The following is a 56405-nucleotide window of genomic DNA, read 5'->3' on the forward strand; positions in this document are numbered from 1 at the left end:
GACGCGGCGCCAAAGGATTGTCCGGGATCACCCAGGCCGGGTCACCGCCGTAGGAGTAGCCGATCACCTGCTCCGGAGAGCCGCCCACCAGATCGATGTCGGTGACCGACATCACCAGCCACTTCGCGTACACCTCACCGGTGTAGTACCACGTCCCGTTGACGATCTCCTGGCTCGTGGTGACGAAGTAGCAGTCCAGCCCGCGGGTCTCCCACCCGTCAGTCGGCGGATACCGCCACGGATTCGGGCACGGGCGGGCCTGGCCGTACTCCACCTCACTACGCCCGCCCAGCCCATTGCCGACCGCGCCGATCCGGGGGAACCGCACCGGATCCAGGTAGATGCTGACGGCGTTGTCCAGGAACGTCGCATCGAACGTGGTCGCCGGCAACGCGATCTGCGTGCCGTTACCACCGGCCAGGCCGACCTGCCGGATCGAATCCAGCCACAAGATCGGATGCTCTTCCAGCACATCGCCGTACAACCACGCGTACGACAACTCCCACCGGGTCACGTCCTCCCACCCAGAACCGCCCCCCCGCCTTCCAGGTCTGGGTGGTGATCGAGGTCAGCTTCTTGCTGGTGGAGAAAGTCGGCGGGGCGAACAGACACGACGACCAGTCACCGTCCTTGCACCACTCCGGCTCATCGGTGATCCCACCCGAGGCCCGGGCAGCGGTCGCGAACACGATCCGCGCACTCGGCGTCGACCCGGCGACGTTGACGTTGTGCCCGTACCGCACCTCACGCACATGCGCGGCCTGGTCGTACTCCGGGGAACACTCATCCCCCCCGCCCAGCGCCGACGTACAGTAGGCGCCGTACTCCACATCGTAGGAATAATCGATCACGTTGCCGTTCGGATCGACCTCCCGGTCCAGCATCCAACGCCAGGTGTCCTCACAGACCCGATCGACCGTCGACTTACCGCTGCCGGGCTTGGGATAATACTGATAACACGGCTCGCCCTCATCGTCGCCGATGAACGACATCGACAACGCGGAGTCCTCGTTGTAGCCGAACCGGTAGACCGTGCCGTCCTGCGTGGTGATCCGCCACCACGACTGCGAGCCGATCGGCTCGATCTTCCACCCGTAATCCTCAACCGTGCGCCACTTACCGCCGGAGTCCTTCACGATGTCGGTGGAACGCCCGTCCACCGACAACGTCAGCTTCGAGGCGGCCGGGTCGGAAGAGTACGGCGAGTGCCACTCACATCACACAGATATCTTTCGTCTAGACGCGACCACGTCACGAAAGTTGCGTGAGCGCCGACACGATCTCGGGGTGCCGCGGGGTGGGTCAGGAGCCGGGGCGGGCCTCCTTGGCCTGGAGTCCTCGGTCGGTGGGCGGGTGGCTGAGGTACTCCTTGCCCGGGACGAGCCGGCCGAGCAGCTCCGAGACCGTCACATAGGTGAAGCCCTTGTGGTCGAGTGCGTCCAGCAGGTGCGGCAGCGCCTGCACCGTGGTCGGGTGGATGTCGTGCATCAGCACGATGTCACCGGGCTTGGCGTCGCCACAGCGTTTGGCCACGATCGCCGCGTTTCGGTCACGCCAGTCGAGCGTGTCGACGGCCCACAGGATCTGCGCCAGCCCCTCCTGCTTGGTCACCGCCGCCACCTCATGGTTGGTCGCACCGTACGGCGGACGCATGACGCTCATCCGCACGCCGGCGACCTGGCGGACGATGTCCTGCGTACGGCCCAGCTCGCGTTTGAGCGCCTCCGGCGAGAGCCCCGCGAGCGACGCGTGATCCCATGAGTGGTTGCCCAGTTCGTGACCCTCGGAGACCATCCGGCGGACGAATTCGCGGGTGCCATCGGTGATCATCTCGCCGAGCATGAAGAACGTGGCGCGGGCGTGATGGGCGGCCAGCGTGTCGAGGACCTTGTCGGTCTGCTCCCCCGGCCCGTCATCGAAGGTGAGGGCGACGCACTTGAGCCTCTCACAGTCGACCTGGCGGGGAGGCGGCGCGACGGGCAGACGGGGGCCGGGCCAGCGAGGCTGGATCCCGGCCAGGCGCATCCGGAGCACTCCGGTGTCGAAGTGGGCGCGGGTGCCGAAGCGGTGGGCGGCCGGGGCACGCATGGGCAGGACCCGAGGGCCGGCCTCGCCACGCTCGGCGCCCCGACCGCACCCGGCGAGTTCGACAGACCCGGCGAGCAGCAACAGCGACAGCAGAACCGGCCCGATCCGCATGTGATCCCCCTTCTCCCACTCCACGTCTCCTATTCGACGGAGAGCAGGCGGGGGTGCGGACGCGCTAGGGATACTCCTCGGCCGGATCCCCCCGCAGAACCCTGGCCAGTTCCTCCCACCAGGGCGGCACGTCCGCCTTCAGTTCGGCGTACCGACGGGCCACCCGGATGGCGCATCCACCAGGATCACTACCCAGGTGGCGGTGTTTCACGGTTCCCTCTCGCCAACGGTAAAGATCTTCGCGGAAGCTCACGACCAGGCCGATCCACACCGAGAGCGTGACGCCGTCACCGATCTCATAGGCCTCGTGGACGCCGAGCGCGGCGAGTTCCACCCGGAGTTTCTCGATCGCGGCGCCCGACTCGCTCAGCGTCACGTGTCCCCCTGCCTGAGCGACGATCTGCCCCAAAAGGTATGTACCCAGTGTTGAACCGATGCAGATGACTCCACTCAGTAATGATGCGACTTCAATCCGTAATCACGCAGGCGTACCGGCGAGTCGTCGACGGGTTCTTCCGCACACCGCCGAGGGCCGCCTCCGGTCGCGCGGAAATGATCAGCCATTACACTTCGTCGCACCATCAATGACCGTTTTGTGGGGAGTTGTTCGTGACGGTGGTGGCGCTGGCGACGGCGAGTGCAGTGATCTTCGGTACGGCCGACTTCTTCGGCGGGCTGGCCACCAGACGCTCACGGGTGTTGGCCGTCGTGGTTCTGTCACAGCTCGGAGGGCTGGCGCTGATCGGGGCGCTGATCCCGTTCCTGTCCGGCTCGCCGAGCGCGCCGGCGCTGATGTGGGGGCTGGCCGCCGGCGTGGTCGGGGGCGCCGCCATCGTGCTGTTCTACCGGGCGCTGGCAGCCGGGATGATGTCGGTGGTCGCGCCGACCACCGCTGCCGCTTCGATGGCACTGCCGGTGATCTTCGGCCTGGTCGCCGGTGATCGGCCCCCGGCCCTGGCGCTCGTCGGCATCGCTGTGGGACTGTTCGCCGTCGTGCTGGTCAGCCGGGAGCCGAACGGCCCCGCCTCGGCATTCAAGATCGGCCCGGTGCTGGCCGCGCTCGCCGCCGGCGCGGGCTTCGGCGCCTTCTTCGTCCTGATCAAACTCGCCCCGGCCGGGACGGGTGGCTGGCCCCTGCTCGCGGCGAGGGCCGCGTCGGTCACGCTGGTCGCGATGCTGGCGCTCGCCGCCCGCAGGAGTCTGCGGCCCCTGCCGGGCAGCCTGCCCGTGACGATCGCCGCCGGGGTCCTCGACATGGCGGCGAACGTGCTCTATCTGCTCGCCGTCCAGCGCGGCATGCTCAGCCTGGTCGCGGTGCTGGCCTCGCTCTACCCGGCGAGCACGCTGCTGCTCGCGCGATACGTACTCGGCGAACGGCTGAGCCCGGTGCAGATCGCCGGCGTCGGCTTCGCACTGGGCTCGATCGCGCTCATCGCCGCTGCCTGAGGCCCCCGGTTCAAGCAGCCCCGTGCTTCAGGCGGCCCCGTGCTTCAGGCAGCCCCGTGCTTCAGGCAGCCCCGTGGTTCAGGCAGCCCCGTGGTTCAGGCGGCCCCGTGGTTCAGGCGGCACAGGGCTCGGGGACGCGTACGACGCCCTCTTCCCGGGCGTAACCCTCGAGCATGCCGCGCAACTGACGCCGGCCGCGGTGCAGCCTGGACATGACCGTGCCGATGGGGGTGCCCATGCGGTCAGCGATCTCCTTGTAGGCGAAGCCCTCGACGTCCGCCAGGTAGACCGCCACCCGGAACTCCTCGGGCAGCGCGCGCAGGGCGTCCATCACGACGGTGTCGGGAAGCTGGTCGAGGGCTTCGGCCTCCGCGGACCGCAGGCCGTTCGACGTGTGGGACTCGGCAGCGGCGAGCTGCCAGTCCTCGATCTCCTCGGCGGCCGAGAGCTTCGGCGATCGCTGCTTCTTGCGATAGTCGTTGATGAAGTTGTTCGTCAGGATCCGGTGCAGCCACGCCTTGAGGTTGGTGCCCTCACGGAACTGGTGATAGGACGTGTAGGCCTTCGCCACGGTCTCCTGAACCAGGTCCTCCGCATCCGCGGGATTCCGGGTGAGGCGCATGGCTGACGCATAGAGCTGGCTGGTGACCGGCACGACCTCGCGCTCGAACCAGGCCTGTCGCTGATCGTCCGTCAAGATCATCTCATCCCCCTACAGACTTCTCCCCCGTTACCCGTCCGGCAGGAACCCATGCGAAAGATGCGCGTCCATCGTCATACCTGGGCCCTGATCGACAGCGCACCCCGCGGCATCATCCCAAGTGGGCCGTAAGCAGAGCGTTAATCGTGGTTTCTGTTGATTCGGAATGCCTACGGCATTGGCACACCGCGGTCAGGTCACGCGATAGCCGGACAAGTCTCATTATCATAACACTAATGGCTCAATCGCGAGTAAAATGTGGCAGACGTCACGCCAGTAGAGTGACCGCCATGGAATACGTGGACCGGCACGATCCGGCCACCCGGGCGTGGGTGGCCGAGGCCATCCAGGCCGTGGAGGCCGACGCCAACCGCAGTTGCGACACTCACATGCATGTCTTCCCACTCCCTACGCGCTGGGGGATCGACCTCTACCTGAAAGACGAGTCGGTACACCCGACCGGTTCACTCAAGCACCGCCTCGCCCGGTCCCTCTTCCTGTACGGCCTGGCCAACGGCTGGATCGGCCCCCAGACGACGATCATCGAAGCGTCCAGCGGCTCCACGGCGGTCAGCGAGGCGTACTTCGCCCGTCTGCTCGGCCTGCCGTTCATCGCGGTGATCCCGGCGACCACGTCCCCGGAGAAACGGGAGATCATCGAGTTCTACGGCGGCAAGTGCCACCTGGTGGCCGATCCGGGTGCGATCTACGCGGAGTCCCACCGGCTCGCCGCCGAGACCGGCGGCCACTACATGGACCAGTTCACCTACGCCGAGCGCGCGACCGACTGGCGGGGCAACAACAACATCGCCGAGAGCATCTTCCAGCAGATGACCCTGGAACGGCACCCGGAGCCGCTGTGGATCGTGGTGGGCGCGGGCACCGGCGGCACCTCGGCGACGATCGGCCGCTACATCCGCTATCGCCGGCATCAGACGCGGCTGTGCGTGGCCGACCCCGAGGGCTCGGTGTTCTATCCGTCCTGGGTCTCCGGCGGAGAGCACGCCGGAAACGGGTCACGGATCGAGGGCATCGGGCGCCCCCGGGTGGAGCCGTCGTTCCTGCCCACGGTCATCGACCGGATGACCCGGGTGCCCGACGCGCTGTCGATCGCCGCCATGCACTGGGTCAGGGAGGTCACCCGCCGCGACGTCGGCGGATCGACCGGCACGAACATCGCGGCGGCCGTGCAGGTCATCAGGGAGATGCGGGAGAAGGGCGAGCGCGGCAGCGTCGTCACGTTGATCTGCGACGGTGGCGAGCGCTACCGGGACACCTACGGGGATCCCCGGTGGCTCGCCGAGAAGGGGATCGACATCGCTCCCCATCTCACCGAACTCCGGAAATTCCTTACGGCCCATTAGGCAGCGGACTCGAGGACGGCGCGGCGCAGTGGAGATCGGGACACGGCCACCGACAGCAGCAGCCAGATGACGCCCGAGACGGCCAGGATCACGTACATGTCATGCAGTGCGTACTCCAACGCGCCGGTGACGATCGACGCGAGGGGAATGGAGGCGAAGCCGAGCATCCGCGCGCTGCCGAGGACCCGGCCGAGCAGCCGCTCGGGGATGAGCCGCTGCCTGAGGGTGAGCGCGGACACGCCGAGCACCCCCGCCGCGGCGAACTGCACCAGCCAGGCCGCCCCGATCGCCACCGGGCCGCGCGCCGGGATCAGGCACAGCACGGCCAGGCCGCCCACGGCCATCGCCCAGATCATGAGCGGGCCCGGTGGAAAGCGCCTGAGCAGACGACCGACCAGCGCCGCGCCGAGCACCGCGCCGACGCCCTGCATGCCGTACACCACGCCGATCTCGGTCGGCGTGAACCGGTGGTATTCGGTGAGGTAGAAGATGAGGTTGGCCAGGGCCAGCCAGATCGCGAAGTTGCCCGCCATGGAGAGCAGGGCGCTGGACAGGACGATCCGGTTCTCCCGGAACAGGTAGCGCAGGCCCTCCCGGATGTCCGCGAACACCGATCGCCCGACGGCGACGGCACGGCTGACGGCCGGGACCGCGCTCCTGCGGCCGATGAGCAGGATCAGGAGCGCGGACACCAGGAACGTCCCGGCGTCCAGGAAGATCGCCGTCTGGTAGCCCAGCGCCGTCACGACGGCCGCGCCGATGACCGGGCCCACCGCGCTGAGCGTCCAGTCGCCCATGTGGACCCGCGCGTTCGCCGTCGCCAGACGCTCCGGCGGCACCAGCGCGGGCAGGATGCTCTGGAAGGCCGGCTGATAGAGCGGATCGACGCACGCAAGCAGGAAGGTGAGCACGAAGATCAGCCAGATCGGCTGCGCGCCCGCCATCACGAACAGGGCCAGGGCGCAGGCGATCACCCCGGCGGCCAGGTCCCCCGCGATCAGCACCCGCCTGCGGTCGAACCGGTCGGCGATCACTCCGCCGAACATCGCGAGCAGCAGGTAGGGGAGGTACTCCAGCGCGTACAGCCCGCCGGTGGCCAGGGCGGAGTCGGTCAGGTGCAGCACCAGCAGGGGAAGGGTCAGCCGATACATCCAGTTGCCGACCGACGAGGTGAGATAGGCCGCGAGCAGCAGCCAGTACCGGTGGACGGGGTAGGTCTTTCCCTCCGGCGCCGGTTGACCGACCGGCCTCGCCGGGGTCTCCTCCCGCACCTCTCAGCTCCCCGCGTCCAATGCGCGCCGTACGTCCTCGTCGTCGGGCGCCAGCTCCAGCGCCTGGAGCAGGTCGGCCCTGGCCTGCTCCTGCCTGCCCAGCGCCCGCAACGCGACGGCCCGGTTGAACAGCGCTGTGAACAGCTGCGCGGCGTCCTCGGCGTCCTCCCCGAGCTCGACCGCCCGGGTCAGGTCGGCCACCGCCCCTTCGAGGTCGCCCGTCTCGAAGGCGAGAACGCCCCGGGCGGCCCAGGCGGACGCGAGTCCGGAGTCACGGTCGACGGCCGCGTCGAGCGCCTTGCGCGCCTCCGCGTGCCTGCTCTCGGCCGTCGCCACCTGCCCCAGCACGCACAGCAGGTGGGCGTTGCCCGGTTCCAGGGCCAGACCCCGTTCCGCGTCGTCACGAGCCCTGCCGTACTCCCCGGCGCCCGCCAGCAGACCGGCCCGGTTGACATAGGCGACCGTGAACCCGGGATCGAGCTCCAGCGCGTAGTCCAGGTCGGCCAGGGCTCCCTCGTGGTCCCCGGCGGCGAACCGGATCTCCGCCCGGTTGTAGTACGGCTCGGGGAAGGGCGGGCTCACCCGCATCGCGGTCTCGTAGTCGGCGACCGCGTCGTCGTGCCTGCCCAGACGGCACAGCAGGTTGCCGCGGTCGATGTAGTAGTCGGGGTACCGCGGGTCCGCCTCGATCGCGGCGGTCAGGTCCGGTAGCGCCTCGTCCGGCCGGCCGAGCATCGCGGTCAGCTGGGCCCGGTTGGCCCGCAGGACCAGCCGGTGGATCGGATGCTCGCCGGGGTCCAGATCGCGTTCCGCCAGCTCGATGGCCTCCTCGACGAGCCGGTACGCCTCGGTGAGCCGGCCGCGGCGGCTCACCACCAGGGCCTTGCCGTTCAGGTCGAATCCCAGGTGGAAGGCGCGCACCCGGCGGTCGGGCAGCAGCGAGGTGAGCGCCACCGCCTCGTTGATCCAGGCCAGCGCCTCGTCGGCGTCCCGCCGGGCGGGGTCGTGGTGGCGCACCAGCAGCATCGCCGTGGCGTACGCCGCGGTCGCCCGGTCCTTGGCGTCGACGATCTCCCGGCGGGCCAGGTCGAACAGCGCGCGGGCCGCGTCCTCCCGCTCGGTGGCGCCCAGCGCGGACGCCGTGCTGTGCAGAATCCGCCACCAGGCGTCGGGGTCGGCCTCCCGCTCGATGATCCGCAACGCCCGTTCGCCGAGCTCGACGACGGCATGGTGGAAGCCCTCGACCAGGCACCGCTCCACCGCGTACCCGAACGCGTCGATCGTCGCCCGCGGGTCTCCGGCCTGCTCGCGGTGGTAGGGGATGGCCCCCAGTCGCGGCGCGACGAGCCCGGTCGCGGCCAGGGCGTCGGCCCTTTCCCGGTGCCGGCGTGCCCGTTCCTCGGAGGTCATCCGTTCGTACGGCTCGCGCACCGCCGGCACGTCACAGCTGCCGTCCAGCTCGACGTAGTCCCCTACAAGCCCGGCGTCCCCGACAAGCCCGGCGTCCCCATCGGGCCCGGCATCCTCCACGAGCGCGGCGTGTCGTTCCAGGGCGGCCGCCAGATCAGGGTCGGGGTCGGCCGCGCAGATCACGAGCGTGAGCAGGGCGGGGTCCAGGCGGCGGAGCAGCACGGTGAGCAGTTCGCGGTCGGTGTGGTCGGCCTGGTCGACCTGCTCCACAACGAGTGCGCGCGGCCCATCCGATCCCGCTGATCCCGCCTGATCGCGCAGATGGTCGCGGAGGAACTCGGCGAGACCGTTGGCGATCCGCAGCGTGCGGCGCGGCCCGGGCACCAGGATGCGCTGCGACCTGGGCAGGCCGGCCGAGATCGACTGCCGCCGGGCGGGGACCCTGTCGCACAGGTCGGGCGCGGCCGTACGGATCTCGATGTCGTGTGCGGCCACCAGGTCGGGCCGGCGCTCCAGCGCGCCGGGCACCAGCGCGTGCAGCAGGACGCCCGCGGCGGTGTACGGCCCGCACCGCCGTCGATGGGCGTCGATCGGGGGCACCAGGAGCCCCTGCGACGGCGCCTCCCCCGACCATCGCGCTCCGCGGACCCACAGATGGCGCACGCGATCTCCCCTCTCCGAATCAGTCCAGAACGCGAACGAAGCCGGTGCCCCGGGTTGGGTGAACCCTGCAGGGCGCCGGCTTCGGCGTTGATCAGACCAGGTGCCGAGGGCTGGCCGCGGCGGAGAGCTTGACCGTTCCAGGCTTGTGAACAACGATCTTCTTCATGTCGATCCCTCCCGATCATGTGTCAAACGAGGGAAATATCAACATAAACCAGATCGCTTAACAAGGCTTCACTGGAGATTGTCCGGAATCGGACGGATTCCGGCGCGATCAATCCCCCACAATGGCATCGACGAAAACCTCCGGATCGAAGGGCGCCAGATCATCGGGGCCCTCGCCCAGGCCGACCAGCTTGACCGGAACCCCGAGCTCGCGCTGCACCGAGATCACGATCCCGCCCTTGGCGGTGCCGTCCAGCTTGGTCAGCGCGATGCCGGTGACGTTGACCACCTCGGCGAACACCTGGGCCTGGCGCATGCCGTTCTGCCCGGTCGTCGCGTCGAGGACCAGCAGCACCTCGTCCACCGTGGCCTTCTTCTCGATGACCCGCTTGACCTTGCCCAGCTCGTCCATCAGCCCGGTCTTCGTGTGCAGACGGCCGGCCGTGTCGACGATCACGGTGTCCGCCTTGTCCTCGATGCCCCTGGCCACCGCGTCGAACGCCACCGACGCCGGGTCGCCGCCCTCGGGGCCGCGTACGGTCGCGGCGCCCACCCGGTCGCCCCAGGTCTGCAGCTGATCGGTCGCCGCCGCCCGGAACGTGTCGGCCGCGCCGAGCACGACCTTCTTGCCGTCGCCGACCAGCACCCGGGCCAGCTTGCCCGACGTGGTGGTCTTGCCGGTGCCGTTGACGCCCACGACCAGGACGACGGCCGGCCGCTCGCCGTGCGGCTCCGTGCCCAGGGTCCGGTCGAGCTCCGGGGAGACCTGCGTGAGCAGCTCCTCCCGAAGCAGCTTGCGCACCTCGGCCGGGGTGCGCGTGCCGAGCACCTTCACCTTCGTCCGCAGGTCCTCCACCATCGCGCGGGTGGTGGACACGCCGATGTCGGCGGTGATCAGGGTCTCCTCGATCTCGTCCCACGCGTCGTCGTCGAGGCGGTCCCGGGACAGCAGGTCGAGCAGGCCCCGGCCGAGCATGTTCTGCGATCGGGCCAACCGGCTGCGCAGCCGTACCATCCGGCCGGCCGACGGCAGCGGGATCTCGATCTCCGGAGCCTTGAGCAGCTCCTCGACGGGAGCGACCGGCGGAGGAGGCAGCGTCGTCGTCGCGCCGCCCTCTTCTTCGCTCGGGCCCGCCTTCGCCGGTTCCTCAAGCGTGGGCGCGGGCGGCTCCGGCGGCGCCTCCACGGGCGGGAGGCCCCTGCCTTTCGGCCGGAGCAGCAGGAACAGGCTCCCCACCGCCAGGACGGCGATGGAGATCACCATCACGATTATGCCTACGTATGCGTCCACACCATGCAGTTTCCCAGATCAACCGCGATGCTCCCGTCACCGCACCCGTGACGCGCCCGGGGGTGCCCGGGACAGTCAGTCCCGCAGCCGCTGGCTGACCACCTGGGTGACGCCGTCACCCCGCATCGACACGCCGTACAACGCGTCGGCGATCTCCATCGTGCGCTTCTGGTGGGTGATCACGATGAGTTGGGAGCTCTGCCGCAGCTCCTCGAAAAGGGTCAGCAGGCGCTGGGTGTTGGTGTCGTCCAGGGCCGCCTCGACCTCGTCCATCACATAGAACGGCGACGGGCGTGCCTTGAAGATGGAGATGAGGAAGGCCACCGCCGTCAGCGACCGCTCCCCGCCCGACAGCAGGGACAGCCGCTTGACCTTCTTGCCGGGCGGCCGGGCCTCCACCTCCACCCCCGTGGTGAGCATGTCGCTCGGGTCGGTCAGCATGAGCCGCCCCTCACCGCCGGGGAACACCCGCTGGAAGATCTGCGCGAACTCCCGCGCCACGTCCTCGTAGGCCGCGGCGAACACCTGCTCGACCCGCTCGTCGACCTCCTTCACGACGAGCAGGAGGTCCTTGCGTGTCTTCTTGAGGTCTTCCAGCTGGGAGGTGAGGAACGCGTGCCGCTCCTCCAACGCGGCGAACTCCTCGAGAGCGAGCGGGTTGACCTTGCCGAGCTGGGCCATCTGCCGCTCGGCCACCCTGGCCCGCTTCTCCTGCTCCTCCCGGACGTACGGAACCGGCGGCTCGCCCGGCACCGGGGCCTCCGGGCCGTACTCCGCGATCAGCGGCTCGAGTTCGAGGCCGAACTCCTCCATCGCCCGCTGCTCCATCTGCTCGAGCCGCAGCCGCCGCTCGGTCCTGGCCATCTCGCTGCCGTGCACCCGGTTGACCAGGGCGTCCAGCTCGGCGCCGAGCTCGCGCACGCGCAGCCGTACCGCCTTGAGCTCGGCGTCGATCTCCCCACGCGCCCGCTCCGCCTCGTCGCGCTCCTGCTCAGCGGCGGCCAGAGAGCCCTCGATGGCGCGCAGCGCGGCCCGGGCCCCCTCGACCACGGTGGCGGCGGTCTGCGCCTGCGCCCGGCGGCGTGCCCGCTCGGCCGCCGCCTTCGCGCGGTCCTCACGTTCCCGCCTGGCGGCGCGCAGCAGCCCGTCCACGCGCCCGGCGATGCCCCTGACCCGCTCCTCGGCGGTGCGGACGGCGAGCCTGACCTCCATCTCGGCCTGCCGGGTGACCCCGCAGGCCGCTGCCAGCTCGTCCCGGGCATCGGTGGTCGGCTCGGCCTCCAACTCGGCCGCGTACTCCGCCTCCGCGAGCCGTTCCTCCAGCTCCACGACACCCGCCTGGGCGGTCTCCCCGGCCTCCTCGGCGTCCTGTACGGCTCTGGCCAGCCGGGCGGCCTCGTCCTGGGCGGCCTTGACGGCGGCCTCCAGACGGGCGAGGTGCTTGGCCGCCTCGGCCGCCCTCCTGTCGGCGTCCCGCTGTCTGCCGCGCAGCCCGTCGAGCACGGCCTGGGCGGCGTTCAATCCGTTCTGGGCGCTGTTGACGGCGTTCTGGGCGGCGCTCACGCCGCTGCTCGCCTCGGTGACCCGGGCCTGGGCCGCCTCGACGGCGAGCCGGCACTCCTCCTCCGCGGCCGTCGCCTCGGCCAGCGCCTCGGCGTGCCGCTCGGCGGCCGCTCGCGCGGTGGCCGACTCGGCGGCGGCCTCGTCCAGCGCCCGGCGCATCTGCAGTGCGGAGCTCTCCCCCGCCGCGCCGCCGCGCGCCGCGTGGACGCCGAGCACGTCGCCCGCCCGGGTGACCGCCCGCAGATCCGGCCGCAGATCAACGACCTTGCCCGCCGTGAGCAGGTCGGGGACGACGACCACGTCCGCCAGGAGCGCCTCGACCGACGGACGGAGTTCCTCGGACACCTTCACCAGGTCGGCCGCCCATGCGGCGTCCGCCACCGGTGGTTCGGCGGCCTGCCGCACGCCCCCCTCCGTCTGCTCGACCGACTCGGGGCCGGCCGCGATGAGGAGAGCGCAGCGGCCACCGCCGCAGTCACGCAACTGCTCCACCGCTGCCACGGCGGCCGTCAGCGAGGCCACGGCCACGCCGTCGACCGCGAGCACCGCGGCGACGGCCGCCTCCGCTCCGGGCTCCACGTTCAGCAGGGCGGCGATCGGGCCGAGAACTCCGGGCAGCCCCGCGCCGAGCAGCGCGGCCGCCCCGTCGGCGCCTCCGGCGAGGCTCATCTCCAGCGCCTCGCACCGCGCCTGCAGCGCGGCCATCGTACGCTGCGACTCCTGGTCGGCGGCGCGAGCCGTGGTGACAGCCGATCCGGCGGCGGCCAGCGCCTCACGCGGCGCCGTCAGGGCGGCGCGCGCCTCATCCACCACGGCCTCCGCCTGCACGCCCACGGCCCGGGCCTCCTCCACGGCGGCACGGGCGAGGTCGACGCCCTCCTGGGCGGCCGCCAGCTCGGCGACCAGCTCGGGGTCGGCGACCGGTTCGCTCAGCTCCTGCGCGTCGTGCTCGACCCGCGCACGCTCGGCCCGCTGCCGAGCCTCGTCGAGAGCCTTGGTGAGCCGCCCGACCTCCTCACCGGCGGCACGGGCACGGCTGCGTGCCGACTCGACCTGGCCGCGTAGCCGGGCGAGGGCCTCGCGCCGGTCGGCGGCGGCCCGCGCGGCGGCGGCCAGGCGCCGCTCCTCCGCGGCCAGCGCCTCCTCGGCCTCGGCCCGGACCTCCACGGCCGCTGCCAGGCGCTCGCGCGCCTCTTCCAGCTCCTCTGACAGCGTCCGCTCCTGCTCGCGGACCTCGGCCGCCTCCCGCTCCAGGTCCTCCGGGTCGCGCCCCCGGCGCTCGATCGAGGCGGCGTCCGCGGCGTGCCGCTGCCGTTCCGCGGCGAGGCCTTCGACGCCGCGCAGCCGCTCCCGCAGGGCCGACAGGCGGTAGAAGGTCTCCTGCGCCGCCTTCAGGCGCGGCTGGGCCTCGTTCTCCGCGGCCTCCAGCTCGGCCTCCCGCCGCTGCCCTTCCGTGAGATCGTTCTCGACCCGGGATCGCCGCGCCTGTACGGCCGCCTCGTCGGCCTCCTCCCGCCGCAGCGTGTCGCGGAGAGTCACCACGTCGTCGGCGAGCAGGCGCAGCCGTGCGTCCCTCAGGTCGGCCTGGATCACCGCGGCCTTCCTGGCGATCTCAGCCTGACGGCCCAGCGGCTTGAGCTGGCGGCGCAACTCGGTGACGAGGTCCTGGACGCGGGTCAGGTTCGCCTGCATCGCGTCGAGCTTGCGGAGCGCCTTCTCCTTGCGCTTGCGGTGCTTCAGGACGCCCGCCGCCTCCTCGATGAACGCGCGGCGCTCATCGGGGCCGGCGTGCAGCACCTGGTCGAGCTGGCCCTGCCCGACGATCACGTGCATCTCGCGGCCGATGCCGGAGTCCGACAGCAGTTCCTGGATGTCGAGGAGGCGGCAGGTGTCGCCGTTGATGGCGTACTCACTCTGGCCGGACCGGAACATCAGCCGGCTGATCGTCACCTCGGTGTAGTCGATGGGGAGCGCGCCGTCGGTGTTGTCGATGGTCAACGTGACCTCGGCCCGGCCGAGCGGCGGCCGGCTCGAGGTGCCGGCGAAGATGACGTCCTCCATCTTGCCGCCGCGCAGCGACTTGGCGCTGTGCTCGCCCATCACCCAGGCGAGGGCGTCGACGACGTTGGACTTGCCTGATCCGTTGGGGCCGACGACGCAGGTGATGCCGGGCTCGAACCTCAGGGTGGTCGCGGAGGCGAAGGACTTGAAGCCGCGCAGGGTCAGGGTCTTCAGGTACACCTGTCGCCCCCTCCCCGCGCCCACGCGTTCTGGGGAAGACTATCGCTCTGGCGACTTCGAAACGTCGCATACGCTCAGCGAACGGTGTCTCCGAGTCGTGTCTCGCCCGGACGTTCTGAGCGCGAAATCGGTGACGATCCGTACGAACTCCGAAGGAAGTACGGGCGGAGCGGTGCGGAAAGTATGGCGAAAGCGAGAGGAAGCGAGTCCGGAAATGGCAAGGGACGCCTTTGCGGGGCGTCCCTACAATCCGTTTTCCAATCCCCTGCCGGTCCTCAGGTGAGAACCGGCTCGCGATCCTGCAGCCGGGCCAGGGCTTCGTCGCGAGCTTGCGCCGCGAGCGCGTCGTTCTGCGCCTGGAGCCGGGTGAGTTCTGCCTCCAGATCACGGACGCGCTGCTGGAGACGGCGCATTTCCGAGATCATCCGAGGGTCAGGACCGCCGACGTGGCCGAGTAGAGCCTTCGCCATAGTAAAGGGTCCTCCACGCTGAGTGACCAGACTGGTTCGCGCACTTCTATACCGCGGGAGGGGTGCGCGTGGTTCCTCTCAAGAGTCGCACCGGCAATGGAGGCGGTCAAGTTGAACGCTCCACACAGACGGCCGGTAGGCACTCTCGACAGGTAAATATACCCGATTTGGTGGGTTTGGGGGAAGGCCTACCTCTCTACAAACCCGGCCATACTTCCCTTAGCGTCGCTCCATCGCTCAACTACCCCCTCCACCTGGCCGGGCGTGTCGCCGCCGCGTAACGCCTCGAGAAGCTTGACGCACGATTCCCGGGGGCCTTCGGCCACGACCTCGACTCTCCCGTCGGCGAGGTTCGCGGCCCACCCGGACAGGCCGAGTTCGAGCGCCCGGGACCGGGTCCACCAACGGAACCCGACACCCTGCACCCGTCCCCGGACCCATGCGGTCAGCCGAATCACGCTTACCAGTATCCAAAACCGCCCCGTGCGCCGCACGCCGGGGTCCGTCTGACCATAAAAGAGCAGGTGGAGCACCCGGCTGTTGCTACGGATGAGCATTCCTGGGACGTGGCTGACATTTCGGACAGCTATAGGAGGACCTGTTCATGAACGGCTCCCGCCTGATCGGCGTCCCGCAGCGGGGACAGGGGCGGTCCCGCCTGCCGTACACGGCGAGCGACCGGTCGAAGTAGCCGCTCTCCCCGTTGACGTTGACGTACAGGCTGTCGAACGACGTGCCGCCCTGCTCCAGCGCCTCGGCCATCACCTCGCGGACCGCCGCCAGCAGTTCGGCGATCTTCGTTGTGGTCAGCGTCTCGGTCGGCCTCGCCCAGTGCAGCCGCGCCCGCCACAGCGCCTCGTCCGCGTAGATGTTGCCCACCCCGCTGATCAGCGACTGGTCCAGCAGCGCCCGCTTGATCTCAGTGCGGCGCGGCATGCCGGTACGGCGCAACCGCAGCCTGGTGGCGAACTCCTCGTCGTCGAACACGTCCTCCAACGGGTCCGCCGCGATGTGCGCGATCGGCTCGGGTACCGGGCGCGGCAGCCGTACGGCCAAGGGCGCGACCAGCAGATGGCCGAACGTGCGCTGGTCGACGAAGCGCAGTTCCGGGCCGCCGTCCGTGAAGGTCAGCCGCACCCTCAGGTGCTTCTCCGTGGGCGTGAGGGGATCCACGACGAGGAGCTGGCCGCTCATGCCCAGGTGGGCGATGAGCGCCTCACCCGCAGCGACCTCACCCGCACCGACCTCGCGGCCCAGTCCGTCCAGGCCGTCCAGGCCGGCGGTGATGTCCTCACTGTCGAGCAGAGGCAGCCACAGGTACTTGCCGCGGCGCTCGACGGAGGCGGCGGTCCGGCCCTTGAGCCGGTCGGGCAGGCTGCCGGCGTTCCTGCGGACGGCTCGCGGGTGCAGGACCTCCGCCGACGCGATCGTCCGGCCGACGACCCAGCGTTCCAGCCCACGCCGGACGACCTCGACCTCGGGCAGTTCAGGCATCCGTCAGCTCAGCTCAGTCCAGCTCAGCTCTGCCCGAGCTCCGCGGCTTCGCGGGCGTCGCGCAGCGCGCGGATCGCGGTCCAGGCCGCCTCGGCGGCCTGCTGCTCGGCCTCCTTCTTGCTGCGCCCGGCACCCGCGCCGTACTCCTGACCGCCGACGCGGACCGTCGCCACGAACGACTTGGCGTGATCGGGGCCGCTCTCGTCGACGTGGTACTCGGGCACCCCGAGCGCCTCAGCCGCGGTCAGCTCCTGCAGGGACGTCTTCCAGTCGAGCCCGGCGCCGAGCGAGGCCGACCGCTTGATCAGCGCGTCGAAGAGCAGGTGGACGACGCGGAACGCCTCGTCCAAGCCCTTGTCGACGTAGACCGTGCCGATCAGCGCCTCCAGCGTGTCGGCCAGGATCGACGACTTGTCGCGCCCGCCCGTGCCCTCCTCGCCACGGCCGAGCCGCAGATACTTGCCCAGGTCGAGGGTCCTCGCGACGTCCGCCAGCGCCCGCATGTTGACGACCGCCGCACGCAACTTGGCGAGCTGCCCCTCGGGCAGATCGGGATGGTTGCGAAACAGCGTGTCCGTTACGACCAGGCCCAGGACCGAGTCACCCAGGAACTCCAGGCGCTCGTTCGTGGGCAGGCCGCCGTTCTCGTACGCGTAGGAGCGGTGCGTCAGCGCCCGCTCCAGAATGTCCGTGCTGAGCCGGACGCCGAGCACCTGCTCCAGATCGTCTCTGGCGATCTCCACCGCCACCGGCTTACTACTCGATGCCGCACCCATCGGTTTCCTCCCAACTCGTCCCATGGCAGGGCCCGGTCGAGCACGGGAGGCAGATGGATCGTCGGGAAAGCCCGAAGGCGTGGTGGACGCCGGGCCACCGGTTCACCGGGGCCCCGGCGTCCACCACGACCGCGGGCACGTGCCGAGAATCTCCTGCGTCCGGCCGCCAACCGCGTGCGCGTATCGAAGCCCTCATCAGGGCTACCGGCCCTGATGGCAAGGTAACGCCGACCGGGTCGTTTGACGATCCGGTCGGCGCCCCCTGTACGCCTGTATGTGTATAAGCCGACGGTCGATCAGGCCGACGGCTCGATCACCTGGCGGCGGTTGTAGGTGCCGCAGGTCTCGCACGCCGTGTGCGGGCGCCTGGGCGAGCGGCACTGGGGGCAGCTCACGAGCGCGACAGCGACGGCCTTCCACTGAGACCTGCGGTGGCGGGTGTTGCTCCGCGACATCTTCCGCTTGGGGACGGCCACGTCAACCCTCCTGATCGTCTTCGTTGTCCATTTCCAAACCCTGCAGCGCCGCCCAGCGTGAGTCGATCTTCTCGTGTCGGTGGTCCGGGCCGGCCTCGGCCAGCCTGATCCCGCACTCCGCACAGAGCCCGAGGCAGGCATCCCCGCACACCGGGCTCAGCGGCAGCGCGAGCACCACCGCGTCACGGAATACCGGCTCGAGATCGAGCAACTCGCCGTCGAGGAACAGATCGTCCTCGCCACCCGCGTCTCCACCGGGAAACGCGGGATCCGCCGAGTAGAAGTAGAGCTCCTGGAAGTCGACCTCGATTTCCGAGGCCAACGGCTCCAGGCAACGCGAGCATTCTCCGCTGAGCTGAGCCCGCGCCGTGCCCGTGACGAGCACGCCCTCCATCACCGCCTCGAGCCGGAGGTCCAGCTCGACGTCGGCGTCCTTGGGAACGCCGATCATTCCGACCGCGAGATCCGCCGGTGCCGGGAGCGTCAGGTTCAACCTGCGCATGGACCCCGGTCGGCGTCCCAGGTCGTGAGTTGAGATCACCCAAGGGGCCCGGGGATCGAGGTTGTGCGCGGACATCCTGCTCTCGTTAGGCATGGCGAATCACCGCCGTCGTGCAAGGCTGAGAAGCAAGAATACCAGCCCCAGTCCTCGATCCGGCACCGCTCAGCTTCTCAGCCGTTCCATGAGCTGCTCACGCACGAGTTCCGGGACCAGGCCGGACACGTCCCCGCCATAGCGCGCGATCTCCTTCAGCCGGCTTGAGGACAGGAAGGAGTACTCGGGGTTGGTGGACATGAACAGCGTCTCGACGCCGGACATCCGGTAGTTGAGCTGAGCCATCTGCAACTCGTAGTCGAAGTCGCTGACCGCGCGCAGGCCCTTCACAATGGTCGGGATCTCCTGTCGGCGGCAGAAGTCGACCAGCAGACCGTGGAACTTCTCCACCCGGACGTTCCCGTACTCCTTGGTCACCGCCTCGATCATCCTGATGCGTTCCTCGACGTCGAACAGCCCCCGCTTCTCGACGTTGACCCCGACAGCCACGACAACCTCGTCGTACAGCCGCGACGTGCGGCCGATGATGTCCAGATGTCCGTTCGTTACGGGGTCGAACGACCCCGGGCAGACGACGCGACGCAAGGCGCACCCCCAGATTTACGGGTTCCCGGCTGCGCGACCGTACCAAACGGCCGCTTCGCCGTATCGACGGACCCTGTCTTCCTCGAACCCCTGCGGCCACACCAGGCCCCTACCCCTGGACTCCCGTTCCACCGCGACCAGTGCGCCATCCGCCAGCCAGCCGTTGTCCCGCAGCGCCTCGAGCACCCTGACGACGGCGTCGTCGGCGACCGAGTAGGGCGGATCGGCGAAGACGAAGTCGTACGGCTCCTCACACGGCCGGCTCACCACCCGCTCGGCCTTCTCCTGCCGGAGCACGGCGCCCGGCAGCCCCAGCGACGCGATGTTCTCCTTGATCGTCCGTACGGCCCTCGCCTCCGGCTCCACGAGCAGCGCGTGCGCCGCGCCCCTGCTGAGGCTCTCCAGGCCCACCGCCCCCGATCCGGCGTACAGGTCGAGAACCCTGGCCCCCTCGAGCGAGCCGAGCACCGAGCCCACCGTGGCGAACAACGCCTCCCTCGTCCGGTCGCTCGTCGGCCGCGTCCCCCGTCCCGGGGGCACGGCGAGTCGGCGGCCTCCTGCGATCCCTGCGATCACCCGCGTCACCCGTTCATTGTCCCGCCATCCGGCACCGGACGCGCGGTGAGTCAAGAGTGGGCAAGCGGCGGCGAGGAATGGGTAAGAGCGGTATCGCGCCGCCTCCCTCGTCCGCATGATGAGTTCTGCGGCCTTCAACGTGACCCAGGGGAAGGCCGGCCGACGTGATCGTGAGCCCTTCCGCACGTCGGCGCCCTCGGCACCTGACCCGGGGGTGGGCCCAGCCGGGGACGGCATTCGGGGGGAGGCCGTCCCAAGGCTGGGCCCTGGGTCATTTTTGAGGTATGTCACGTTTTTTCGAGGAACTCCGCCTGCTCGCCGGCGACCAGCGCGTCGAGTTCGGCCCGCAGGACGGAAGATGCGGCCAGCTCGGGATCGGCGCCCAGCACCGCGACGGCCTCGGCCCGCGCCGTCTCGATCACGTCCTCGTCCTCCAGGAGCCGCAGCATCTTCAACGAGGACTTGCGACCGGACTGCGCCACCCCGAGAACGTCGCCCTCCCGCCGCTGCTCCAGGTCCACCCGGGACAGCTCGAAGCCGTCCAGCGTCGCCGCCACCGCGTCGAGCCGCCTGCGCGCCTGGGTGGCCTCCGGCGCCTCGGTGACCAGCAGGCACAGGCCGGGCAGCCCGCCCCGGCCCACCCGTCCCCGGAGCTGATGGAGCTGGCTGACGCCGAACCGGTCGGCATCCATGATCACCATGGCCGACGAGTTGGGCACGTCGACGCCGACCTCGATGACCGTGGTCGCGACCAGCACATCCACCTCCCCCCGCGCGAAGGCTCCCATCACCGCGTCCTTGTCCTCCGGGGTGAGCTTGCCGTGCAGCGCCTCGACCCGCAGCCCCTGAAGCGGGCCCTGCGAGAGCAGCTCCGCCACGTCGAGCACGGCGAGCGGCGGCCGGCGCTCCCCCTCGCCCCCCTCGTCGTCCTTGGCGAGGTCGCCCTCGTCGCCCTCCTGGTCGCCGATCCTGGGGCACACCACGTACGCCTGCCGGCCCAGGCCGACCTCCTCCCGCACCCGTTCCCAGGCCCGGTCGAGGAAGTGCGGCTTCTCGGCCGCCGGGACGACGTGCGTCGTGATCGGGGCGCGGCCCGCCGGGAGCTGCGCCAGCGTGGACACCTCCAGGTCACCGAACACGGTCATGGCCACCGTGCGCGGGATCGGCGTGGCGGTCATGACGAGGACGTGGGGCCGCCCGCCCCCGCCCTTCTCGCGCAGCGCGTCACGCTGCTCGACCCCGAACCTGTGCTGCTCGTCGACCACCACCAGGCCGAGGTCGGCGAACTGCACGTGCTCCTGCAGCAGGGCATGGGTGCCGATGACGATCCCGGCCGCCCCGGAGGCCGCCTCGAGCAACGCGCTCCTGCGCGCGGCGGCGCCCATCGAACCGGTGAGCAGGGCCACCCCCGTCCCGCCGAACATGCCGCCGGTGCCGAGGTCGCCGAGCATCTTCCTGATCGACCGGTGATGCTGCTGGGCCAGCACCTCGGTCGGGGCGAGCAGCACGGCCTGGCCGCCGGAGTCGGCCACCTGGAGCATGGCGCGCAGCGCCACCACGGTCTTGCCCGCGCCGACCTCGCCCTGCAGCAGCCGGTGCATGGGATGGTCCTCGGCCAGGTCGGCGGCGATCTCCGCACCGACCTGCCGCTGCCCCTCGGTGAGCTGGAACGGCAGCCTCCGGTCGAACTCGCTCAGCAGCCCGTCGTCCCGTCCGGGACGGGGCCGGGCCGGGGAGGCCGAGGCGGCCATCCTCCGCCGCACCAGTGCGGCCTGGAGCAGGAACGCCTCGTCGAACTTGAGCCGCCGTCTCGCCTGGGCGATCTCCTCCGGATCCCTCGGCCGGTGGATCTGGCGCAGCGCCGCCTCCAGGGTGGACAGCCCGTGCCGCCGCCGCATCTCTTCCGGGATCGGGTCGTCGAGGCTGAGCACGTCGAGCACGGTGCGCACGGCTCGGGCGATCTTCCAGCTGGCCAGGCCGTGCGCTGAGGGATAGATCGGCACCGGTACGTTCGCGAACTCCTCGGCGGTCGCGTCCGTCTCGTCGAACGACTCGTACTCGGGATGGGTGAGCGACACCCGCCTGGTCCGCGAGGTGCGGAAGACGTTGACCTTGCCGGAGAACATCGCCTCGGTGCCCGGCCTCAGCCGCTGCTCCGCCGCGTGCGCCCCCTTGCCGAAGAAGGCGAGGTGCAGCTTGTCCCTGCCGTCGGTCACCTCGACGTCCAGCCAGGTGCCCTGCCGGTTCTTCATGGGACGGCGCATCGCCGCCGACACCCGCGCGACGACGGTCGCGTGGTCGTCGTGCTCAAGCGAGGAGATCGGCGTCAGCTCGCCGCGCCGCGCGTAGCGCCTCGGATAGTGCCGCAGCAACTCGCCCACCGTGGAGATGCCCAGCGCGGCCTCCAGCGGGGACGCCGTACGGCCCAGCGCCCGCTTGAGCGGCTCATCGAAGCTCGTCACGCCACCAATTTCTACCCCGGCTCCCCGACATTCCGGCGCACCGCGTCCGCTTCCCGGTGCTCGTGCACGCCGTCGTCTCCGATGCGCTAGCGTGGGCAGGTACGAGATTTCGGGTTCGCCGGGCCACTCTGTTTGGCGTGTACCTCCGGGCATCGGATATTCTTGTGCGGCCAGCCGGTTGTTCCCGGCATTGCTCGGACGAGCCGTTGCAGCGGCGCCGGGCCGATCGACTGAATCAAAGGAGCGATTACCGTGGCCTCCGTCTGCGACGTCTGCGCGAAGAAGCCGATTTTCGGCAACAACATCTCGCACTCGCACCGCCGTACCCGCCGCCGCTGGAACCCCAACATCCAGACCGTGCGTGCGGTGATCAACGGCACGCCGAAGCGCATGAACGTGTGCACCTCCTGCATCAAGGCAGGCAAGGTCTCCCGCTAGACCACACCTCCGCCGAGCCCGTCACCTCTCCATGAGAGTGACGGGCTTTCGCGTCTCCGAGCTCCCCAGCTCATCCGCAGTGGAAGAAAACCACTCCCACCAGCGATTCCGGCGGGCGATCGCGAATCTCAACACGGAACGTGTCCACCTATCATCACTCCGTGTCTATCACTCTTTCCCCGCCCGCGAGTGCGGCCGACGTCCACCGGGACCGCGAGATGCCAGGCCTCGGCATGGTCCTCTCAGTCAGGCCTGCCGAGGTTTACGGCGATCCGCCTGGTTATACTGACGGTATGACCAAGAAGATCGGCATCAGCCTGCCCGATGACCTGTACGACTGGATGCAGTCCCAGGTCGCTGCCGGCGAGGCCGACTCCATCTCCGGTCTGATCACCAGGATCGTCGCAACCCATCGCCAGCGAATGGAGTTGGCCGCTCTCGTCGCCGATCTCGAGGCGGAGTTCGGCGAGGCCACACCCGAGGAAATGGCCTGGGTCGACCGGGCGATGGCCCTGGCAACGGCCGTCGCCAACGGTGAGCCGCTGCCGAACGACGAGGCGGCGTGACATGATCCGTTCACCACGTTACGTCTTCGACACGGGCGCTCTCATCCAGCTCGAGCGCGGCGACCGCCGGCTGCGGGAGATTTTGAAGCGGGTAACGAAGGCAGAAGCCGAAGCCATCATCCCCCAGACCGTCATCGCGGAGGTCTGGCGGGGAGGCCCGCGCCAGGCTCGGGTGGCGGCGCTGTTGAAGCTGGCCGACGATGCCAGTGCGGAAGCGGTCTCCATCGACGAACTGACGCCCGAACGATCCCGTCAGATCGGCAAGAAGATCGGTGAGTCCGGCCACGACGACATCGTCGACGTGAACGTCGCCCTCTCGGCACGGGACGTCAGAAGCGGGCAGCTCCGGGCGACCGTTCTCACCGCTGATCGAAACGATCTCCTCAAGGTGGACGGCGCACTGGCCATCATCGACGTCTGATCCCGCAGATGGCTGAGGAGCCCGTCACCGGCTTCCGGTGGCGGGCTCTCTCTTGCTGCGGTTATCGCCAGCGCCAGGCGTGGTCGACGGGGCCGATGCCGTCCCCGAGGGGGAAACCCCTGGCGATGGCGCCGGTGACGTAGTCCTTGGCCTGCCGTACCGCACCGGGCACGTCCTCCCCGAGGGCGAGGTAGGAGGCGATGGCAGAAGCAAGAGTGCAGCCCGTCCCGTGGGTGTGCCGGTTGTCGAGCCGCTCGGCGGCGAACCGGTGGGTGGTGGTGCCGTCGGTGAGCAGGTCGACCGGCTCACCGGGGAGGTGGCCACCCTTGACGAGCGCCCACTTGGGGCCCAGGGCCAGTATGGCCTCCGCCGCCCGGGGCAGGTCGTCCTCGTCCTCGACCTTCACGCCGGTGAGCTGCTCGACCTCCCACAGGTTGGGGGTGACGACGGTGGCGGTCGGCAGCAGACGGGCCTTGACGGTCTCGACCGCCTCCGCGGCGAGCAGGCTGTCGCCGTGCTTGGAGACGCCGACCGGGTCGACCACCACCGGCGCCGCCACACCCGCGAGGACCTCGGCGACGGTCTCCACCAGCGGGATGGAAGCCAGCATGCCCGTCTTGATCGCCTGTGCTCCGATATCGCCGAGCACCGAGTCAAGCTGGGCCCGTACGGCCTCCGGCGGCAGCTCCCAGTAGCCCTGCACACCCAGCGAGTTCTGCGCGGTCACCGCGGAGATCACGCTCATGCCGTGCACACCGAGGGCCAGCATCGTCTTGAGGTCCGCCTGGATCCCGGCGCCCCCACCGGAGTCCGAACCCGCGACCGTCAACACGAGCGGAGGTGTCGTCGTCATGCCCCCATCCTTCCAAAACCTGACCAAGCACGATAGCTACCCCAGGACGCCGACACTCTCGGCGGGGGGCGAGAACATAGCGCTGGAAAAGACCAGCAAACGCTCTGATCAGCCCGCACGCCTCATCGAGGGACAATGCACCATGAGACGGCGCGAAGCCATCACCGAACTCGAAACCGCCTATCCGGTGAGGATCACAAGCTCGCAACGGAGTCCTTCAGTCTGGGGAGCACGTCAAACGCTTGCCCTTCTTGGTCGTCCGGTGCGGGCTGCTGAGCAGCTCCTACATCCCGACCGAGCAGACCGGGAGGTGTGGTACGGCTGTCACACACGCGGCAGGCAGTCGGTCTGTCCGGTGGCGGAGACGTTCTGGCCGACCATGTCCAGACGGGCGCTCGCTCGCACACATCCCATACCGGTGAGGAGCAGGTTTCCGTAGGTGGAGTCGATGTGACCCATTTTCCAAATGCTCTTCGTGTTGTCGGCTGGGCGGACGCCTTCAACGGTGAGCTGGCCGACCGTGGTGTCGTCGGGATCGGGGTTGAGCCCGGGCGTGGGATAGAACCAGGGCCAGGCCCCGGCACAACGTGCTGAGTACAGCAGGCTGATCGTGCCCACTGTGATGCCTGCGGGAAGGCGCCGCCCGCGAAGTTGTGCAGTGCGCTGGAGCAGGACCGGAGCGGAGGTGAGGACGACCTTGTCCGTGTGGCATCCGGCGATCGTCGGGTCCGTACCATCCAGGACGCGTGGCATTGACGCTGCGGCTGAGGGTGAGACCTGCGCCGTGACCGCGTGAGGGGACGACGAGGAGATCATCAGTGCGGCCGAGATCGCGACTCCGGTCGCCGCCGCGCTGGCGATCGCCCATGGCCAGGCGCGCCGCCTACGGCCGCCTGCGCTCTCGTCATGGACCAGCGCGAAACCGGCGGCGATCCGGTTTTCGCCGACTGGTTCATCCATGGCGAGTTGGCCATGCTTCACCGGCACAGGCAGCAGGATCGTGATGGGCACCAGGGCGCCACCTTGCCGGTCCGCATCGCCGGAGTCGCTAACGGCGGCGACCGCCTGCATCCATCGCTCCCGCCAGCGGGGCCAGTCGCCCTCGCAGACGAGCACAAAATTCCGCACCACTTTCTCCGAAGGCAACTGATACCCCGCCACCGCTGCGGCGAGCGCGCTCTTGGACACGTCGCACCGGCGAGCCATCTTCCAAAAAGGGGGCTCACCTGCGGCGGCGCGCAGCGCCCGTAGCTCACAGGCGAATCGTTCGACCGGTCCCTCATTCGGATCCAGAGCCCGCATGCGCCGTCCGATGGCTCACCCCTCCTTGACAAGGTGGACAACTATGTTTCGCGTATTTGGACAATGCTCTGCAGTGAATTGTCCAGATCACTTCAGTTTGGACAATTCGCCACATAGAAGGATCTCGTAATGTCCTCGAACAGGGAAGGCCCAGGATGAAGAAACTCGCCCTAGCTCTCGGACTGGCTGGCAGCATGGCAATGACGCTGTGCGTGACGTCGTCGCCGACCTCCGCTACCGCAACCGTCCAGCCGGGCTGGTGTGGCTGGACGCCCGCCAATAACAGCAACATCCTCGCCCGTGTCTACGTCGGACCCGTGAACATCCGAACCGGACAGGGAACCGACTGCAACGTCATCAGTCAGGCGCAGGAGGGCGACTGGGTGTGGCTGCACTGCCAGGTCATCAACGGTGGCGGGGAGCGCTGGTTCTACCTCTGGGACTCGGCCAACGGCAAGACCGGCTGGGTCAAGGCGGGGGCCGTCGAACGTCCGTTTGATCCTCGCACCTGCTGACCCGTTCACTCCCGCACCCCCTTCTCGGCCCGCCGGCCGCACGCGCTCATGCCGATGTCTCCTGACGGCGGGGCTCACTGCCATCCTGACGTCGGCGTCCCGGCGCGCGCGGCCGGCGGGTGCGTCAACAAGTCGCAGAACGGCTGGAAGATCAGCCTATGCGCCGGTAAGGGGCTCTTCGCGGCTGAACAGATGCCGTGATCAGGAGACTACTCGTTGTTTCCCAGTTGGCAATGGCAGCGCGCGTGGATGAACGCCTTCCACGCCGTCCACGGTCCACAGAAAACGAAGTTCACAGGTGAAGCGTTCGACGGGACCTGTGCTGGGATCGAGCGGTCTCATACGTCGCCCCACGGATTCCCCCCGAACGGAAAGGATCGACAGGTGAAGAGAACTATCACCGTCCTCGCACTGGCTGGTGCGGTCGTGACGCTCGCCGCCACCGCGGTACCGGCCTCCGCCACACCATCCACCCAGGCGCCGAACAGCGCCCTCGCCGGCTGCTACAACACGGGCTGCAACGGCAGGGATCCCATTGATCAGGGGTGCACCGACGCCATCACCACCTACTCGCTGTCCACCTCGCTCGGGCGACTGGAGCACCGCTACAGCAGCACCTGCAACGCCTCCTGGGCGCGCATTACCGGCGCGAGTGCGGGTACCTGGTTCTATGTCCAAACGTGCTATGGCCCGTACGTCCAGACCTACAACGTGCCGTCTAGCTACGCCAGCGCCTACACCGACATGGTGCCCGGGCGTGACAACATTCGGGTGGGTAACGCAGTCAACCACGGGCCCTGCTGAACCCAACCCGAGTCTCCGAGCGGGCCGACCGGCGGCAGCTACCGGCCAACCTGGACGACGGGACCGCGTTCGCCATCGACTGCCGCCGGTAGCTTGGCGACCCACGCCTGACCTGATCGGGCCTCAAGCAGCGCTCGCGGTTCGGGAGAAGAAATCGTGGGTTCGAATCCCGCCACGCTAACCATGTAAGGCCAGTGGAAAGGCCGGCTCTCCGGAACCGGCCTTTCCATATTCCCAGACAACCAATCGACCGAACGCCGGTGACGACTCGTACCGATTCCGTGGCGAACGCCGCAAGGCTGGTGCACCGACCGCCCGTTTGCTTTGCCGGTGGCATGATTCTTCAGCGTCGACACCGACCCTCCCGACGAGATCTGGCGGCGCTGAGCGTGGTGAAACCGCTGATAAACACCGCGCTCAGCGCGAGTGTGTTGTGGGGGCTCCGAGCTGCGCACATGGAACTTGTCGACACCCTGCGCTGAGCACCTTGGCACATCATCCGCGGAAGTGGTCCCAGCCCCCACTCATCGTGGGGTGGCCGGTTATCTGGACGCCTTCGCCGGCGGTGACCTCGCCGATGGGTGTCCACTCGGGCGGGAGCCGTACGTCCGGGGGGAACGCCGCGGCGAGGGCGTGGTCGTCGCCGCCGGTCAGCACCCAGTCGAGCGGATCGACCTCGTCACCGAGCACACCGGCGGCCTCCGCGAAAATCTCGGGGATCGGCAGCGCGGCGGGATCCAGCCGGATGCCCACCCCGCTGGCCGCCGCGACGTGACCGAGATCCTGCAGCAGGCCGTCGCTGACGTCGAGCATGGCGGTCGCGCCGAGCCCGGCCGCCTCGGGCCCCTGGGCGTACGGCGGCCGCGGACGCCGATGTGCGTCGACCAGCGCGACCAGACCCGGCGGCAGCCCTCCGGAGCCCCCCGCGCCTTCGCCCGGTGCGTCTCCAGTCCCCGGTACGCCTTCGGATGCCGGGACGGCACCGGAGGCGAGTCCGGCGCGCAGCAGAGCCAGGCCGGCCGCCGCGTAGCCGAGACGGCCGGCGACGGCGACGATGTGGCCGGGACGGGCGCCGGACCGGGTCACCGGCGGCCTGCCGCCGAGGTCGCCGAGCGCGGTCACGCCGATCATGACGATCTCCGACCGCGCGATGTCGCCGCCGGCCACGCCGGTTCCGGCGAGCGCGCACTCGTCGCGGAAGCCGTCCGTCAGCGCGTCCAGCCACTCGATCGCGGTGTCGGCGGGTAGTCCCAGGCCGACGACGAGCGATGTGGGCTCGGCTCCCATGGCGGCGATGTCCGCGAGGTTCTGAGCTGCCGACTTGCGGCCGATGTCGTACCCGCTGGACCAGTCGCGGCGGAAATGTCTCCCCTCGATCAGGACGTCGGTGGTGACCACGACCCGGCCGTCGGGCGCGGTCAGGACCGCGGCGTCATCGCCCGGTCCGAGCAGCACGGCAGGGCTTTGCGAAAGACGACCCGTTATTCGGCTAATTACTCCGAATTCACCGAGTTCTCCAACTGTGATGACACACCCCCTGTGTATTCGAGGTACGGTTACGCTCCGGCACTGATCTCTATCCGGGAGGACGGCATGGTCCACGCCTACATCCTTATCCAGACCGAGGTCGGCAAGGCGGCCAGCGTGGCCGGGGAGATCTCCTCGATCACCGGCGTGACCAAGGCCGAGGACGTCACCGGCCCGTACGACGTGATCGTCCGCGCTGAGGCCAACAACGTGGACGAACTGGGCAAGCTCGTCGTGGCCCAGATCCAGAGCGTGGAGGGGATCACCCGTACACTAACCTGTCCGATCGTTCATATCTGACGAGAGAGCCGGGCAGACGATCCGGCCCGATCTGGCTGGATGGCTATGCGAAGACTGTCCTTTGTTTCCGGGGTGGTAGCCGTCCTGGCCACCATGTCGGCTGCCCTGACCGGGTGCTCCACCACCGTCCATGTCGACCCGCCGTCGCCGACCGGTGCCGCCGCGGAGGCGTGCCGCAGACTCGGCGTCGTACTCCCCCACGCGCTGGACGGCGCCAACCGCACGATGTTCGAGCCCGCATCGTCGTACGTCTCCGTCTGGGGAGACGGAGAGATCATGCTGCGCTGCGGCGTGCCCCGGCCCACGGAGATGGCGCCGACCGACGAGGTCTCCGACATCAACGGGGTCGGGTGGTTCTCCGATCCCCGGCGGCCGCTGCTGTTCACCGCCGTCAACCGGGTGGCGTACGTCGAGGTGACCATCTCGAAGAAGCACATCCCCGGCGAGGTCCTGGTCGACCTCGCCGACCCGATCAAGAAGACCATCCCGGAATAGCCCGCCCCTTCCCCGACGGTCTAGCGCAGGCCGGCCGGGCGGTTCAGCGCGAGCCGGATCATGCGGTCCACCAGTTCCGGGTACGGCAGGCCGCTGGCGGCCCACAGCTTCGGGGCGACCGACTGCGCCGTGAACCCGGGCATGGTGTTGATCTCGTTGACGATCACCTCGCCGGAGGGCGTGTAGAAGAAGTCGACCCTGGCCAGCCCCTCACAGCTCAGCGCTTCGAAGGCGCGCACGGCCATGGCCCGCATCGTCTCGGCCACCTCGCGCGAGATGTCGGCGGGCGCTTCCAGGCGCATCCCGTCGGGGAAGTACTTCGCCTCGAAGTCGTAGAACTCGTGATCCTCGCGGACCCGGACCTCACCGGGCATACTCGCTTCGGGCGCGGCGTCCCCCAGCGACTCCAGCACCGCGCATTCGATCTCCCGGCCGGCGATCGCGGCCTCGACGAGCACCTTCGGATCGTGCTCGCGGGCGAACTCGACAGCGGCCTCCAGCGATGCGGGATCATGCGCTTTGGAGATGCCCTGCGACGACCCGGCCCGAGCGGGCTTCACGAAGACCGGCCAGCCGAGTTCCTCGACCTCCTTGAGCATTCGCGCCCGGTCGGTGCGCCAGTCGCGGTCGCCGATCACCACGAACGGCCCGACCGGCAGCCCGGCGGCCCGCAGAACGAGCTTCATGTATGCCTTGTCCATGCCGATCGCGCTGGCCAGCACACCCGAGCCGACATATCGCACCCCCGCCATCTCCAACAGGCCCTGAATCGTGCCGTCCTCGCCGAACGGGCCATGCAGGACCGGGAACACCACGTCCACCTCGCCGAGCGAGCGCGGGATCTCTCCGGGCTCCAGGGCGACGAGTGAGGCGGACTCCGACGGCAGCGCCAGAGCCGTACCGGTCTCGTCCACGCGGGGCAGGCGGTCGCCCTCGATCGCGTAGGTCTGGTCACCGGGGGCCAGCACCCAGCGTCCGTCCTGGGCGATGCCGATGGGGACGACGTCGTACTTCGACCGGTCGATCACCTCCAGCACGCTGCCCGCCCCCATGAGAGAGACGGCGTGCTCGGAGTTGCGGCCTCCGAAGACGACTGCCACGCGCACGCGTGACCCGGGTCGGGAATCCGTGGTGTCCGAGTTCATGGTGTCCGAATCTACCGCCTCTTGCCGGGCAAAACGGCTCGTCAGCCGCGCGCCCGGCCAATCTATGACCAGGCGTACGGCCAACCTATGATCAGGGCATACGACCCGAGGTCAGACGCCGTAACGCTCGGGTTTGGGGGCCCGGGACATCAGCAGCGCGGCCGCCTCACGGGGCGTCATGCCGTCGTGTACGACGCCCACGACCACCTCGGTGATCGGCATCTCCACGTTGTACTTGCGCGCCAGGCCGAGCACGGACTCGCAGGACTTGACGCCTTCCGCGGTCTGCCTGGTCGCCGCCACGACCTCGTCCAGAGTCATCCCACGCCCCAGGTTCTCGCCGAAGGTGCGGTTGCGGGACAGCGGGGACGTGCAGGTCGCGACGAGGTCGCCCATCCCGGCGAGCCCGGCGAACGTGTGCTGGTCGGCCCCGAGCGCGGCGCCCAGGCGGGCGATCTCGGCGAGCCCGCGGGTCATCAGCACGGCCTGGGCGTTGTCCCCCAGGCCCATGCCCGCCGCGACGCCGACGGCCAGCGCGATGACGTTCTTGACCGCGCCGCCGAGTTCGACCCCGATGACGTCCGGATTGGTGTAGGTGCGAAACCACGGCAGGTGGCAGGCCTCCTGGAGCCGGTCGGCCACCTCGCTGTCGGAGCAGGCGACGACGGTGGCGGCGGGCTGGCGCCCGGCCAGCTCACCGACCAGGTTCGGCCCCGACACGACCGCCACCCGCTGCTCCGGCACCTCGGCCACCTCGCGGATGACCTCGCTCATCCGCTTGCAGGTGCCGAGTTCCACGCCCTTCATGAGGCTGACGAGCACCGCGCCGTCGGGGATGAAGGGCTTCCACTCCACGAGGTTGCGCCGGAGCGTCTGCGCCGGGACCGCGAGCACCACGTAGTCGGCGCCGTCCATCGCTTCGGCGGGGTCGGTGGTGGCGCGCAGCGTCTCGGGAAGCCGCAGGCCCGGCAGATAGTCCGGGTTCTCGTGCCGCTCGTTGATCGCGTCGACGACCGCCGCCCGCCGACCCCACAGGGTCGTACGGGTGCCCGCCTCCGCGAGGATCACCGCGAACATGGTGCCCCACGAGCCGGTTCCGAACACGACCGCCTTGCTCACTTGCCGCCCCCGCCACTCCTGCTCCCACCGGGCTCGCTCCCGTCCCGGTCGTCCCTCACCGTACGCCCTGTCAGGCGCTCTCACCGTTCTTGGGGTCGTACGGAACGTCCGGCGCCTTCTCGTCGCGGATCTCCGCGAGCAGGCCGGTGATGTCCGCCATGATGTCGGCGGTCGCCTCGCGCAGGACCGACGCCCGCAGCGGCTGCCCGGCGTACTTGGTCAGGTCGACGGGCGGCCCGGCGAGCACCTGGAACTTCTTGCGCGGAAACAGCCGCGGCTTCTTCGCGCCGTACGGCAGGAGATCCTGGGCCCCCCAGTGAGCGATCGGGATCACCGGCACGCCGGTCTTGAGTGCCAGGCGGGCGACTCCCGTCTTGCCCTCCATCGGCCAGAGATCGGGATCGCGGGTGATCGTGCCCTCCACGTAGAACAGGATGCACGCCCCCGCCCGCAGCCGCTCCTCGGCGATCTTCAGCGACTGGGTGGCCTCGGTGCTGCCGCGGTGGACGGGGATCGCCTGGAGCTGGGTGACCGCGTGACCAAGGAAGCGCACCTTGAAGAGCCCGGCCTTGGCCAGGATCGTCGGCCAGCGCCCGGTGTTGTAGATGTAGTGCGAGAGCAACACCGGGTCCGACCAGGACAGGTGGTTGGCGGCGAGGATCAGGCCCCCCTCGCGCGGCACGTGCTCTCCACCGCGCCAGTTCCGTTTCACGAACAGCCGTGACAGCGGTTTGACGACGACGACCGCGAGGGCCTCCCAGAAGCGGGGCGGACGTCCGGCTCGGCGGCGGCGGGGCTTAGTCACTGGGGTTTCTCTCCAAGATCTTCCGAGATCACGGGATGACCGCGGGATGCGGCACAAGTCTCCCGGTTGGCCATCGGAAATGTCGAGGCGGGATGCTTGACGACATGCAGTGCACGCGATGGTCCATTGTGGTCCCCGTCAAGACCCTGATCCGGGCGAAGACACGCCTGGCCGCGGCGGCCGGGCCGTACCGTGCCGATCTCGCGGTGGCGGTCGCGTGCGACACGGTGTCGGCGGCGCTGCGCTGCCCGCTGGTGGCACGCGTGGTGGTGGTGACGGCGGACCCGGTGCCGGCGCGGCGCCTCGCGGAGGTGGGCGCCCACGTGGTGGCCGACCCGGACCGAGGCCTCAACACCGCCCTGCGCTTCGGCGCCGTCGAGGCCGTACGGCTCGCGCCCGCCGACGCGATCGGGGCGCTGCAGGCCGACCTGCCGGCGCTGCGGCCCGCCGAACTGGAGCACGTGCTGGCCGCGGCCGCGGAGTTCGAGCAGTCGTTCGTCCCCGACGCCGCCGACGTGGGCACCACCTTCTACGGCGTACGGCCCGGCGTGCCGTTCCTGCCCGGTTTCGGCGGCGAGTCCCGGGCGCGGCACCTGTCCGGCGGAGCCAAGGAGCTGACCCTGGACGGCGTCTCCTCGGTCCGGCGGGACGTCGACACGGTGGAGGACCTGCGCGAGGCCCTCGCCCTGGGCGTCGGCCCCGCCACCGCGGCGGTCGCCGCGCTCCTGAACTCGGTCTAGTGGGACGCCTCGGCGTCCTCACGTGCCCGTCTGGGCAGGAGGAAGGCCGTCGCGAACACCGCGAGGAGCATGCCCGCAACCACCCAGAGCGTGACCTTCATGGCGTGGTCGAAGCTCGCCGGCGTGGGGACGCTCCCGAGCCGGTCGAAGAAGACCGTGCCCAGCAGCGCCACGCCGAACGCGTTGCCGAGTTGCTGGACCGCCGTCAGCGTGCCGGACGCGGAACCCGTCTCATGCTGCTCCACCCCGGCCAGCACGATGTCGAAGAACGGCGCCATCAGCAGGCTCATGCCGATGCCGGCGACGACGAGAGCGGGCGTGAGCTGCCAGGGCGTGACCTGCGTCCCGGCGATGTTCAGCGTGAGCAGGACCCCGAGCACACCCAGGGTCATGATCAGGACTCCGCCCTGCAGCACCTTGCGGCCGAACCTCTGCAGCGGCTGGACGATTCCGAAACCCACGACCATGCCGGCCGACCACGGCACCATCGCCAGGCCCGCCTTGAGCGTCGAGTAGCCGAGCCCGATCTGCGTGAAGAGGTTGAACACCAGCATGAACCCGGCCATGCCGGCGAAGAACACCAGGCCGGTGGCCATGCCGCCGGTGAACGCCCGCTTGCTGAACAGGCTGGGCACGACCAGCGGATCCCCACCCTGACGGCTCTTACGTGACTGGAGCCGGGCGAAGACCGCGAACACCGCGACCGAGGCGCCCAGCATGATGAACGTCCAGGCCGGCCAGCCGTTCTCGCGCCCCTGGACCAGCGGATAGATCACCAGGAAACCGCCCAGGGTCGCCAGGACGACTCCGGGGAGGTCGAGCCGCAGCGGGTGCGGCGACCTCGACTCGGGCAGGAAGCGCAGCCCGGCGAGCAGCGCGGCGAGGCCGAGCGGCAGGTTGACAAAGAAGATCATTCGCCAGCCCGAGCCGAAGTAGTCGGCCTGCACCAGCCAGCCCGCCAGGATCGGCCCGCCGACGGCGGACAGTCCCATGACCGGGCCGAAGAACGAGAAGGCCGCCGCCATCTCCTTCGGCGGGAACATCTCCTTGATCATGCCGAGTCCCTGTGGCAGCATGACGGCGCCGAACAGGCCCTGGGCGACGCGTGCCGCGATCAGCATGCCGGGTGACTGTGCGGCCCCGCACAGTAGCGAAGCCAGCGTGAAGCCGACCGCACCGATCAGGAACATGCGCTTGCGCCCCACGATGTCACCGAGCCGGCCTCCGGTGATGAGACCGACCGCCATGGAGAGCATGTATGCGGCGCCGAGCCACTGGATGGTCGCGCCGGTGCCGCCGAGATCGGCCCGCATGCTCGGGGCGGCGATGTTGGTCACCATCGCGTCGAGGAGGTCCATCACCTCCGCCGCCAGAATCACGAAAAGGGCGGCCCAGCGCCACCGGTACGGCACCGCCTCGTCATCCGGTGGCGCCGAGACCGGCGCCGTGAGATCCGCAGGGTTGGCCATCGCTCCTCCTTGAGTTGTGTGGCTTTCTGCGATATGAACACTGTTCTCTGAGAGAACAGTGTTCAGCGCAAATCCGTACACACGATATATCTCATTCGTGGGGATGACAAGATATATCGTGAAGGTGCGAGCAGTGTTCACCTCGTGGTAGCACCGTTCACTACGATGTCCCGGGGAGAGCGGGAGGCTCGGAAGATGAGCGAGAAGGACATGCCCACGCCGCCGTGGGAGCGTCCGCGCAGGCGCCCGGCCCCGGCCCGGATCCCCCTGACCCGCGACCGGATCGTCGAGGCCGCTTTCGTCGTCCTCGACCGGGAGGGCTACGACCGGCTGAGCATGCGCCAGGTGGCGGCCGAGCTGGGCGTGGCCGTCTCAGCCCTGTACGCCCATATCAGCGGCAAGGACGACCTGCTGGAGCTGATGTACCACCGCCTGTTCGACGGTGCCGAGGTGCCCGATCCCGATCCCGCCCGCTGGCAGCAGCAGATCAGGGAGTACGCCTCGCAGAGCCGGGACCGGCTGAAGCGCCACCGTGACGCGGCGCGGATCTCCATGGGCAATGTCCCCTTCTCACCTGAGTTGCTCCCCCACATGGAACGGCTCCTCGCCCTCTTGAGCGCGGCCGGCCTGCCCGACCGGGTGACGGCGATCGCCGGCGACCTGCTGTCGACGTACGTGAACGGGTTCGTCCTGGAGGAAGGCATGTGGGCCGAGCGCTACCGGGACACGGACGTCAGGTCGTGGGAGGCGATGCGCGACGAGATCCGCGGCTACTTCGCCTCCCTTCCTCCGGACCGGTTCCCGAACATGGTGAGACTGGCCGAGCTGATGGTGGACGAGTCCAACGACTACCGGTACGACCTCGGTCTCGAGATCATCCTCCGCGGCCTCGCCTCGTACATCGGCGATCAGAGCATGCCACGCGAGCACGGGTAGGCTGATCGCGTGCAGGCCACGGTCAAGGTGTTCGAACCCGAGACGCGTTCGGGCTCGGTGTTCCTCGATGACGGTACGGAGATGCCGTTCGACGCGGAGGCGTTCGACGCGGGACCGCTGCGGCACCTGCGCTCCGGGCAGCGGGTCAACATCGTCCTCGCGGCCGGGCGCGTCACCTACGTCACGCTCTCGACGTTCCCCACACCCTGATGACCGGCGTTCCCCACACCCTGACCGGCGTTCCCCACACCCTGAGCCAGCCGCGATACGACGAACGGCGCCCGGAAAGATCATCCGGGCGCCGTTCGAGGTCGTTCTTGTTCCGGCCGATGGCTAACTCTTCTTTGCCGACGCCTTACCGCCGGCGTTGACCTGCTCCTTGAACTCGGCGCCAGGGCGGAACCTGGGCGCCCAACTCTCCTCGACCTTGATGGGGTCGCCGGTCGAAGGGTTACGAGCCGTACGAGCGGGCTTGTGCACCATCTCAAAGGCGCCGAAGCCGGTGATCGAGACCTTGTCACCGCTGGCGACGGCGTTCTGGATCGCGTCGAGAACGGCGTTGACCGCCTCGGTCGCCGTCTTCTTGTCACCGACGCGATCAGTGATCGCCTCGACGAGTTCCTTCTTGTTCATTTGGTTCCCTCCCCCTTACGCGCTTGAAATTAGGGGACGAGGTCTCGGGACTCAATCACCGGGCGGCAAGTTTCGCCTGCTCGGCGTGTCGGATCTGCCGTCCAGATAGGCGATGAAGACGTCCAGCCGATCGGCCGCGTGGGCTATGTCCCGTTTTGCCACGTCACAGATCGAGAGCAGCCGTCGCGTGAGGCGGGCTTTCTCCTCCTGTGGCAAGGCTAACGCCCTGACACGGCGATGCGCATCACGCAGTCGCCGCGCCAGTCGGTCCTCCGGGGTCTGGGCCTCGCTCAGACGGTCGTCGGCAGCCATGGCTGCCGTCCATTCTCGTACACCTCGATGTCGTCCGCGTGACGCAGGGTCAGGCCGATGTCGTCCAGGCCCTCCATGAGCCGCCAGCGCGTGTAGTCGTCGATCTCGAAGGATGCGGCGACGTCACCGAAGCGCACCTGCCGCTCGGCCAGGTCCACGGTGACCTCGGTGGCCGGGTCGGCCTCGACCGCCGCCTGCAGGCGCCCGACGACGTCCTCCGGCAGCACGACCGGCAGGAGACCCATCTTCGTGGAGTTGTTCCGGAAGATGTCACCGAACCGCGAGGAGATCACGACGCGGAAGCCGTACTGCTGGAGGGCCCAGACGGCGTGCTCGCGGGACGATCCGGTGCCGAAGTCCGGACCGGAGACGAGGATCGTGGCCCCTGCGTAGGCGGGGTCGTTCAGGACGAAGGACGGGTCCTCCCGCCAGGCGGAGAACAGGCCCTTCTCGAAGCCGGTGCGGCTGACCTGCTTGAGCCACACGGCCGGGATGATCTGGTCGGTGTCGACGTTGCTGCGCCGCAGCGGTACGGCCCGGCCGGTGTGCGTGGTGAAGGCGTCCATGATGGTCTCTCCTGGGTCCGAAGGAGGCGGGTCAGAGGTCGGCGGGGGCGGTCAGGCGGCCGGTGACCGCGGTCGCGGCGGCGACGGCCGGCGACACGAGGTGCGTGCGGCCGCCCTTGCCCTGGCGGCCCTCGAAGTTGCGGTTGGAGGTCGAGGCGCTGCGCTCACCCGGCTTGAGCGTGTCGGGGTTCATGCCCAGGCACATCGAGCAGCCCGCCTCACGCCACTCGGCGCCGGAGGCCTTGAACACCTCGTGCAGGCCCTCCTCCTCCGCGGCCTTCTTGACCTGCATCGAGCCGGGCACGATCAGCGTGCGGGTGACGACCTCGCGACCGCGCAGGATCTCGGCGGCGGCCCGCAGGTCCTCCAGCCGTCCGTTGGTGCAGGAGCCGACGAAGACCGTGTCGACCTCGACGTCGCGCAGCGGGGTGCCCGCGGCGAGGCCCATGTACTCCAGCGCTCGCTCGGCCGCCGCCCGCTCGACGGGGTCGGCGAAGTCCTCGGGAGAGGGTACGGCCGAGCCGAGCGGTACACCCTGCCCCGGGTTGGTGCCCCACGTGACGAACGGCGTCAGCGTCGCGGCGTCGATCTCGACGACCTTGTCGAACACGGCGGCGTCGTCGGTGCGCAGGGTCTTCCAGTACTCGACGGCCTGGTCCCAGGCGGCTCCCGTGGGCGCGTGCGGACGGCCGCGCAGGTATTCGAAGGTGGTCTCGTCCGGAGCGATCATGCCCGCCCGGGCGCCGGCCTCGATCGACATGTTGCAGATCGTCATGCGGCCCTCCATGGAGAGCTTGCGGATGGCCTCACCGCGGTACTCCACGATGTGGCCCTGGCCGCCGCCGGTGCCGATCTTGGCGATGATGGCGAGGATGAGGTCCTTGGCGGTGACGCCGACCGGCAGGTCGCCCTTGACCTCGATGGCCATCGTCCTGGGCCGGTAGGCGGGCAGCGTCTGCGTGGCCAGCACGTGCTCGACCTCGGAGGTGCCGATGCCGAACGCGATGCCCCCGAACGCGCCATGCGTCGAGGTGTGGGAGTCGCCGCAGACGATCGTCATGCCGGGCTGGGTGAGGCCGAACTGCGGGCCGATGATGTGCACCACGCCCTGGCCCGCGTCACCCATCGGGTGCAGTCGGACACCGAACTCGGCGGCGTTCTTGCGCAGGGTCTCGACCTGGGTGCGCGACACCGGGTCGGAGATGGGCCCCAGCACGGTCGGGACGTTGTGGTCCTCGGTGGCGATCGTCAGATCGGGGCGGCGCACCTTCCTGCCGGCGAGCCTCAGGCCGTCGAACGCCTGCGGGCTGGTCACCTCGTGGACGAGGTGGAGGTCGATGTAGAGCAGGTCGGGCTCGCCCTCGGCGCGCCGTACGACGTGCTGCTCCCAGACTTTCTCGGCCAGTGTTCGACCCGTCGGTGTGCGATCCGTCGGTGTGCGACCCATGGTGAAACGCCTCCTTGCGCTCGGCCCCCGGGCTGTGTCTCGAAAGACGAGACGGAAATATCGGGATATGGACACTTTATATACTGATTTCCCGTATTGCGTTTGCATCTCGGATACCGAGACGGCAGTATCGGGGTATGGACAACTCTAGCGGGGTCGGAGTACTCGACAAGGCGGTTCTCGTACTCAACGCACTGGAGGCGGGCCCCGCTTCCCTGGCACAGCTCGTCCAGGCGACCGGCCTGGCCCGGCCGACCGCCCACCGGCTGGCGGTCGCACTCGAGTACCACCGCATCGTCTCCCGTGACACGCAGGGGCGTTTCGTCCTCGGGCCTCGGCTGTCCGAACTGTCCACGGCCGCCGGCGAGGACCGGCTGCTCGCCGTGGCGGGTCCGGTGCTCACCCAGCTCCGCGACCTCACCGGCGAAAGCGCCCAGCTCTACCGCCGGCAGGGGGACGAGCGGGTCTGCGTGGCCGCGGCGGAGCGCACCAGCGGGCTGCGCGACACCGTGCCCGTCGGCTCGGCACTGCCCATGGGCGCGGGATCGGCGGCGCAGATCCTGCTCGCCTGGGAGGACCCGGACCGGCTACACCGCGGCCTGCGCGGCGCCAAGTTCACCGCCACGACGCTGTCGAGCGTACGCAGGAGGGGCTGGGCGCACAGCATCGGCGAGCGCGAGCAGGGCGTCGCCAGCGTCTCGGCTCCGATCCGCGGCTCGGGCGGCAAGGTCATCGCGGCCGTCTCCGTGTCCGGGCCGATCGAGCGTCTCACGCGCACGCCCGGGCGGATGCACGCCGGACCGGTGGTGGCCGCCGCCGAACGGATCACGGAAGCGATGCGGCGGGCAAACTGATTAGAGCCGGAGCACCAATGGGCCTAGGCTGGCGGGGTGACCGATCGCATCGAGGCAGCCGCCGCTGAACTGCGTCCCCTGCTCCAAGAATTCATTCTCTGGGTGCCGGACAACGCACCGGGCAGCGATCCCGAGCTCGTGGGACCCGTCGCGCTGTGGCACCGCCTGGCCGTCCGCGACGATGCCGGCCTGTGGAAGCGCGGCGACCTGCGCACCGTGCTGCTCGAGCACGTTCCCAAAGCGGTGGAAGACCCCGAAGCGGCCGCCGAGGGGCTGGTGTCGGCGATCCGGTCCTACCTGACGTTCCTGTCGTCGACCGAACGGCTGGCGCCCGGCTCCGCGTCCCTCGACGCCCTGCTCGCCGAACTCGATGACATCGAGGACGACTTCGTCGACGCGATGGAGGACATCCTGGACGGGAACCCCTGGGACGACGACGAGGACGACGAGGACGACGAGGAGGTCGACGAGGAGGTCGGTGAGAGTCTGGGCGACTTCGAGCCGTTCGCCGACGAGATCGCGGCGCTGCCCACGGTCCGGCTGCGTTCCGACGCCGAACTGGCCGAGGCCGCCCGCGGGGTCGCGCTCATCGCCCAGGCTCGCGATCTGGCGTTGTGGGTCGGCACCGGCCGCAAGGTGGGTGCGGAGGCTCTCCTGTCCGACGACGAGGTGAGTGAGGCCGTACGAGCACTCGGCCTGCCGGACGCGCAGTATCTGTGGAACATCTGGAACCTCGCCATCGACCTGGAGTTCCTCGCCCCGGACGGGGACGACACGGTCAGCGTTGACCCCGACACATCCGCCTGGCCCTTCGAGGACGACGAGGACGCCCTCGACGTATGGACGACCGGCCTGCACTCGATCGACTACGGCGACCCGGAGCTCGACGACGATGATCTGACTCTGGCGCTGTCCGGGCTGACCCGCGCGCTGCTGATCCAACTGCTACTCCACAGCGGCTCTCGGACGCTGGCCGATCTTCGCGTAGAGCTGACCCAGGCCGTGTCGGAGTATGACGATCTCGGCTTGGACGCCTGGGCCGCCGCCGGCGATCCGCTCGCTTCCGTTGTGGCCTGGCTGAGCGGGTACGGCATGGTCGGTGTCGACGACGGCGTGATCTCACTCACGCCGCTCGGCACCGACGGCGTGGTGCATCTGCTCGACGACGAGGACATCGAGGTGGACGCCCGGCCCGCGATCGACGCGATGACCGCGCTCGATCTGCTGTCGCTCAGCTCCGACATGACGGATGAGGAGGCGGACGCCGAGTTCGCGGCGTGGCTCGCCCTGCGCACCCCCACCCAGGCCGCCTCCGAGCTGCTCGCGGCCGCCGCTGAGGACGAGACCGACGCGCTGGTCCGTGTCCAGGCCGCCAGCCTGGTGGGCTCTCTCGGCGATGCGGCGGTGCCGGCCTGGCACGAGGCGGCCAAGGAGCCGTCGCTGCGGCCGTACGCCGCGACCCACCTGACCCAGATGGGGGTCGAGGGCGCGCCCGAGCCGACGCCCACCGACGTGCACTGGCTGATCCTCGACATGTGGACGATCGCCAACGAGCTCGGGCGGGCCGAGTTCGTGGCCAGCCTGCACGAGGTCGAGACGCAGAAGCTCATCGGAATACTCGACGGGATCTGGAAGACCCGGCACCCGCATCTGGAGGAGCTGCTGGAGGCCATCGCCGAGGCGCACCCCGACAAGCAGGTGAGCAAGGCCGCCAAGCGCGCCCTGTTCAAGGCCCGATCGGGGAGCTGACGGCTCGGGGAAAGGCCGGCACGATCGGCAGGCGTCCCGCTCAGGAGCATCGAGCGGGACGCGGTCGGCGTGACCGTGCCGCCTCCCCCCCTGGAACGCGAAAACCCCCGGACCGTGAGGTGCCGGGGGTTCCGCTCATGTAGCCCCGACCGGATTCGAACCGGCGCTACCGCCTTGAGAGGGCGGCGTCCTAGGCCACTAGACGACGGAGCCTTCATGCTGCATCTACAGCGTGTGCGGCCTCACAGTGGTAGTCCCGAGCGGATTCGAACCGCCGTTACCGCCTTGAGAGGGCGGCGTCCTAGGCCACTAGACGACGGGACCATGCACTGTGTGTCGCATCGCTGCGATTTTCCAACCGAATCCCTTGGGGGGATCCAGCTGGGGTACCAGGACTCGAACCTAGACTAACGGAGCCAGAATCCGTCGGGCTGCCAATTACCCCATACCCCAATCCGCTTGCCGGACTCAGCGCCCCGCTTGCGACTCCGAAAGGATAGCCCAGCTTGGCACCCACTACCAAAACGATTGCCGCGCGCCGCGCGACATCGTCGTGGACGATGGTTGTGCGAGGCTGAGAGCACACGGCGCCGGCCGTCCACGAGACGGCCGGTCGTACGCTCGGACACACCGCCGGACACCAAGGAGCCGCCGCAGATGAACCCGGCCGAGAACCCGTTCCTCAGCCCCAGTGACCTGCCCTACGGGCTGCCGCCCTTCCAACGGATCAGGGAGGAGCACTACGTCCCGGCGTTCGAGCAGGGCATGGCCGAGCACCTCGCCGAGGTCGCGGCGATCGCGGACAATCCGGAGCGGCCGACGTTCGAGAACACGATCGAGGCCCTGGAGCGGGCGGGCGCCCTGCTCGACCGGGTCAGCGCCGTCTTCTTCAACCGGGCGTCCTCCGACACCACCCCCGGCATCCAGAAGATCCAGCAGGACGTCACCCCCAGGCTGGCCAAGCACGCGGACGCCGTACACCTGAATGCGAAGCTGTTCGCCCGCATCCGCGCCGTGGAGGCGGGCGGTGAGGAGGAGCGGTGGCTGCTCGACCGCTACCTCACCGACTTCACCCGGGCCGGCGCCCTGCTCGACGCGGCTGACCAGGAACGGCTCAGAGGGCTCAACGAGCGGCTGTCGGAGCTGGCGACGACCTTCCAGCAGAACCTCCTCGCCGACACGAACGACCGGGCGGTCGTGGTCGACGAAGCGGCCGAGCTCGACGGCCTGACCGAGGACGCGGTCCGGGGGCTCGCCGAGACGGCCAGGGAGCGCGGCCTGGACGGCAAGCATGTGATCACGCTGGTGCTGCCGACCGGCCAGCCGTCGCTCGCCTCGCTGACCGACCGGTCGCTGCGCGAGCGCGTCCACACCGCCTCTATCGGGCGCGGTGCGGCGAACGCCGAGCTGATCAGAGAGATGGCGCTGCTGCGGCGAGAGCGGGCGCGGCTGCTCGGCTACGCCGACCATGCCGAGTACGTCCTGGCGGACCAGACGGCGGGGACCACCGGGGCCGTCACCGAGATGCTGGCCAAGCTCGTCCCGCCGGCCGTGGCGAACGCGCGCAGGGAGCAGGCGGAGCTCGAGGAGCTCGCCGGCCACGCCGTACGGCCCTGGGACTGGGCCTTCTACGCGGAGAAGGCCCGTGAGGCGCGCTACGACATCGACGGCGCCCGCCTGCGGCCGTACTTCGAGCTGAACGCCGTCCTGGAGAAGGGCGTCTTCTACGCGGCCACGCGGCTCTACGGGATCACCTTCACCGAACGGAAGGACCTGGCCGGCTATCACCCGGACGTGCGGGTCTTCGAGGTGTTCGACTCCGGCGGCGCGCCGCTCGGCCTGTTCCTCGGCGACTTCCACGCCCGGGCCTCCAAGCGGGGCGGCGCGTGGATGAACAGCCTGGTCAGGCAGTCGGCCCTGGAGGGCGCCCGGCCGGTCGTCGTGAACAACCTCAACATCGTCAAGGGCGAGCCGACGCTGATGACGTTCGACGAGGTCAACACGATGTTCCACGAGTTCGGGCACGCCCTGCACGCCTTGTTCTCGGATGTGCGCTTCCCGCGCTTTTCGGGTACGGCGGTGCCGCGCGACTTCGTCGAGTACCCCTCCCAGGTGAACGAAATGTGGGCGACCCACCCCGAGATCCTGGCCAACTACGCGAAGCACTACGAGACGGGCGAGCCGATGCCGCAGGAGCTCGTCGATCGGCTGCTGGAGTCACAGAAGTTCAACCAGGGGTTCGCCACGGTCGAGTACCTGGCCGCCACGCTCCTCGACTGGGCGTGGCACACGGAATACTCCGGCGAGGACCCCGCGGCGTTCGAGACGAAGGCGCTCGCGGACGTCGGCGTGGACCTGCCCGCCGTGCCGCCGCGCTACCGCAGCACGTACTTCTCCCACATCTGGGCGGGCGGCTACAGCGCGGGCTACTACTCCTACATCTGGAGCGAGGTCCTCGACGCCGACACCGTCGAATGGTTCAACGAGAACGGCGGGCTGCTGCGCGAGAACGGCGACCGGTTCCGCCGGGAACTGCTGTCCAAGGGCGGCAGCGTCGACCCGATGGCCGCCTTCCGCGCGTTCCGGGGCCGGGACCCCGAGATCACCCCCCTACTCGCCCGCCGCGGCCTGCTGTGACCCGCTGAGCCGTCCACCGGGCGGGCTGCTCAGCTGGTCGCCGTGGCCGCGGGCGTGAGCCTCACACTCGCGGCCATGGCGTGGCCGGTCAGGATGAAAGGCCGGCGAGAGCCGTACGGCGTCAGGAGAGCTTGGCGAGAGCCGTACGGAGCCGGTCGAGAGCGCGCTCGCGGCCGAGGACCTCGATCGACTCGAACAGCGGCAGGCCCACGGTCCTGCCGGTGATCGCCACACGCACCGGGGCCTGGGCCTTGCCGAGCTTGAGCCCGTGGACGGCGCCGACCTCCTCCAGGGAGGACTTCAGCGACTCAGGATCCCAGTTGACCGACTCCAGCCGCTCGGCGTACCCGGCGAGAATCTCCGCCGCGCCCGGCTTCATGCCCTTGTCCCACGACGCCTGGTCGAAGACGGGCTCTTCGAGGAAGAGGAAGTCGACGTTGGCCGTGACCTCGGACAGGACGGCCACCCGGGTCTGCACCAGGGGCGCGACCCTGGCGAACACACTCCGATCCCAGGACGGGTCGAGCCACGGCTCGCAGCGGCCGATGAAGACCTCCAGCGGCAGCGCCCGGATGTACTCGCCGTTGAACGCGCGCAGCTTCTTCTCGTCGAAGAACGCCGGCGACGGGTTCACGTCCTCCAGCCGGAACAGCGGCATCATCTCCGACCACGGCATGATCTCCCGGTCGTCGCCGGGCCCCCAGCCGAGCAGCATGAGGTAGTTGACCATCGCCTCCGCGAGGTAGCCCTCGTCCCGGTAGGACTCCAGCGCGACCTTGTCACGGCGCTTGGACAGCTTCTGCCGCTTCTCGTTGACGATGACCGGCACGTGCGCCCACACCGGAGGCCGTACGCCGAGCGCCTCCCACAGGAGCTGCTGCTTGGGCGTGTTCGACAGGTGCTCCTCGGCGCGGACCACGTGGCTGATCCGCATCTCCATGTCGTCGACGACGTTGGCGAGGATGAACAGCGGCGACCCGTCGCCGCGCACGATGACGAAGTCCTCGATCGACGCGTTCGGGAACTCCACCCGCCCGCGTACCAGGTCGTCCAGCACGGTCACGCCCGCATCCGGGCTGCGGAACCGTATCGCGCCCTCGGCCAGGCCCAGGTCCCGGCAGTGGCCGTCGTAGCCCTGGTGCTCAGAGCCGGTCCTGGCCTTCACGTCGTCCCGCGTGCACGTGCAGTGGTAGGCCTTGCCGTCCTTGAGCAGCCGCGCCGCCGCCTCGCGGTGCTGCTGCTCGTAGGCGGACTGGAAATAGGGCCCCTCGAAGTTCGGCGAGTCGCCGTTGATGCCGATCCAGGCCAGGGCCGAGATGATCCCCTCGGTCCACTCCGGCCGGTTGCGCGCGGCGTCGGTGTCCTCGATGCGGAGCACGAACTTGCCGCCGGACTGTTCGGCCAGGGCCCAGTTGAACAGCGCGGAGCGGGCGCCCCCGACATGGAACATGCCGGTGGGCGAAGGGGCGAAGCGCACCCTAATCACGTGAGATCACCCGGTTAGTGAGAGTTCCGATTCCTTCAATGCCGACGCTCACCTCGTCGCCCACGGACATCGGGCCGACTCCGGCCGGTGTGCCGGTCAGGACGACGTCGCCGGGCAGCAGGGTCATGACCGCGCTCACGTACGCGATGAGCGCGGGGACGTCATGCAGGAGCTGGGAGGTGCGCGCGCTCTGCCGCAACTCGCCGTTCAGCGTGGTCGTGAGCGCGAGATCGGCCGGGTCGAGCGAGGTCTCGATCCATGGGCCCAACGGGCAGAACGTGTCGAACCCCTTGGCCCTCGACCACTGGCCGTCCCTGGACTGCAGGTCCCGTGCGGTCACGTCGTTGGCGCAGGTGTACCCGAAGATCACATCATGGGCCCGCTCAGCCGGCACGTCACGGCACAGCCGGCCGATCACGACGGCCAGTTCGCCCTCGTAGTCGACCCGCTGCGACAGCTTCTCCGGATAGGCGACGGGCTCCCCCGGCCCGACCACCGAGGTGCTGGGCTTGAGGAAGACGACCGGCTCGGCCGGCGGCTCGCCGCCCATCTCCCTGGCGTGGTCGGCGTAGTTCTTGCCGATCGCGATGATTTTGCTGGGCAACATCGGTGCGACCAGTCGGACCTCGGCCAGCGGATAGCGCTCGCCGGTGAACTCGACCCCGCCGAAGGGATGGCCCGCGACGTGGGCGATCACCTGCTCGCCCTCTTCCACCACCCCGAACGCGACTCCGTCGCCCTTGGAAAACCTCGCGATACGCACGTCACGAGCCTAGTACGCCCGGCCGGTGATCCGTGTCGGAGGCGAGCGGGCCGCGTGCCCCTCCGTATGGTGGTGCTGACTGGCCCGTAACCGGCCACCGAGAACCGAGTCGTACGGGAGTGCTCGTGCCTTCTGTCGTGAAGATCAACGTGCTGACGGTGCCCCAGGAGATGCGGCAGGAGTTGGAGAGGCGGTTCGCCGGCCGGGCGGGGATGGTCGAGTCGTCCGACGGGTTCGAGTGGTTCGAGCTGCTGCGGCCCGTCGAGGGAACCGACCGCTACCTCGTCTACACGCGCTGGCGGAGCGAGGAGGACTTCCAACGCTGGCAGCAGAGCCAGGCCTTCCAGGCCGGCCACGCCCAGACTCAGGGCCACGGACACGACCACGGACACGACCACGGGCTGGGCCATGGACACGACCAAGGCCCGGCGGCTACGGCCTCCGAACTCTGGTCGTTCGAGGTCATCGAGACCGCCACCCCCAACCCGTGATCTTGCCAATTCCGGCAGTCCGAGACTCAGGGATGTTAACGATGTGATCAATGTGGCTTGACCGCATTGATGCGATTCGGACAGCATGGCACTTCCCGTCTTGAATCTGGCCGGAAGGAATCTGGCGTGCGCGGCCGCACTCAAGTCCTCAGGAAGCACGGCCCGGCTCTGTCCGCCCTGGTCCTTCTGGGCACCGTGTCGCCCTTTGTCCTTCCGGGCGGTCCGTCGGCGGCCGCCGTGTCGGTGGCGGGCGTGAAACAGACGGCCGAATGTCAGGGCGACTGGCTGCCCGCCACCCCCACCTCTTCGGAGATCATGGACGGCAAGCTGTCGTTTCTCGACTTCCCGGCCGTCAGCGTGGGCAAGAACGTCAACTGGCGGATGGATCCGTACCGGAACCGGTCCTGGCAGATGGTCTTCCAGTCGCTGCGCTGGATGGGCCGGCTGGTCGCCGACTACGAGACGACCGGCAACGGGGAATACCTCAAGCGGGCGGTCGAGATCGCCGAGGACTGGGTGGCGGACAACCCCTACGGCGGCCGCGGCACCGCCAAGTACGCCTGGGCGGAGCACCCCATCGCACTGCGCGCCCCGGCCCTGGTCTGCCTGAGCCGGCATGTCAAGGGCTCCTGGCTCACCCGCAGCCTCGCTCAGCACGCGAAGCTGCTGGCCGATCCGAGCAAGTACGAGGCCGGTCACAACCACGGCCTCGACCAGGACATCGGTCTGCTGCGGATCGGCTGCCGCTACGGCAACAAGGGCTGGAAGGACCTGGCCCTGCGCCGCATGGTCAAGTCGGCGAAGCTCGATATCGACTCCGAGGGCGCGCTCATGGAGCAGGCCCCCCGCTACGCGATCTACGTCCATGAGCGGCTCAGGGTCGCGATGGACACGATCGACTACTGCGGGCTGAAGGCGCCGAGCACGCTGACGCGGCGCTGGAAGAACCTGACGGGGCACATCGCCGCGGCCACCATGCCGAACGGCTACCTGGTGCCCATCGGAGACGGCGGCGCCGACGTCCAGCCGACCGGCTTCGACCACGGCAGGAAGACCGTCGAAGTCTTCAAGGCGGGGTACGTCTTCGGCCGCACCGCCTGGGACGACCCGCAGTCGGCGTACTACTCGATCCGCTTCGGCCCGGGCCAGAAGTTCCACGGGCACGAGGACCACCTGGGCGTGACCTACTACGCCCAGGGCCGCTCCATCCTCACCGAGGCGGGCTTCCACTCCTACGAGGGCACTCCGTACCGCCGCTGGACGTTGACGCCGGAGGCCCACAACGTGCCGGTAATCGTCGGCAGGAAGTTCCGCGGCCACACCGCGTCGCCCCTCACCCGCCGTTCCATCGGCAAGGACCGGCAGTCGTTCACGCTGACCGACCTGGCGTACGGCGTGCGCCGCACCCGATCGGTGCTGGTCAATCATCACGATGACCTGATGGCCGTCCTCGACACCGGGGACGGGAAGCTGCGGAACCTGTGGCACTTCGACCCGGCGTTGAAGGTCGTGGCCGCAGAGGGGGGACGGATCGTGGTGGCGGACGGCGACTGGCGCGCCACGCTCGTCCAGCTCGCCATGCCGTCATGCCGGCCGATCGGGGGGCAGCGGGTGGTCAGCGGGCAGACCAGCCCCTACCAGGGGTGGATCTCGCCCTCCTACATGAAGAAGGTGCCCGCCCCCGCGGTGGTATCCCCCGCGGCCGGGGCACTGCTGACGGTCATCGTGCCCGGCACGGACAAGCCGAGCGTCACCTGCTCGGGCCGCACCGTGGTCGTCCAGACCTCCGGCGGCTCGGTGACCCTGCGGGTGGGCGCCTCGGGCACCCTGTCCTGACGATCAGCCACGGGCCTGCCTGTCCGGACAGGCAGGCCCGGGAGAACCGCGCTCAGCTACACCATCACTGTCATGCGTGGTGCCCCGCACGGAGGAGTCCGTACGTCACGGCCTGCTCCAGGGCCTGCCAGGACGCCTCGATGATGTTCTCGTCGACGCCGACGGTGGCCCAGTCGCCGGTCGAGTCGCTGGACGTGATCAGAACACGGGTGATCGCGCCGGTGCCGTGCGTCCCTTCCAGGATGCGGACCTTGAAGTCGATGAGCTGGACGGCGGCGAGCTCGGGATAGAGCTTCTCCAGGGCCAGCCGTACCGCCTTGTCCAGGGCGTTGACCGGGCCGTTGCCCTCGCCGGTCGCCACGATCCGCTCGCCCTTGGCATGGAGTTTCACCGTGGCCTCGCTCACGACCTCGAAGGTCGCCGCACCGGTGAGGGGGTCGACGACGGGGCGGCGTTCGACGATGACCCGCCAGGACTCGACGGTGAAGTACCGCTTGCGCTCACCGGCGACGGTGTCGCGGAGCAGCAGCTCGAAGGAGGCGTCGGCGGCCTCGAAGGTGTGCCCGCGCGACTCCAGGTCCTTGACCCGCTCGACCAGCTCGCGGGACTGCTCCCCGGTCAGCTGGTAGCCCAGCTCGCGGCCCTTGAGCTCCACCGAGGCGCGGCCGGCCATGTCGGAGACCAGCATGCGCATGTCGTTGCCGACCATGGCGGGATCGATGTGCTGGTAGAGGTTGGGGTCCACCTTGATCGCCGAGGCGTGCAACCCGGCCTTGTGGGCGAAGGCCGAGGTCCCCACATAGGGCTGATGCGAGTTGGGCGTGACGTTGGTGACCTCGGTGATCGCATGGGCGATGCGCGTCATGTCGGCCAGCGCCTGGGGCGGTACGAGATCGAATCCCCGCTTGAGCTGGAGGTTGGCCACCACCGTGAAGAGGTTGGCATTGCCCGAGCGCTCGCCGTACCCGTTGGCGCATCCCTGCACGTGGGTGGCGCCGGCCTTCACCGCGGCCAGGGTGTTGGCCACCGCGCAGCCGGTGTCGTCGTGACAGTGGATCCCGATCCGCGCCCCCGTGGCGGTCGCCTCGTGGACGACCTCGGCGAGCTCGTCGGGGAGCATGCCGCCGTTGGTGTCGCACAGCGCCACCACGTCGGCGCCGGCCTCGGCCGCGGTGCGCAGCACCTCGAGCGCGTAGGCGCGGTTGGAGCGGTACCCGTCGAAGAAATGTTCGGCGTCCAAGAAGACGCGCCGGCCCTCCGCACGAAGGTGGGAGACCGTGTCGCGGATCATCGCGAGGTTCTCCTCCAGTGTCGTGCGGAGGGCCAGCTCCACGTGCCGGTCATGGCTCTTGGCGACGAGCGTCACGACCGGCGCTCCGGATTCGCGCAGGGCGGCCACCAGCGGATCGTCGGCGGCCTTCACACCGGCCCGGCGGGTCGCGCCGAACGCGGCGAGCTGCGCGTGCCCCAGGTCGAGCTCGGTCTGAGCCCGCCTGAAGAACTCGGTGTCCTTGGGGTTGGCGCCCGGCCAGCCACCCTCGATGAAGCCGACGCCCAGACCGTCCAGGTGCCGAGCGATCGCCAGCTTGTCGGCGACTGACAGGTTCAGCCCCTCCTGCTGGGCTCCGTCACGGAGCGTCGTGTCGTACACGTGGAAGCCGTCGTCGGTCATCTCTTCGTCTCCTTCGCGGGTCCGTCGTCGCCGCGCGCCCATCGGCCCCAAACAAAAAGACCCCTCACGGACGTGAGAGGTCTGCGCGCCGGCGTTGTCCCTTTAGTGGCCGGCGCGCCTGCCGATAATGAGCAGACCGTAGAACATGGTGCCTAGGAGTCTGCCACATGCTCCCAGCCTCTGGCACATCGATCTCAGAGTACGAGACGCGGACGAGTGCTCCGACCACGCTTCGCCCGCTCGCGAACGGCCATGGTTAGTGTGGTTCGCATGAAGGTCGCCGAGTTCATCGATACCGCAGTGGCCGAATACACCATCGCGCACACCACCCCGCCCGACGATCTGCTCCGCGTCCTCACGGAGGAGACGCACCGGCTCGTCGGCGACGACATCACCATGCAGATCTCCCCCGAGCAGGGCACGCTGCTCACCATGCTCGTGAGCCTCGTCGGGGCCCGCCGGGCCGTCGAGGTCGGCACTTTCACCGGCTACTCGTCGATCTGCATCGCCAGGGGCATGCCGGCGGACGGCCGCCTCATCGCCTGTGACGTCAGCGAGGAATGGACGTCCGTTGCCCAGCGGTACTGGGACAAGGCGGGCGTCTCGGACAGGGTCGAGCTTCGTCTCGGGCCGGCCGCCGAAACACTTCGGTCCATGCCCCGCGGGGAGTGGATCGACTTCGCCTTCATCGACGCCGACAAGGCCGGCTACCCCGTCTACTACGAGGAGCTCCTCGTACGGCTCAGGCCGGGCGGGCTGATCGCCGTGGACAACACCCTGCAGGAGGGCGAGATCGTCGACCCGGCCGCCGGGGGCAACGTGCCCGGGATGCGGGCGTTCAACGACCTGGTCACCGCCGATCCGCGGGTGACCAGCGTCCTGCTCCCCTTCGCCGACGGACTCACCCTCGTCCGCAAGAACTGACTTTCGAAACCCCGGCGGGCGCCACGCTTTGTGACTACCTTATGTCCTGAGTCAATCACGTTGCGTTTTCCCGCCGGGAGGGGATGATGTTCCCATGGCCAAGGTCCTGGATCGACCCACGACATCAGCGGAGCAGGCGAGGCGAGCGACGCTTCTTCGCTACTATCGGGACGTATGTGATCTTCTCCCAAACGCAAGGGTGGAGATCATCAACGGCCGGATCGTGGTGAGCGACGTGCCGACCGGAGAGCACAACGACATCATCTCCCGACTCATTCTCCAGATCGTGGCCCTGGTCGCGACCCGTGACTGGAGCCTGTGGACCAACATCAAACTCTTTCTCGGCCCACAGGTCGACCGCTACATCCCCGACCTCGCGATCGTGCCGCCGGACCGGCGGATGTGGGGCGAGGACGAGGTCTACGGCGACAGCACGCTCCTCGTGGTGGAGGCCGTCTCCAGGAGCAGCATCAATGACGATCATCTGGTGAAGCCGAAGAACTGCGCCATCGCGGGAGTACCGCTCTACCTGGTGATCGACCCGCTGGAAGGCAGAGTCAGGCTGCTCAGTCATCCGAGCGAGGCCGGATACACCCGCGAGGTCACCGTGAAGTTCGGCGACTCACTGGAGTTGCCGGAGCCGTGGGATCTGACGATCGACACGGGCAAGCTGATCGAGGCATGAGCCGTACGAGACGACTGAACGAGGGCCCGGCCGGATGGTTCCGGGCCGGGCCTGTTCCGTGGTTTCGGGGAATCAGCAGATCTTGTGGATCCAGTCGCGGGTGTCGGGGCGGGAGCCGTACTGAATGCCGACGAGCTCCTCGCGGATCCTCATGGTGACCGGGCCGGGGGTGCCGTCGCCCACGGCCCAGCCGCGGTCGGCGCCCTTGACGGAGCCCACGGGGGTGACCACGGCCGCCGTGCCGCACGCGAAGACCTCGGTGAGCTCGCCCGACTCGCAGGCCGACTGCCAGTCCTCGATCGAGATCTTGCCCTCCTCCGGCCGGAGGCCGAGCTCGGCGGCGATGCTGAGGATCGAGTCGCGGGTGATGCCCGGCAGCAGAGTGCCGGTGAGCGTGGGGGTGACCAGGCGGTCGCCGAAGACGAAGAAGAGGTTCATCCCGCCCATCTCCTCGACCCAGCGATGCTCGAAGGCGTCGAGCCAGACGACCTGGTCGCAGCCCTCCTGGACGGCCTGACGCTGGGCGACGAAGGCGGCGGCGTAGTTGCCGCCGCACTTGGCGAAGCCGGTCCCGCCGGGAGCGGCCCGGGTGAACTCGGTGGACAGCCAGACCGAGACGGGCTTGACGCCGCCGGAGAAGTACGAGGCGGCGGGCGAGGCGATCACCATGTACTTGTAGGTCCTCGACGGGTGGTTCACCCCGAGCGCCGCCTGCGTCGCGATCATGAAGGGCCGCAGGTAGAGGCTGTGGCCGTCGGTGGTCGGCACCCACTCGCGGTCGGTCTGCACGAGCAGCTCCAGCGACTGGACGAACGCGTCCTCGGGCAGCTCGGGCATGGCCATCCTGGCCGCGGACCTGTTGAAGCGCGCCGCGTTGGCGTGCGGCCGGAAGGCGACGATCGAACCGCCCGACTGCCGGTACGCCTTGAGCCCCTCGAACAGTTCCTGCGCGTAATGGAAGACCGACGTCGCGGGATCGAGAACCAGCGGGCCGTACGGTTGGAGCCGGGCGTCGTGCCAGCCGCGCCCCTCGGTCCAGTCGATCGAGATCATGTGGTCGGTGAAGAACTGCCCGAAGCCGGGGTTCGCCAATACTTCCTCACGCTCCCCCGCGCTGCGGGCTCGCGGATTGAGCTGCACATCGAAGCTGAGCTGAGTGGTCATGGCGAAGATCCTTTTCTCGACGTCGTCGTCACGGTTCATTGTGCGGCGACGACCTGTCTAACGGAAAACTACGGCATCGGGCAGGTATGAAAAAGCGCATGGCGCCCCGTGGGCCGCCATGCGCATTGATCAGGTGACGGCCCGGATCACCCCGCTACTCGTGCCGCGATGTCGTCGCCGATCTCACGGGTCGCCCTGGCCGTCCAGGCTCCCTGCCGTTCGACCAGGTCGTCGGCGACGGCCTGCTCGACCCGGGCCGCGGCCTCGGCGAACCCGAGGTGGTCGAGGAGCATGGCGATGGACAGGATGGTGGCGGTGGGGTCGGCCTTGCCCTGGCCCGCGATGTCGGGGGCGCTGCCGTGCACGGGCTCGAACATCGACGGCGCCGTACGGGCCGGGTTGACGTTACCACTGGCGGCGAGGCCGATGCCCCCGGCGATGGCCGCACCGATGTCGGTGAGGATGTCACCGAAGAGGTTGTCGGTGACGATCACGTCGAAGCGCTGCGGCTGGGTGATGAAGAACATCGAGGCCGCGTCCATGTGGCAGTAATCGGTCTCCACATCGGGGAACTCCTGGCTCACCCGGTCGACCGTACGCGCCCAGAGGTCGCCCGCGAAGGTCAGCACGTTGGTCTTGTGGACCAGCGTGAGCTTGCGGCGGGGCCTGGCCTGAGCCTTCTCGAACGCGTAACGCACGACGCGCTCGACGCCGAAGGCGGTGTTCAGCGACTCCTGCGTGGCGATCTCCTGTGCCGTGCCGCGGCGCAGCACGCCGCCGGCTCCGGCGTACGGACCCTCGGTGCCCTCGCGAACGACGATCATGTCGATGTCATCGGGACGGGCCTCGCCGAGAGGGGTCGCCACCCCGGGGAACAGCTTGACCGGGCGGAGGTTCACATAGTGGTCCAGCTCGAAACGGAGCCTGAGCAGCAGCTCGCGCTCCAGGACGCCTGGGGGGACGCTGGGGTCGCCGACCGCGCCGAGCAGAATCGCGTCATAGCCGCGAAGCTCCTCCAGCACCGCATCGGGGAGGGTCTCTCCGGTCGCGTGATAGCGCTTCGCCCCGAGATCATATTCAGTCGTCTCGGCCTTGACGCCGACGGCGTGGAGGACCTTGAGCCCCTCGGCCACGACCTCGGCGCCGATCCCGTCACCAGGGATGACGGCCAGACGGATGTTGCTCGACTCCATGGGAGTACCTTACCGGGTGTCTCGGAGATCGAACACCGATCTCACCATTCGGGCATTCCGGCTGATTGGTCATGCCGAGCTCAGCGCACCGGCTGACCGCCGTTGTCACGACGGTCGAGCGCGATCTGCAGCGCGGCTGCGGCCTCGTCTTCGGCGTCCTCGGGACGGTTCCAGGGATACATCTCGTACATGGTGGATCTCATTCGCGAAGAAGAACGGGAGAAAGGAGAGCAGGTCCGGGTCGCGGATCCCGGATTGCCGGCTCCGACTCGGCGCGGATCACACGCTCTCGGTCACAGAAGCCGACGGCCGGCGGCGCACAACGCCGCACACCGCGGCGGGCCGGCCCACCCTGATCAGGCCCCGCCGCGGCAGGTAATGAGTACGAGTACCTGGCGCGTCATGCCGCTTCAGGTTACCGCAGAATCTTGTAGGACGACCTAGTATCTCATTAGGTGAGACAACAAGAAGCCCGTACGACGGGGGCACCGCCGTACGGGCTCAGGAGACGAGGGCGACCCGGGACAGTCTCCGAGGTCCCGCTCAGTCCTCGATGTTCCGCTCGAGTCCCCGAGCTTCCGCTCAGTCCTCGAGGTTCACCGTGCGGCCGCTGTCGGCGCCGATCTCACCGGCGATCTGTTCGACGACGTCGGCCGGGATCGCCGAGTCGACGGTGAGCGCGATCAGGGCCTTGCCGCCCTTGACATCGCGGGAGACCTGCATGGAGGCGATGTTGGTCCCGTGCTCGCCGAGCAACCGGCCGACGGTGCCGACGATGCCGGGCCGGTCCGCGTACGTGAAGAACGCGAGGTGATCGGTCGGCTCGATCTCCATGGCGAAGCCGTTCACCTCGACGATCTTCGTGATCTGCCGGGGGCCGGACAGCGTGCCCGAGACCGAGACCGTACGGCCGTCGGCCAGGACCCCGCGCACGGTGACGACGTTGCGCCAGTCGGGGCTCTCGGAGCTGGTGACCAGCTCGACCACGGTGCCGCGATCCTGAGCGAGCAGCGGGGCGTTCACGTAAGTCACCGCGTCCTCGACCACGTCGGTGAAGACCCCCTTGAGCGCGGCGAGCTCCAGAACGCGCACGTCCTGGGAGGCGATCTCACCGCGGATCTCGACATCGAGCCGGGTGGCCACCTCGCCGGCGAGCGCGGTGAAGATGCGCCCGAGCTTCTCGGTGAGCGGCAGGCCCGGCTTGACGTCCTCGGCGACCGCGCCGCCCTGGACGTTCACCGCGTCGGGCACGAACTCGCCGGCGAGCGCGAGCTTGACGCTGCGGGCGACCTGGGTGCCGGCCTTCTCCTGCGCCTCGTGGGTGGACGCGCCGAGGTGCGGTGTGACGACGACCTGGTCGAACTCGAACAGCGGGCTGTCGGTGCACGGCTCCTTGGCGTACACGTCGATCGCGGCCCCGCCCACGCGGCCCTCCTTGAGGGCGGAGTAGAGCGCGTTCTCGTCGATGATGCCGCCACGGGCGACGTTGACCAGGCGCACGGTCGGCTTGACCATGTGCAGCTCGCGGTCGCCGATCAGGCCGAGCGTCTCCTTCGACTTGGGCAGGTGGACCGTGAGGAAGTCCGCCTGCGTCAAGACCTCCTCCAGCGAGAGCAGCCGGACGCCCATCTGCGCGGCCCGGGCCGGCTGAAGGTAGGGGTCGTATGCGACGAGCTCGACGCCGAACGGCTGCAGGCGCTGGGCGACGAGTTGACCGATCTTGCCGAGGCCCAGGATGCCGACGACCTTGCCGTCGAGCTCGACGCCGGTGTACTTGGACCGCTTCCACTCGCCGCCCTTGAGCGCGGTGTGCGCCTGGGCCACGTTGCGTGCGCCGGCGAGGATGAGCGCGACGGTGTGCTCGGCCGCGCTGGTGATGTTGGAGGTCGGCGCGTTCACGACCATGACACCGGCCTTGGTGGCCGCCTCGACGTCGACGTTGTCGAGTCCGACGCCCGCGCGGGCGACGACGCGCAGCTTGGGCGCGTTCGCGATGGCCTCGGCGTCCACCTGGGTGGCGCTCCGGACGATCAGAGCGTCCACATCGGCGAGGGCCGGCAGGAACTGCGAGCGGTCTGCTCCGTCGGTGTGACGGACCTCGAAGTCCGCGCCGAGCACGGCGAGACCCGCGTCGGAAAGCTCCTCTGCGACAAGAACGACGGGCTTGTTCACTGGTGAGTCCTTCGAAAAGTTCGAGAAGTGCGACAGCACGGACAGTCGTCGAGTGTATCCGGGCTTGTGAAAGCTCTCACGAGCGATCCGCCATCCGAGACGGCACCCGTGTCGTCCGCCCGGGAGCCGGCCGCCCGGGGCCGGCGGTGCGGGCCCGACGGCCCCCCTTTGACCCTAGGAAGTCGCATGATCGCCGTGTGTGATGACCCGAGCCGTTGCCGTACCCGTTTTGGACCGGTCCTATTCGTGCTGCCCGCTATCTCGGTATTGATCGCACCTAATCTTCGGGATTAGCCTGATTCGCTATGGTTCACCCCCTATTGTTCGGCCTATGAGCATCGGGAACCCCTCCCTGGGTGACGTTCTCGCGCGGCATGGCAGCCCCCAGCAGATGCTGTCCGCCCTAGCCGAGCGGGGCATCCTGGTGGCCGTCCGCCCCGACCGCTCCGTGGTGCTCGGCACGACGCAGAACGGTGATCGCGTGCTGCTCGGCTACACGACGCCGGCGACCTACGCCCGGCACCGTGGCAGCCACTCGTTGTCGGCCTGCGACGCCGACACCATCCTCGACATCCAGCAGGTCACGGGTGTACGGGAGATCGTCATCGACGCGGCGGGTCCGGCGGCGGCAGCCGTACCCATCGACGACCTGCGGCGTCACCTCCAATCAAGCCGGAC

Annotated in this window: 56 protein-coding genes and 3 tRNA genes (1 of these 59 running past the window's edge); 20 read left to right on the forward strand and 39 right to left on the reverse strand. The window is 69.1% G+C overall.

The window, feature by feature from the left end; genetic code table 11:
- From ACFHYQ_RS09110 to ACFHYQ_RS09125, 4 genes are all read right to left on the reverse strand, one after another.
- A partial coding sequence (locus tag ACFHYQ_RS09110) for a hypothetical protein (protein WP_394300666.1) occupies window positions 1-451 on the reverse strand: 451 nt, incomplete at its 3' end.
- A complete protein-coding gene (locus ACFHYQ_RS09115; RefSeq protein ID WP_394300667.1) occupies window positions 408-1160 on the reverse strand; it encodes a SpvB/TcaC N-terminal domain-containing protein in 753 nt (250 codons plus the stop codon). The genes ACFHYQ_RS09115 and ACFHYQ_RS09110, both read right to left, overlap by 44 nt.
- Window positions 1161-1302: 142 nt before the next feature.
- The gene (locus tag ACFHYQ_RS09120) at window positions 1303-2223 is read right to left on the reverse strand and encodes a polysaccharide deacetylase family protein (protein ID WP_394300668.1); all 921 of its coding nucleotides are present in this window, start codon (window positions 2221-2223) and stop codon (window positions 1303-1305) included.
- Between the two features lie 40 nt (window positions 2224-2263).
- Window positions 2264-2575 (reverse strand): hypothetical protein, encoded by a 312-nt coding sequence (locus tag ACFHYQ_RS09125; RefSeq protein WP_394300669.1) that lies wholly within the window; start codon window positions 2573-2575, stop codon window positions 2264-2266.
- A 233-nt stretch (window positions 2576-2808) separates the two neighbouring features.
- Between ACFHYQ_RS09125 and ACFHYQ_RS09130 the strand changes: the two genes are divergently transcribed.
- Window positions 2809-3645, forward strand: a complete 837-nt coding sequence (locus tag ACFHYQ_RS09130; RefSeq protein WP_394300670.1) for an EamA family transporter — start codon at window positions 2809-2811, stop codon at window positions 3643-3645.
- Between the two features lie 112 nt (window positions 3646-3757).
- On the opposite strand, the gene ACFHYQ_RS09135 is transcribed toward ACFHYQ_RS09130, so the two are convergent.
- Entirely contained in the window at window positions 3758-4348 is a 591-nt protein-coding gene (locus ACFHYQ_RS09135) for a sigma-70 family RNA polymerase sigma factor (RefSeq protein WP_394300671.1), read from the reverse strand.
- A gap of 287 nt (window positions 4349-4635) precedes the next feature.
- On the opposite strand from ACFHYQ_RS09135, the gene ACFHYQ_RS09140 reads away from it, so the two are divergent.
- The gene (locus ACFHYQ_RS09140) at window positions 4636-5709 is read left to right on the forward strand and encodes a PLP-dependent cysteine synthase family protein (RefSeq protein ID WP_394300672.1); all 1074 of its coding nucleotides are present in this window, start codon (window positions 4636-4638) and stop codon (window positions 5707-5709) included.
- On the opposite strand, the gene ACFHYQ_RS09145 is transcribed toward ACFHYQ_RS09140, so the two are convergent.
- From ACFHYQ_RS09145 to recG, 13 genes are all read right to left on the reverse strand, one after another.
- The gene (locus ACFHYQ_RS09145) at window positions 5706-6980 is read right to left on the reverse strand and encodes an MFS transporter (protein ID WP_394300673.1); all 1275 of its coding nucleotides are present in this window, start codon (window positions 6978-6980) and stop codon (window positions 5706-5708) included. The two genes, ACFHYQ_RS09140 and ACFHYQ_RS09145, sit on opposite strands and share 4 nt — an antisense overlap.
- A 3-nt stretch (window positions 6981-6983) precedes the next feature.
- A complete protein-coding gene (locus tag ACFHYQ_RS09150) occupies window positions 6984-9053 on the reverse strand; it encodes a tetratricopeptide repeat protein (RefSeq protein ID WP_394300674.1) in 2070 nt (689 codons plus the stop codon).
- Between the two features lie 274 nt (window positions 9054-9327).
- A complete protein-coding gene (ftsY, locus tag ACFHYQ_RS09155; protein WP_394300862.1) occupies window positions 9328-10482 on the reverse strand; it encodes a signal recognition particle-docking protein FtsY in 1155 nt (384 codons plus the stop codon).
- A 102-nt stretch (window positions 10483-10584) separates the two neighbouring features.
- Window positions 10585-14313, reverse strand: a complete 3729-nt coding sequence (smc, locus tag ACFHYQ_RS09160) for a chromosome segregation protein SMC (RefSeq protein ID WP_394300675.1) — start codon at window positions 14311-14313, stop codon at window positions 10585-10587.
- Between the two features lie 275 nt (window positions 14314-14588).
- Complete coding sequence (locus tag ACFHYQ_RS09165; RefSeq protein WP_083501994.1) at window positions 14589-14783, reverse strand: hypothetical protein; 195 nt, start codon at window positions 14781-14783, stop codon at window positions 14589-14591.
- 188 nt (window positions 14784-14971) lie between these two features.
- Complete coding sequence (locus ACFHYQ_RS09170; protein WP_394300863.1) at window positions 14972-15241, reverse strand: acylphosphatase; 270 nt, start codon at window positions 15239-15241, stop codon at window positions 14972-14974.
- An 85-nt stretch (window positions 15242-15326) separates the two neighbouring features.
- A complete protein-coding gene (gene mutM, locus ACFHYQ_RS09175; RefSeq protein WP_394300676.1) occupies window positions 15327-16277 on the reverse strand; it encodes a bifunctional DNA-formamidopyrimidine glycosylase/DNA-(apurinic or apyrimidinic site) lyase in 951 nt (316 codons plus the stop codon).
- A gap of 23 nt (window positions 16278-16300) precedes the next feature.
- Entirely contained in the window at window positions 16301-17053 is a 753-nt protein-coding gene (gene rnc / locus ACFHYQ_RS09180) for a ribonuclease III (protein WP_394300677.1), read from the reverse strand.
- Window positions 17054-17349: 296 nt separating this feature from the next.
- Window positions 17350-17529, reverse strand: a complete 180-nt coding sequence (rpmF, locus tag ACFHYQ_RS09185) for a 50S ribosomal protein L32 (RefSeq protein WP_394300678.1) — start codon at window positions 17527-17529, stop codon at window positions 17350-17352.
- A 1-nt stretch (window position 17530) separates the two neighbouring features.
- Window positions 17531-18106, reverse strand: coding sequence for a YceD family protein (locus ACFHYQ_RS09190; protein WP_394300679.1), 576 nt, complete (start codon window positions 18104-18106; stop codon window positions 17531-17533).
- Between the two features lie 87 nt (window positions 18107-18193).
- Window positions 18194-18670: a pantetheine-phosphate adenylyltransferase gene (coaD, locus tag ACFHYQ_RS09195; RefSeq protein ID WP_394300680.1), complete on the reverse strand. Its 477-nt coding sequence runs from the start codon at window positions 18668-18670 to the stop codon at window positions 18194-18196.
- A 15-nt stretch (window positions 18671-18685) separates the two neighbouring features.
- The gene (gene rsmD / locus ACFHYQ_RS09200) at window positions 18686-19255 is read right to left on the reverse strand and encodes a 16S rRNA (guanine(966)-N(2))-methyltransferase RsmD (protein WP_394300681.1); all 570 of its coding nucleotides are present in this window, start codon (window positions 19253-19255) and stop codon (window positions 18686-18688) included.
- A gap of 278 nt (window positions 19256-19533) precedes the next feature.
- Window positions 19534-21708, reverse strand: coding sequence for an ATP-dependent DNA helicase RecG (gene recG, locus ACFHYQ_RS09205; RefSeq protein ID WP_394300682.1), 2175 nt, complete (start codon window positions 21706-21708; stop codon window positions 19534-19536).
- 252 nt (window positions 21709-21960) lie between these two features.
- Between recG and rpmB the strand changes: the two genes are divergently transcribed.
- The 3 genes from rpmB to ACFHYQ_RS09220 all read left to right on the forward strand — a co-directional run bounded on the left by rpmB (window position 21961) and on the right by ACFHYQ_RS09220 (window position 23133).
- Window positions 21961-22146: a 50S ribosomal protein L28 gene (rpmB, locus tag ACFHYQ_RS09210; protein WP_394300683.1), complete on the forward strand. Its 186-nt coding sequence runs from the start codon at window positions 21961-21963 to the stop codon at window positions 22144-22146.
- 293 nt (window positions 22147-22439) lie between these two features.
- On the forward strand, window positions 22440-22712 hold the full coding sequence (locus ACFHYQ_RS09215) for a hypothetical protein (RefSeq protein WP_394300684.1): 273 nt from the start codon (window positions 22440-22442) through the stop codon (window positions 22710-22712).
- 1 nt (window position 22713) lies between these two features.
- A complete protein-coding gene (locus ACFHYQ_RS09220; RefSeq protein ID WP_394300685.1) occupies window positions 22714-23133 on the forward strand; it encodes a PIN domain-containing protein in 420 nt (139 codons plus the stop codon).
- A gap of 61 nt (window positions 23134-23194) precedes the next feature.
- Here ACFHYQ_RS09220 and thiD read toward each other — a convergent pair whose 3' ends face one another.
- Together thiD and ACFHYQ_RS09230 are read right to left on the reverse strand one after the other, a co-directional pair.
- Complete coding sequence (thiD, locus tag ACFHYQ_RS09225; protein WP_394300686.1) at window positions 23195-23986, reverse strand: bifunctional hydroxymethylpyrimidine kinase/phosphomethylpyrimidine kinase; 792 nt, start codon at window positions 23984-23986, stop codon at window positions 23195-23197.
- 324 nt (window positions 23987-24310) lie between these two features.
- Complete coding sequence (locus ACFHYQ_RS09230) at window positions 24311-25114, reverse strand: hypothetical protein (RefSeq protein WP_394300687.1); 804 nt, start codon at window positions 25112-25114, stop codon at window positions 24311-24313.
- A gap of 329 nt (window positions 25115-25443) precedes the next feature.
- Here ACFHYQ_RS09230 and ACFHYQ_RS09235 point away from each other — a divergent pair, with 329 nt between their 5' ends.
- Window positions 25444-25803: an SH3 domain-containing protein gene (locus ACFHYQ_RS09235; RefSeq protein ID WP_394300688.1), complete on the forward strand. Its 360-nt coding sequence runs from the start codon at window positions 25444-25446 to the stop codon at window positions 25801-25803.
- A 384-nt stretch (window positions 25804-26187) separates the two neighbouring features.
- Window positions 26188-26607: a DUF2690 domain-containing protein gene (locus tag ACFHYQ_RS09240; RefSeq protein WP_394300689.1), complete on the forward strand. Its 420-nt coding sequence runs from the start codon at window positions 26188-26190 to the stop codon at window positions 26605-26607.
- Between the two features lie 495 nt (window positions 26608-27102).
- Here the strand turns inward: ACFHYQ_RS09240 and ACFHYQ_RS09245 are convergent, their stop codons facing one another.
- On the reverse strand, window positions 27103-28152 hold the full coding sequence (locus ACFHYQ_RS09245) for a thiamine-phosphate kinase (protein WP_394300864.1): 1050 nt from the start codon (window positions 28150-28152) through the stop codon (window positions 27103-27105).
- A gap of 48 nt (window positions 28153-28200) precedes the next feature.
- Here ACFHYQ_RS09245 and ACFHYQ_RS09250 point away from each other — a divergent pair, with 48 nt between their 5' ends.
- Both ACFHYQ_RS09250 and ACFHYQ_RS09255 read left to right on the forward strand, forming a co-directional pair.
- Window positions 28201-28434: an Lrp/AsnC family transcriptional regulator gene (locus tag ACFHYQ_RS09250; RefSeq protein ID WP_204016392.1), complete on the forward strand. Its 234-nt coding sequence runs from the start codon at window positions 28201-28203 to the stop codon at window positions 28432-28434.
- Between the two features lie 39 nt (window positions 28435-28473).
- Complete coding sequence (locus ACFHYQ_RS09255) at window positions 28474-28929, forward strand: DUF3515 domain-containing protein (RefSeq protein WP_394300690.1); 456 nt, start codon at window positions 28474-28476, stop codon at window positions 28927-28929.
- Window positions 28930-28949: 20 nt separating this feature from the next.
- Here the strand turns inward: ACFHYQ_RS09255 and ACFHYQ_RS09260 are convergent, their stop codons facing one another.
- The 3 genes from ACFHYQ_RS09260 to ACFHYQ_RS09270 form a co-directional block, all read right to left on the reverse strand.
- Entirely contained in the window at window positions 28950-30074 is a 1125-nt protein-coding gene (locus ACFHYQ_RS09260; RefSeq protein WP_204016391.1) for a D-alanine--D-alanine ligase family protein, read from the reverse strand.
- Between the two features lie 111 nt (window positions 30075-30185).
- Window positions 30186-31193 carry an NAD(P)H-dependent glycerol-3-phosphate dehydrogenase gene (locus ACFHYQ_RS09265; protein WP_394300691.1) on the reverse strand — a complete coding sequence of 336 codons (1008 nt, stop codon included), beginning with the start codon at window positions 31191-31193 and terminating at the stop codon, window positions 30186-30188.
- 70 nt (window positions 31194-31263) lie between these two features.
- A complete protein-coding gene (locus ACFHYQ_RS09270) occupies window positions 31264-31998 on the reverse strand; it encodes a lysophospholipid acyltransferase family protein (RefSeq protein ID WP_394300692.1) in 735 nt (244 codons plus the stop codon).
- Between the two features lie 104 nt (window positions 31999-32102).
- Between ACFHYQ_RS09270 and cofC the strand changes: the two genes are divergently transcribed.
- On the forward strand, window positions 32103-32738 hold the full coding sequence (cofC, locus tag ACFHYQ_RS09275) for a 2-phospho-L-lactate guanylyltransferase (RefSeq protein WP_394300693.1): 636 nt from the start codon (window positions 32103-32105) through the stop codon (window positions 32736-32738).
- Here cofC and ACFHYQ_RS09280 read toward each other — a convergent pair.
- Complete coding sequence (locus tag ACFHYQ_RS09280) at window positions 32735-34207, reverse strand: MFS transporter (RefSeq protein ID WP_394300694.1); 1473 nt, start codon at window positions 34205-34207, stop codon at window positions 32735-32737. The two genes, cofC and ACFHYQ_RS09280, sit on opposite strands and share 4 nt — an antisense overlap.
- A gap of 195 nt (window positions 34208-34402) precedes the next feature.
- Here ACFHYQ_RS09280 and ACFHYQ_RS09285 point away from each other — a divergent pair, with 195 nt between their 5' ends.
- Both ACFHYQ_RS09285 and ACFHYQ_RS09290 read left to right on the forward strand, forming a co-directional pair.
- Window positions 34403-35143, forward strand: coding sequence for a TetR/AcrR family transcriptional regulator (locus tag ACFHYQ_RS09285; protein ID WP_394300695.1), 741 nt, complete (start codon window positions 34403-34405; stop codon window positions 35141-35143).
- A gap of 9 nt (window positions 35144-35152) precedes the next feature.
- On the forward strand, window positions 35153-35353 hold the full coding sequence (locus tag ACFHYQ_RS09290) for a hypothetical protein (protein WP_394300696.1): 201 nt from the start codon (window positions 35153-35155) through the stop codon (window positions 35351-35353).
- Between the two features lie 123 nt (window positions 35354-35476).
- Here the strand turns inward: ACFHYQ_RS09290 and ACFHYQ_RS09295 are convergent, their stop codons facing one another.
- From ACFHYQ_RS09295 to leuC, 4 genes are read right to left on the reverse strand one after another with little or no spacing between them, the layout of a single operon-like run.
- Window positions 35477-35776 carry an HU family DNA-binding protein gene (locus ACFHYQ_RS09295; protein ID WP_204016384.1) on the reverse strand — a complete coding sequence of 100 codons (300 nt, stop codon included), beginning with the start codon at window positions 35774-35776 and terminating at the stop codon, window positions 35477-35479.
- Between the two features lie 51 nt (window positions 35777-35827).
- Window positions 35828-36088: an SCO5555 family protein gene (locus ACFHYQ_RS09300; RefSeq protein WP_394300697.1), complete on the reverse strand. Its 261-nt coding sequence runs from the start codon at window positions 36086-36088 to the stop codon at window positions 35828-35830.
- Window positions 36067-36654 (reverse strand): 3-isopropylmalate dehydratase small subunit, encoded by a 588-nt coding sequence (gene leuD / locus ACFHYQ_RS09305; RefSeq protein WP_204016382.1) that lies wholly within the window; start codon window positions 36652-36654, stop codon window positions 36067-36069. The genes ACFHYQ_RS09300 and leuD overlap by 22 nt, the downstream gene beginning before the upstream one ends.
- Window positions 36655-36685: 31 nt before the next feature.
- Entirely contained in the window at window positions 36686-38101 is a 1416-nt protein-coding gene (gene leuC / locus ACFHYQ_RS09310) for a 3-isopropylmalate dehydratase large subunit (RefSeq protein WP_394300698.1), read from the reverse strand.
- 137 nt (window positions 38102-38238) lie between these two features.
- On the opposite strand from leuC, the gene ACFHYQ_RS09315 reads away from it, so the two are divergent.
- On the forward strand, window positions 38239-38955 hold the full coding sequence (locus ACFHYQ_RS09315; RefSeq protein ID WP_394300699.1) for an IclR family transcriptional regulator: 717 nt from the start codon (window positions 38239-38241) through the stop codon (window positions 38953-38955).
- Window positions 38956-38991: 36 nt separating this feature from the next.
- Window positions 38992-40704: a hypothetical protein gene (locus ACFHYQ_RS09320; RefSeq protein WP_394300700.1), complete on the forward strand. Its 1713-nt coding sequence runs from the start codon at window positions 38992-38994 to the stop codon at window positions 40702-40704.
- Between the two features lie 140 nt (window positions 40705-40844).
- Here the strand turns inward: ACFHYQ_RS09320 and ACFHYQ_RS09325 are convergent.
- The 3 genes from ACFHYQ_RS09325 to ACFHYQ_RS09335 form a co-directional block, all read right to left on the reverse strand.
- Window positions 40845-40917: transfer RNA gene (locus ACFHYQ_RS09325), tRNA-Glu, on the reverse strand.
- Window positions 40918-40952: 35 nt separating this feature from the next.
- Window positions 40953-41028, reverse strand: a tRNA-Glu gene (locus tag ACFHYQ_RS09330).
- A gap of 57 nt (window positions 41029-41085) precedes the next feature.
- A tRNA-Gln gene (locus tag ACFHYQ_RS09335) sits at window positions 41086-41157 on the reverse strand.
- Between the two features lie 204 nt (window positions 41158-41361).
- Between ACFHYQ_RS09335 and ACFHYQ_RS09340 the strand changes: the two genes are divergently transcribed.
- Window positions 41362-43341, forward strand: coding sequence for a M3 family metallopeptidase (locus ACFHYQ_RS09340; RefSeq protein ID WP_394300701.1), 1980 nt, complete (start codon window positions 41362-41364; stop codon window positions 43339-43341).
- A 121-nt stretch (window positions 43342-43462) separates the two neighbouring features.
- On the opposite strand, the gene gltX is transcribed toward ACFHYQ_RS09340, so the two are convergent.
- Both gltX and ACFHYQ_RS09350 read right to left on the reverse strand, forming a co-directional pair.
- Window positions 43463-44791, reverse strand: a complete 1329-nt coding sequence (gltX, locus tag ACFHYQ_RS09345; RefSeq protein ID WP_394300865.1) for a glutamate--tRNA ligase — start codon at window positions 44789-44791, stop codon at window positions 43463-43465.
- 28 nt (window positions 44792-44819) lie between these two features.
- Window positions 44820-45590 carry a fumarylacetoacetate hydrolase family protein gene (locus ACFHYQ_RS09350; protein WP_394300702.1) on the reverse strand — a complete coding sequence of 257 codons (771 nt, stop codon included), beginning with the start codon at window positions 45588-45590 and terminating at the stop codon, window positions 44820-44822.
- Window positions 45591-45715: 125 nt separating this feature from the next.
- Here ACFHYQ_RS09350 and ACFHYQ_RS09355 point away from each other — a divergent pair, with 125 nt between their 5' ends.
- Window positions 45716-46081 (forward strand): antibiotic biosynthesis monooxygenase family protein, encoded by a 366-nt coding sequence (locus ACFHYQ_RS09355; protein ID WP_394300703.1) that lies wholly within the window; start codon window positions 45716-45718, stop codon window positions 46079-46081.
- 126 nt (window positions 46082-46207) lie between these two features.
- Window positions 46208-47917, forward strand: coding sequence for a heparinase II/III family protein (locus tag ACFHYQ_RS09360; RefSeq protein WP_394300704.1), 1710 nt, complete (start codon window positions 46208-46210; stop codon window positions 47915-47917).
- Between the two features lie 70 nt (window positions 47918-47987).
- Here ACFHYQ_RS09360 and cimA read toward each other — a convergent pair whose 3' ends face one another.
- Complete coding sequence (cimA, locus tag ACFHYQ_RS09365; RefSeq protein ID WP_394300705.1) at window positions 47988-49589, reverse strand: citramalate synthase; 1602 nt, start codon at window positions 49587-49589, stop codon at window positions 47988-47990.
- A gap of 270 nt (window positions 49590-49859) precedes the next feature.
- Here cimA and ACFHYQ_RS09370 point away from each other — a divergent pair, with 270 nt between their 5' ends.
- Entirely contained in the window at window positions 49860-50513 is a 654-nt protein-coding gene (locus ACFHYQ_RS09370; RefSeq protein WP_394300706.1) for an O-methyltransferase, read from the forward strand.
- Between the two features lie 94 nt (window positions 50514-50607).
- Window positions 50608-51198 (forward strand): Uma2 family endonuclease, encoded by a 591-nt coding sequence (locus ACFHYQ_RS09375; RefSeq protein WP_394300707.1) that lies wholly within the window; start codon window positions 50608-50610, stop codon window positions 51196-51198.
- A gap of 72 nt (window positions 51199-51270) precedes the next feature.
- Here ACFHYQ_RS09375 and ACFHYQ_RS09380 read toward each other — a convergent pair whose 3' ends face one another.
- The 4 genes from ACFHYQ_RS09380 to serA form a co-directional block, all read right to left on the reverse strand.
- Window positions 51271-52362: a branched-chain amino acid aminotransferase gene (locus tag ACFHYQ_RS09380; RefSeq protein WP_394300708.1), complete on the reverse strand. Its 1092-nt coding sequence runs from the start codon at window positions 52360-52362 to the stop codon at window positions 51271-51273.
- 146 nt (window positions 52363-52508) lie between these two features.
- A complete protein-coding gene (locus tag ACFHYQ_RS09385) occupies window positions 52509-53555 on the reverse strand; it encodes a 3-isopropylmalate dehydrogenase (protein WP_394300709.1) in 1047 nt (348 codons plus the stop codon).
- An 80-nt stretch (window positions 53556-53635) separates the two neighbouring features.
- A complete protein-coding gene (locus ACFHYQ_RS09390) occupies window positions 53636-53758 on the reverse strand; it encodes a hypothetical protein (protein ID WP_275408945.1) in 123 nt (40 codons plus the stop codon).
- 379 nt (window positions 53759-54137) lie between these two features.
- Complete coding sequence (gene serA / locus ACFHYQ_RS09395) at window positions 54138-55727, reverse strand: phosphoglycerate dehydrogenase (RefSeq protein ID WP_394300710.1); 1590 nt, start codon at window positions 55725-55727, stop codon at window positions 54138-54140.
- 331 nt (window positions 55728-56058) lie between these two features.
- Here serA and ACFHYQ_RS09400 point away from each other — a divergent pair, with 331 nt between their 5' ends.
- Window positions 56059-56405: the 5' end (the start) of a hypothetical protein gene (locus tag ACFHYQ_RS09400; protein WP_394300711.1), read on the forward strand. 592 nt of this gene lie beyond the right edge of the window; 347 of the gene's 939 nt are visible here — the first part of the coding sequence; the start codon lies at window positions 56059-56061; its stop codon lies off the right edge, out of view.

This window comes from Sphaerimonospora cavernae (assembly GCF_042435035.1).
Taxonomy (GTDB): Bacteria; Actinomycetota; Actinomycetes; order Streptosporangiales; family Streptosporangiaceae; genus Sphaerimonospora; species Sphaerimonospora cavernae.

Excerpts from the sequence above, each read along its gene's own strand:
- ACFHYQ_RS09135 (WP_394300671.1), bottom strand. The coding sequence starts at position 4,348 with ATGATCTTGACGGACGATCAGCGACAGGCCTGGTTCGAGCGCGAGGTC.
- ACFHYQ_RS09140 (WP_394300672.1), top strand. The coding sequence starts at position 4,636 with ATGGAATACGTGGACCGGCACGATCCGGCCACCCGGGCGTGGGTGGCC.
- ftsY (WP_394300862.1), bottom strand. The coding sequence starts at position 10,482 with ATGGTGATCTCCATCGCCGTCCTGGCGGTGGGGAGCCTGTTCCTGCTG.
- ACFHYQ_RS09165 (WP_083501994.1), bottom strand. The coding sequence starts at position 14,783 with ATGGCGAAGGCTCTACTCGGCCACGTCGGCGGTCCTGACCCTCGGATG.
- mutM (WP_394300676.1), bottom strand. The coding sequence starts at position 16,277 with ATGCCTGAACTGCCCGAGGTCGAGGTCGTCCGGCGTGGGCTGGAACGC.
- rnc (WP_394300677.1), bottom strand. The coding sequence starts at position 17,053 with ATGGGTGCGGCATCGAGTAGTAAGCCGGTGGCGGTGGAGATCGCCAGA.
- ACFHYQ_RS09190 (WP_394300679.1), bottom strand. The coding sequence starts at position 18,106 with ATGTCCGCGCACAACCTCGATCCCCGGGCCCCTTGGGTGATCTCAACT.
- ACFHYQ_RS09215 (WP_394300684.1), top strand. The coding sequence starts at position 22,440 with ATGACCAAGAAGATCGGCATCAGCCTGCCCGATGACCTGTACGACTGG.
- ACFHYQ_RS09220 (WP_394300685.1), top strand. The coding sequence starts at position 22,714 with ATGATCCGTTCACCACGTTACGTCTTCGACACGGGCGCTCTCATCCAG.
- thiD (WP_394300686.1), bottom strand. The coding sequence starts at position 23,986 with ATGACGACGACACCTCCGCTCGTGTTGACGGTCGCGGGTTCGGACTCC.
- ACFHYQ_RS09235 (WP_394300688.1), top strand. The coding sequence starts at position 25,444 with ATGAAGAAACTCGCCCTAGCTCTCGGACTGGCTGGCAGCATGGCAATG.
- ACFHYQ_RS09250 (WP_204016392.1), top strand. The coding sequence starts at position 28,201 with ATGGTCCACGCCTACATCCTTATCCAGACCGAGGTCGGCAAGGCGGCC.
- ACFHYQ_RS09255 (WP_394300690.1), top strand. The coding sequence starts at position 28,474 with ATGGCTATGCGAAGACTGTCCTTTGTTTCCGGGGTGGTAGCCGTCCTG.
- ACFHYQ_RS09260 (WP_204016391.1), bottom strand. The coding sequence starts at position 30,074 with ATGAACTCGGACACCACGGATTCCCGACCCGGGTCACGCGTGCGCGTG.
- cofC (WP_394300693.1), top strand. The coding sequence starts at position 32,103 with ATGCAGTGCACGCGATGGTCCATTGTGGTCCCCGTCAAGACCCTGATC.
- ACFHYQ_RS09280 (WP_394300694.1), bottom strand. The coding sequence starts at position 34,207 with ATGGCCAACCCTGCGGATCTCACGGCGCCGGTCTCGGCGCCACCGGAT.
- ACFHYQ_RS09285 (WP_394300695.1), top strand. The coding sequence starts at position 34,403 with ATGAGCGAGAAGGACATGCCCACGCCGCCGTGGGAGCGTCCGCGCAGG.
- ACFHYQ_RS09295 (WP_204016384.1), bottom strand. The coding sequence starts at position 35,776 with ATGAACAAGAAGGAACTCGTCGAGGCGATCACTGATCGCGTCGGTGAC.
- ACFHYQ_RS09300 (WP_394300697.1), bottom strand. The coding sequence starts at position 36,088 with ATGGCTGCCGACGACCGTCTGAGCGAGGCCCAGACCCCGGAGGACCGA.
- leuD (WP_204016382.1), bottom strand. The coding sequence starts at position 36,654 with ATGGACGCCTTCACCACGCACACCGGCCGGGCCGTACCGCTGCGGCGC.
- leuC (WP_394300698.1), bottom strand. The coding sequence starts at position 38,101 with ATGGGTCGCACACCGACGGATCGCACACCGACGGGTCGAACACTGGCC.
- ACFHYQ_RS09315 (WP_394300699.1), top strand. The coding sequence starts at position 38,239 with ATGGACAACTCTAGCGGGGTCGGAGTACTCGACAAGGCGGTTCTCGTA.
- ACFHYQ_RS09340 (WP_394300701.1), top strand. The coding sequence starts at position 41,362 with ATGAACCCGGCCGAGAACCCGTTCCTCAGCCCCAGTGACCTGCCCTAC.
- gltX (WP_394300865.1), bottom strand. The coding sequence starts at position 44,791 with ATGTTCCATGTCGGGGGCGCCCGCTCCGCGCTGTTCAACTGGGCCCTG.
- cimA (WP_394300705.1), bottom strand. The coding sequence starts at position 49,589 with ATGACCGACGACGGCTTCCACGTGTACGACACGACGCTCCGTGACGGA.
- ACFHYQ_RS09370 (WP_394300706.1), top strand. The coding sequence starts at position 49,860 with ATGAAGGTCGCCGAGTTCATCGATACCGCAGTGGCCGAATACACCATC.
- ACFHYQ_RS09375 (WP_394300707.1), top strand. The coding sequence starts at position 50,608 with ATGGCCAAGGTCCTGGATCGACCCACGACATCAGCGGAGCAGGCGAGG.
- ACFHYQ_RS09380 (WP_394300708.1), bottom strand. The coding sequence starts at position 52,362 with ATGACCACTCAGCTCAGCTTCGATGTGCAGCTCAATCCGCGAGCCCGC.
- ACFHYQ_RS09385 (WP_394300709.1), bottom strand. The coding sequence starts at position 53,555 with ATGGAGTCGAGCAACATCCGTCTGGCCGTCATCCCTGGTGACGGGATC.
- ACFHYQ_RS09390 (WP_275408945.1), bottom strand. The coding sequence starts at position 53,758 with ATGAGATCCACCATGTACGAGATGTATCCCTGGAACCGTCCCGAGGAC.